The sequence below is a fragment of the Proteus sp. FZP2095 genome (genome assembly GCF_023701425.1).
Classification (GTDB): Bacteria; Pseudomonadota; Gammaproteobacteria; order Enterobacterales; family Enterobacteriaceae; genus Proteus; species Proteus cibarius.
This window is the reverse complement of record NZ_JAMQBJ010000002.1, coordinates 461,371-516,213: the sequence shown is the minus strand read 5'-3', so window position 1 is coordinate 516,213 and position 54,843 is coordinate 461,371. Positions and strand designations below refer to the sequence as shown.

Here is a 54,843-nt window from a genome sequence, read left to right as displayed (position 1 = left end):
GTTTCAGTGGATTTATCCGGACGGGTAATCGTCAGCGTGATTTCTGCCCCTTCCTCAGTACCTCCCGGCAGAGTGACTTCTGCCTGCAAACCGTCTTTTAGTTCATCAGCATTCGCATAACCATCAGCCACTTCCGGGATATTCAGCACCGGAGCATCTGTCACGCCATCTGTTTTTGAGGTCACCGTTGCCGGATCACTTTCATTACCGCTCGGATCTTTGGCAACCGCAGTCACTTCACTGTTGTCTTTTACATTATCAGATGGAATTGTGGTGGTATTATCTTTGCTGTCTGGGATCAGGTTCGGATCACTGGATGTCCAACCATTGTCCCCTTTTTCCATAGTTACCGTCTGTTTATCACCTTTTTCATCTTCAAAAGTGATTTCAACAGTGTCACCTTTATTTGCATCATCAGGTAATTTAATGGAAACAGAACCATCGTCTTCAGCTTTCAATTCTGGTGCCGATGGTGCAACAGTATCTACCGCAAAGTCGGTTGGTTTACCCTGACCACTGGTGTTACCCGCTGGATCTGTGATTTCTGCGGTTACAGAGTATTTTCCATCTGACGTGACTTTATCCGCTGGAATTGTGACTTCTGCCTTACCCGTAGCCACTTCATCCGCTGTTAAGGTGTGTTCTACAGTTTCAGTTGAGCCATCCGGTTTAGTGATAGTTAGCGTTAATGTGTCACCTTCAGCACTCCCCCCTGGTACAGTAACTTCGGTCTGTACGCCGTCTTTCAGCTCTTCAGCATTTACACCGTTAGTCGCTTCAGGAATAGTCACGGCTGGAGTGCTATCCACTACACCGTCACCATCGGTATCGCCCGGAATTTGGGTATCGACAGTAAAGTCGGTTGGTTTACCCTGACCACTGGTGTTACCCGCTGGATCTGTGATTTCTGCGGTTACAGAGTATTTTCCATCTGACGTGACTTTATCCGCTGGAATTGTGACTTCTGCCTTACCCGTAGCCACTTCATCCGCTGTTAAGGTGTGTTCTACAATTTCAGTTGAGCCATCCGGTTTAGTGATAGTTAGCGTTAATATGTCACCTTCAGCACTGCCAGCTGGTACAGTAACTTCGGTCTGTACGCCATCTTTCAGCTCTTCAGCATTTACACCGTTAGCTGCTTCAGGAATAGTCACGGCTGGAGTGCTATCCACTACACCGTCACCATCGGTATCGCCCGGAATTTGGGTATCGACAATAAAGTCAGTAGGTTTACCCTGACCACTGGTGTTACCCGCTGGATCTGTGATTTCTGCGGTTACAGAGTATTTTCCATCTGACGTGACTTTATCCGCTGGAATTGTGACTTCTGCCTTACCTGTAGCCACTTCATCCGCTGTTAAGGTGTGTTCTACAGTTTCAGTTGAGCCATCCGGCTTAGTGATAGTTAGCGTTAATATGTCACCTTCAGCACTCCCCCCTGGTACAGTGACTTCAGTTTGTACGCCGTCTTTCAGCTCTTCAGCATTTACACCGTTAGTCGCTTCAGGAATTGTGACCATTGGTGTTGTATCCGCCACACCATCACCGTCAGTATCGCCTGGGATCTGAGTATCTACAGCAAACTCAATTTTATTACCTGGTTTAGCAGGATTACTTCCTTGAATTAAGCTGACATCAACACTGTTTTGCCCGTTTTGTACCGCGTCTTTCGGAATATCTATCGACACTTTACCTGCGACAACATCATCTTTAGTGACTGTATGTGTCACGGTTTCAGTTGTATTATCCGGACGAGTAATAGTCAGAGTAATGACTGCCCCTTCCTTCGTTCCCTCTGGTAATGTGACTTCAGCTTGTAAACCATCTTTCAGTTCATCAGCATTCGCATAACCATCAGCCACTTCAGGAATACTTAAAATAGGCATATCCGTTACAGGATCTGGTTTTGCAGTTACAGTAACTTCATCACTTTTATTACCACTTGGATCTTTTGCACTTGCAGTAACATCACTATTATCTTTTATCTTGTCATTAGGAATAGTGACTTTATCGTTATCGGTATCAGGAATTAAGTCTGGATTACTCGATGTCCAGCCATTATCACCTTTTTCTAATGTGATAGTATTTGAGTTACCCTCTTCATCTTCAAAAATAACATCTACAGAATCACCTTTGTTTGCATCTTTTGGTAAATCAATAGAAACAGAACCATCATCTTCAGCAGTTAATCCTGGTTTACTTGGCGCAGTAACATCAGCTTCTTCACTTTTATTATCACCACCATGATTTCTATTAGCTAAAAAGATCGCTAATGCACTACCAATAGAACCAATACCCCATAAAAATAGGCCGATTCCATCCTCGTTATCAGAAAGAGTCCCTGTTTCACCAGCAACTAAATGCTCTAAAACAGGTCCATCTTGAGTAATAGTAACTTCCCCCATTACCCCATTTTGATCTAATACATTTAAAGTTGCATAACACTGCTCTTCTCCTGGTTTGCACTCTTCCCAGAAGTTTTTAATGACAACTTCAAGCTCTTGTTCTTTACTCGATAAAATAAGATCATCCGATTTACGAGTTGCTTTAATATCTAATGGTGAAAGATTGGTTTCAGTATCAATTAATTGATAAACTTCATTTGGTTTTGCAGTTACAGTATGCTTTACATTAGGATTTAACTGCACTTGTGTATCTGAATTTTTTTCAGAAAAAATAAATTTCATAATAATTACCTAGCGTCAAAATAGAACTTCTATACATATATAAAGAAGCCCCTACCTATTCAAAAACATTTTTTAACAATAAGTTACGAAATCAATTTGTTCTTTATTCTCCTTACATTATTTCTTCCTTACAAACGTAATCACAATTACAATCAATAATTACTTTCTTTTTACTATCTAATATTTTTATAAAGTGAAGTATAGAAATATTTAAAATAAAGCAAACTTCTACTAATGTAGAAACACACCATTTAACGTCGCCTCGTTCAAGGCGAGAATAATGTTGTTGACTTATATTCATCTTCTTTGACATATTAATCCCTGTCAGGCACCTAGCCTTCCTTATAGCTTTAACCTCACTTCCTATTACATAATTAATATTCAATCTATACACCTTAACTCCTACCCAACATAAAGGATGGAGATAAAAACATTACAGAAATAATTTCGCTTAAGTCCAGTGTATCATTTAGCCCCACACCTCAAATCAAACAAACAAATAAATAAATAAATACTACAAAATAATAAATCAGGTATTTATCAATAAAATACAATCAAAACAAAATATAAAAACAACCATAAATCTTAACTAAATTGCCAAAAATGTTAAAACCTCTTCATATGAGCAACGTTATACTTACGCGCATAAAGTTAGATGTTGTTATTAATCTTTGAATATAATGATTCGAGCGAAAAATAACACTAAAAGATAAAAAAGTATCACTATCAACCACATGACAACAAATACAATTTCATTTATAAAAATAAAATCATAGACTGATTATTAATAATTTTCATTACGATTTTATTCATAAAAACCAGATTAAAGTGAGTCTATTTATATGAAAGATTCTTATTTTCATTTAAAAAACTTAACTCTATCAAACTACATAATGCTATTAACAAAAGGTAGTGAGATACGAATAGAAACCAATAATCTAAAAAAACAATAGATAAAAACAGCATTGCTTTAATATCAAAAGATATAAAATTTGATGTGTATTTTTCGAATGTAAACAAACCTACTTTGCTTTATTTATCTTGTGATGCTCTTAGAGATGCATTAAAAATAAATCTTGCCTCTAATCATCTTAAAATAAAAGAAAATAAAAATAGCATTGAAAATAATATTTTAATAAAAAAAGCACAACCAGAAGATATATTACTATTTAATAAATTGAAAAGTAAATTTAACAACGAAATTGTTACATCTGATAAAATAGAGCATAGCTATATATTAAAATTGGCATATCTATTAAGCGGATTAGAAATAAACATTATGAGTTTTATATATGAGATGTATAACTCCTCATATACAGAAAAAATAATTAATATTATTAGTGAGGATTTAAGTTATGAATGGACAATAAAAGACATTAGTAAAAGGTTGTACATTGGAACATCATCTCTCAGAAAAAAACTAGAGGTAGAAAAAACAAGCTTTACAAGAATATTAACAAAAACAAGAATGGAGCATGCAATAAATTTATTAACAACGACAAATCTAAACATCAATACTATTTCAAATAAATTAGGCTATAAAACAACCTCATATTTTATAAAAAAATTTAAGGAATATTACAAATCAACACCTAAAAAATTATTGAAAAGTCATAGGATTGGGATAAAGTAATCTAATGAACATATATTACTATCACTCTTCATATCTTTAACATTAAATATTTCAATATCGTATCCGTTTCTTTTTTTAGCTTTTAATTTAGAAAGCTCTCTAGAATAGATTACGTTTGATAAGTTTAAATATTCATCCCAAGTACCATAAAATGAAAACTTATAGTATTTATCTCCATTTTTAGAAAAAATAGAGTCGATCGTAGGCATACTTTCATAATAGTCAAAAACAGTTAAAATATTTTTATTGAATGGTGATTTTTCATAACGATAATATATATTTAAATATTTATATTGATTCATTTTAATGAGATTTTTTAATTTTATTATTTCATCTTTATTTTTAAATCCCATTCCTGTTCTTGATATTAAAGCGGTTAGTTCAAAAGGAATATTAACATAAAAAATTTTCTCTTTACTTTTTTTAAAAGTAATATCAATAAAAACCTCTTTAGGCTCTAATTTTTTAAAGTCAAAATAATTATGCTGAGGAAGATAATATGTAAAATCCCAATATGTATCTTTTCTATAAACGAAAGGAGTCACTTTAAAATGTCGTTTAAAAGCTCTAGAAAAACTTTGTTGAGAATTAAATTGATAATTAACAGATATTTCCAATATAGATAATTTTGTCAACCTTAATAAGGTTGCGGATAGCGATAATCGCCTAAGTAAAATATATCGAGCAATCGTATTTCCAGTTTCATTGTAAAAAATATCTTGAAAATGTCTTTTGCTATACCCAGATTTATTTATTACATCATCTTGGGATAATGGACTATTTATGTTTTTTTCTATCCAATCTAAAATAGCTTTTATTATATTATTTTTCAAATGGTTACTCAACTTATCAATGATATTTCTTATATATTATATGCTATAATTATAACTTAAGTTTTAATTATTTACTATATAACAATATATCTATATTTTTATATAGTAAATTAATATAAATATCTAACATTATAGGTGACTTCTTTAATACAATCTTTTAAAGTCATAAATATAGAAATATAGATAGTATTAAGTGTTTAAAAACAGATAAAGTCTACCACTCATTTTATATGTAAATATTTTTTATAAAAAATAAAGCCAATAAGAGGTTGATATCTTTATTAATTTTAAAGTGAAATTAAAACAATAAAAACATATCTTCTTTTATAGATTTAAAATAAAAGCGATCTATTTTATAACATTTATCATACAAATTAGGTTCATTTAAGAAATACTCTAGATATATATCTCCTTTTAATTAATACCTACCTCACAGAATATGAAATTCACCTTAATTATCATTGACGAAATATAACTACAGCAGTAAATATAATAGGCAATGATCATAAAAACAGTGACCATCTTTTAAGATGGCTTTTTTAATCCTTAAATTGTCTCATTTTTTAGACAAAGGGATATTACAAAAACCACGGGAGAATTCTCTTATGACTCAAGAAGATACAGCAACTCACTATTCAATTGACGATATGAAAGCGTTAATTGAAACAATGCAAATCTATAAAAAAGATAACAGTGGCAAAGGGATCACTCGTATTGCCTATGGCGAAGAAGATGAAGCCGCACATCTGTATCTTGCTGGTTTAATGAAAGAAGCTGGGCTTGAAGTTTATCGTGATGGTATTGGTACACTTTACGCTCGTTTGCCAGGCAAGGATCGCTCACTACCCGCAATAGGTACTGGTTCTCACCTTGATACCGTACCTCAAGGTGGTGCTTATGACGGAGCTTTGGGTGTTATCGCTGGGTTTTATGCCTTAATGCAATACAAACCACAACAACTTAAACGAGACCTTGAGCTTGTTGTTTTCCGTGCAGAAGAATCTAGCCGTTTTGGCTTTTCATGCATTGGCAGTAAAGTTTTAACAGGCAAAATAGATAGAGCTCGCTGGGAGCAGAATAGAGATGACGACGGCAATAACTTTTTTGAAGTTCTAAAATCTTTAGGCTATCAACATGATAATTTTGATGATTGTTTAATCACAAAAGATCGTTTTAGTGCCTTTGTTGAGCTTCATATAGAGCAAGGTAAACGCCTTGAGAATGACAAAAAAACTATCGGTATTGTCAACGGAATAGCTGCGCCAACTCGTTTCTCGGTTACGGTTAATGGCCATGCGGATCACTCTGGAGCTACACCAATGTACCAGCGCCAAGATGCTCTAGTGGCGAGTGCGGGTATTATTACAGATATCAATCGTGCGGCATGTACTGAAGCTGTTTATGGCACTGTTGGTACAGTTGGTAAGCTCAATGTTGTACCAAACTCCATGAATGTGATTCCTGGGCAAGTAAAATTTTCAGTGGATATTCGTGGTATTGATACTGAAAGTATTCAACGTGTTGTACAGCGCTTGAATAATAGTGTTGAAAAAGCAGAAAAAGATTTTGGTGTCGCTATTGATGTTCAACCGATTTCTGCTGAATCGCCAGTAAAACTAGATGATTCAATTTGCCAAGTTATTGAAAGTTTATGCCAAAAACATGATATCAACTACATGACCATGCTAAGTGGTGCAGGTCATGACTCAATGAATATGGCGCCACTTTGTCCAACTGCAATGATCTTTACACCATCTGTTGCTGGTATTAGTCATCATCCTGATGAATTTACCGAATTTAGTGATATTGCTGTTGCAGCGGATTTATTAGCTGAAACATTAGGTACATTAGCCAATCAATAATCGCTAACTATTCGTTTTAAAAGATTAATTGCATCAACATCTTTAGTGGCTTTTAACCATAACTTATCAAAGAGGGACTGATACTGAAATATTGCCTCAGTTGAAGAAGTCACAGTCGCTATGCCCGTACTGACATTAGGAAACTCACCTAAACGGAACGGGCTGACGGCTAAAGAAAGAGGTACTTTATCTTGATAAAATAATTGGAAAGTCAAAGACGGCATAGTATCTGAAATGATTGCAATATTAAGATAACTATTTTTTTGTTCTAACTTTTCAATTAAATGAAGAATCTCATTTTTTGCTCGTTGTTTTCTTTCTTGTTGCACTGTTTTAGTTAAATTGACCGAACCTAGCATGCCAACGTAAAGAAATTTTTCAATTTGCTGTTGGCTAATAAGGTTATAAATATGAGGTGAATGCAAGGACTGATGTTTCTTACGCTCTTTTAAGATAGACAAAACTTCTTGTTGTTTTTCAGACAAAAGATTTAAGGGGGAAGCCTCTGTTAGCATTTCCACCAATGTTTTGTCATAACAATCTGAAGTTAATAAGTAAGAGAAAGGTTCGAAGTGGGTGTAAATATGTGAGGATTGAGTTTCAAGCTGGCGCATTCGTTCAAAAAAGCCATTTGCACTTGAATAATATTCAGTATTAATGCCCAACAAACTGGTTAACGAGGTATTTAATAATCTAGCAAGATTATCAAGTGTCTCAATTTTAACAATTTCACCTTTTTCTAACCGATATACAGCAGCTCGAGAAATACCCAAGTTTTCTGCTACATCTTCAGCTTTTAATGAAGAGGCTATGCGATAAGCACGTAAGCGATAACCAATGGATTGGTAATCTATTTTTTCTCTAGGTATATAAGGCATATTTATAATTGGCTCCCAAATGCACAAAGTACTAGGGTAAAGTAACAGCACAACAATAAGACATTAGTGCAGATAGTTTAAATTAAACCCAAAATAAAAAGAATCACCTTCCTCACAATGAGGTAAATAAAAGAAGTTTGCAGTAAAAATTTAGTCTATTGCTATCAACCTGTCTCCTAGCAGGTAACCTCACCAGGGTTAAAGCAGTAAAATTAACAATAAAAAAACAAAAAGTGCTGTTAATGGATATAACAGCACTTTTTTATTCACTATTATCTAGCGATTAACAATCATTAACTCAACAAAATACAAATAAAAAATATATAAATTACGCATCCCCTATCCCCCTCTTCAATTACAAGTCTAAATACATAAACAAAAAATATTATACAACAATAAAATTTATCACCTTTTATTCAAATATTAATTCATAAGATTAATTAGCCTTAAAATTATTTAAAATATCTCTTTTTTGAAAGGCATTTAGCGGGTTATCGATAAACTACTCGCTTCTTAAAGATGAGGATTAATCATGAATAGATATTTAAAACATATTTCACCCAATTTTCATTATATTTACAACATAATGAAAATAAATGAATCAAATAACAAATGGGAAAATTATAATATTGAAAAAGGTTATACTGAAATAACCTATAGTTTTCCTAATTGGTCAATATTAAGAGGTGATAAATATAAAACACTCACAACATTCAATGATAAAGGAAAAGATTTAATTAGAGCAAAACTTCAGCAATGGGAAGATGTTGCAAATATTAAATTTATTGAAGTAAAAAGCGAAAAAGACACAGATATTAAGTTTGGTATTTATAATAATATCAATGAGATTACCGGTTATACAAACTATTCAATAAAAGGATTTGCCTATAGACCCAATAATATAGAAAAAAAGAATAAGATAGAAAAAGATAAAATAGAGAAAGTAGGAGATTATAGTTTAAGCGGGCAAGTTTGGATAAACATCTCTGATATGAATATTATTGAACACATTAGGAAATCAACAATAACGCCAGAGCAACAAAAAAGAGTAAACGATTTTAAATCTAAAGCAAATATTATTAATTATGCTATTGAAGAAAATAATGACTATTATTTACTACTAAAAAACAACAATGCTCAAGCTCATATTGATAATACAGAAAATGTATTCAAAAACAGCTCCGACATACAACGAGTTATTAATCATGAAATAGGCCATGCTCTTGGCCTAAATCATACATTTACTAGACAAAAAACAACTGATTGTGAAGAAAATACCACTAAATACTCAATAATGGCATATAACACGCCTGAATTTAAACATGCTGATTTTCAAGGTATGTCTCCTTTAACACCACAATTAATGGATACTTACGCTATTCAATCAGCATATGGACAAAATAAATTCACACATATTGGTAATACCACTTATGGTTTTAATTCTAATACAAAAAAAGAACATTATTCATTAAATACCGCTGAAGATAAAATTATTACATGTATTTGGGATGCTGAGGGAATAGATACATTAGATTTTTCAGAATATTCAGTTGACCAAAAAATAGATCTTAGTGAAGGGAGTTTTTCTGATGTAGGAGGATTACGAGCTAATATTTCTATTGCCTATAATACTGTTATTGAAAACGCAATAGGAGGCAGCAACGCAGATATTATATCTGGAAATGATGCTAATAACAGCCTATTTGGTAATCTTGGTGACGACACTTTATACGCTAAAGGAGGTAATGATTTCTTATATGGTGGAGAAGGAAATGATTCTCTTTATGGAGAACAAGGAAATGATTACTTATATGGAGAACAAGGAAATGATTCTCTCATGGGTTCTGATGGTGACGATTATCTATCTGGTGGACAAGGAAATGATTATCTTTGGGACTCTGAAGGAAATAACACTCTTGATGGCGGGTTAGGTGATGATATTTTATTTAGTGATAAAGGTGATGATGTACTTAATGGAGGTGAAGGTAATGATTATTTAGATGCAGGAATGGGGAATAACCAATTAACGGGTGGTACAGGTTATGATACCTTTAGTTTTAATAGTAAAGATAATGATTCTTCAAATTTAATTACTGATTTTGAATCTGGTATTGATAAAGTATTTTTTTATAAGAAAACAGACCTTGGCAATATTATAAATAATATTAGTATTGTAAATTCAAATCATCTAAATAATAATGAAGGTAACCTTTATTATGATAACATTAACAATATTACAAAATTAAAAATAAACACAGCAGAAATATCATCACCTAAATATTTGAATATTAACATCATCGGTGAATACGAATATGAAGATTTATTCTGTTAATTAACATACAAGCATTTTTTCATAAATTACTTGATGAGAAATCATCAAGTAATATCTCATAAAAAAGGAAATTAATACATTATGAGTACGACTCGTCAAGATATCTCTTTAGAAAATAATGATATTATCAAGATAATAAAGAGCTTTAAGCCACTACGTAGATGGAAAAAACAAGATCTTAATAGTGATTTTACTGAAGTAACATATAGCTTTCCCGATTGGAGTAATTTAAGAGAAAACGAATATAAAACAATTACAACATTAAATGAATATCAACAAGAATTTGCCGAAAAAATATTACAACTATGGTCTGATGTTGCAAACATTAAGTTTATTAAGAAAGGTAATAAATATGACACCAACATTAAATTTGGTGTTTATAATAATGTAAATGAGATAACGAAAGACACATCTCACTTAGTAAAAGGTGTTGCAACATTCCCATTAAATAATATAGATCCCAGTAAAAAAATAGAAAAAATCACTGATTACAGTAATGGATGACATGTTTGGATTAATATATCCACAACTATACGTATAAAAAAACTCAATAAAAATAAAATAACACCAGAGCAAAAACATGAAATAGACTCATTTAAAGAAAAATCAGATAATATAAAATACTATTATACAGAAACAGATTCACATATTACTCTATATAAAAACAACAATAAAGATGGTCATATAAATAATCAACCCATAATATTACAAAAAGGAAATAAAGACACTCAAACTTATATACATGAGATTGGACATGCTATTGGTCTACCTCATACATTTAAAGGAAATGATTGTAATAATCCTGATATTGAAGAAAACAGTTTCAAATATTCAGTGATGACATATCGTTATCCAAAAATAGAAGAAGCAGATTTGGGGGGGCTTTTCCCTATGTCTCCATTGTTAATAGATATATATGTAATTCAAAAATTCTATGGAATAAATTTAATGACTCGAACAGGTGATACTGTTTATGGTTTTAATTCTAATACACAAAGAGACTGTTATAGCTTAACTACACCAGACGATGTCATTATTAGTTGTATTTGGGATGCCGGAGGTATTGATACTCTTAACTTTTATAAATATAACGCACAACAAAAAATAGATCTCAATGAAGGTGCTTTTTCTGACATTGGAGGATTACGAAGTAATCTCTCTATCGCATATGGTGCTGTCATTGAGAATGCTATTGGTGGCATTAATGATGATATTATTATTGGTAATCGCACTAATAATCATCTTTATGGTAATAACGGTAACGATACTATTTATGGAAATAAAGGTAATGATGTCCTTTATGGTGGGAAAGGCGATGATTGGCTTTATGGTGGCGAAGATGATGACATCCTATATGGCTCTGATGGAAATGATATTCTTTGGGATGATAAAGGGTGTAATCAATTCTGTGGTGGAAAAGGGAAAGATATCTTTATATTAGGCCTTAATAATCACAATAACCATAATAAAATTATGGATTTCAATATAAATGATGATCGCTTGTTATTTTCTGATAGGAATAAAGATACATTCAGCATTAAAGATTTAGTTGAAGATAAAAAATTTATTATTTCAATAAATTATCATAATATAGAAAACACTACTCGGCTCTCTATTTCAAAAGAAATACAATCTATAAAGTATATTCATACAATCGATCTTGTGGGAAATTTTAGTTTTGATGATATATTTAACATTTAAAAATAAATTTAATAAAATTAAAAACAACCTAAAAATATAACTTAGATTAATAAAGTATAAGATTTAAGTTATATTCATCTAAATAAAATAACAAAATAAAACAATAACAATAAAAAAAATACCTCTAGGGAAGATGACGATAATTTTATTTACTTAATTAAATTATTCCGACTTAAAACACACCCCACTTCACAATTATTTAAAAACATATTTTCCCCCTCTGGATTAATATCAATAATTAGCTATCTTTATTATCTCTGGCGCTCGCCAGATAATTAAACTATTTTCAACATGAAAATAAACTTAACCTAAACTTGATATCCGGAGGATATTATGGGTTCTTCTTTATTAAAAAAAGCAGTAGGACTATCTAATGTTTCTGATTTATTAGATAAGAGTGGAATTTTTTATAATTTCTCAGCTAAAACTCTACCTTCTTTTGATTATGATACCGCAGGAAAACATATCGCACGTGAAAATTCCACATGGAATGGGAAATATGTTATCGGTCAAGCCGCAGAAGTAACATATTCATTCCCAACTTGGGCTGGTAAAAAGTTTAATGACTTTGGTGATAAAAATCCCTATGGATTTAATTCAACACAGAAAGAACATGCAAGACAATCTTTAGATGCATGGTCTGATATCGCAAATATTAAATTTACAGAAGTAGGACCAAATGTAAAATCAGATATTACCTTTGGGAATATTACTGATCCATATGGTAAATTCCAAGCTTATGCAACATTACCAAACACCCATGACTATTACGGGCGTGATGTTTCAGGCCAAGCTTGGTTTAGTGATTATTATTATGCAGGTAATACAACACCTGAATTAGGTAATTATGGTCGCTTAACTATTATCCATGAAATTGGTCATGCGCTCGGTTTAATGCATCCCGGAGATTATAACGCAGGAGAAAATGTACCAGGTTATTTAAAATCTGACTACGCTGAAGACAGTCGCCAATATACTGTTATGAGTTATTGGGATGAATATGAAACAGGCGCACACTTCCAAGGTGCTTATGCAGGCGCACCATTACTTCATGATATTTCAGCAATGCAATACCTCTATGGTGCAAATACAACAACCAGAACAGGTGATGATGTTTATGGTTTCAATTCAAACACAGGTATTGATTATTACACAGCAACAAGCAGTAACGATAAATTAATATTCTCCGTTTGGGATAGCGGTGGTAACGATACTTTTGACTTCTCAGGATATTATCAAGATCAAGTTATTGATTTACGTGAGGGTCATTTCTCTGATATTGGCGGACTACAGAAGAACGTTTCTATTGCACAAGGCGTTACAATAGAAAATGCAATCGGTGGATCAGGTAATGATATTATCTATGGAAATGATGCTGATAATATTCTCATCGGTGGTGGCGGTAACGACATACTATATGGTGGCGGTGGTCAAGATACATTATGGGGTGGTACAGGTAGCAATACCTTTGTTTATAAAGAGATCTCTGACTCTTTAGTCTCTGCTGCTGACAAGATAATGGACTTCAAATCAGGCATTGATAAGATTGATTTATCAGAATTAATCGAAAATACCTTTAGCCAAAAATTCCTTAACTTTGTTGATAATTTTACAGGTCGCTCAGGTGAAGCAACCATTAAATATGATCAAGCAACAAACTCAAGTGAACTTGCTATTAATGCTTATGGTTATGGATATAACCCTGATTTCAAAATTGACATTGTAGGATTTGTTAATTACGAAACTGACTTTATTGTTTAATTTGGCATTGAGTAGGAGAGATACATTTCTCCTACTTTTTTTATCAATACGGAGCTATTTTTATATTCTTTTATTAAAAAAAAGATAGATTTATTACTCCGTATTGATAGAAAAAATGCAGTAAATAGCAATAGACAGATAGGAATAAAATCAGGAATAACATTATGCCAGCAAACAAATACAATAATGAAATAAAAAACATTATAAAAGAGCGAAAGAAAGTATTTCTTTCCATTGGAATATTTACAGCCTTAATAAATATTTTAATGTTAGTTCCTTCCATTTATATGTTGCAAGTTTATGATCGAGTCTTACCTTCAGGTAATGAAATGACTTTATTAATGCTAACACTCATTATGTTAGCATTATTTATTTTTATGGGAGGATTAGAGTATTTAAGAAGCATTATTGTCATTAGAATGAGTAATAAACTTGATTTATCTTTAAATTCAAGAATTTACACCGCAGCATATCAAGCAAAATTGAACAAAACTCCCGGTATTAATTCCTCTTTAGCATTTAATGATTTAGTGACTATTAGGCAATTTATTACAAGTCATGCTATTTTTGCTTTTTTTGATTTACCTTGGTTCCCTATTTATCTTCTTGTTATCGCATTATTTAATCCATGGTTAGGATTATTTGCATTATGTGGTGCACTCATTTTATTTTCATTGGCAATTCTTAATGAATATTTATCTCGATCATCATTAAAAAAGGCCAATGAGTTTGCTAATCAAGCACAAGTAATACAAGGCCATCATTTTGAACATCCACAACCTATTGAAGCAATGGGAATGTTAGGTTATTTACGAAACCAATGGCAAATTGCTCATTTTAAATATCTACAAGCACAAACTCATGCAAGTGATAATGCAGCCAGTGTCAATGCAATAACAAAGGTCACCCGAATGGCACTGCAGTCTTTAATGTTAGGATTAGGCGGATGGCTAGCAATAGATAATTCGATTAGCCCAGGAATGATGATCGCAGGATCAATACTATTAGGTCGTGCTTTAGCTCCAATTGAACAAGTTATTGGTGTATGGAAAAACTGGGATAGTAGTAAAGAAGCTTATAAAAGATTAACCACATTACTAAATGCGTATCCTGAAGAAAATAAAAAAATGGCGCTACCTGCTCCTAAAGGTGAATTAACAGTCAATATTAATCAAGCTCAATATCCTCAAACGGAACGTACTCTATTAAATAATATTCATTTTTCACTAAGCCCGGGTGATGTACTTGGTATTATTGGCCCTAGTGCTTCAGGGAAATCCTCTTTAGCTAAATTTATTGTTGGCATATGGGAAGTTAAAACCGGTGCCATACGCCTTGATAATGCAGATATATATCAATGGAATAAAAGTGAAGTTGGTCAATATATTGGATACCTTCCACAAGAAATCGCCCTTTTCCCCGGTACAATTGCTGAAAATATTGCACGTTTTTCTGAGATAGATCCTCAAAAGGTCACTCAAGCTGCAATGATGGCAAATGTTCATGAGATGATTTTACGTTTTCCTGATGGGTATGAAACCGTTATTGGTGCTCATGGGGAAGGGTTATCAGGAGGACAACGACAACGTATAGCGTTAGCTCGCGCATTGTATGGAAATCCTGCTTTAGTTGTTTTAGATGAGCCGAATTCTAATTTGGATGATTTGGGTATTAAAGCTTTAATACAAGCAATTCAAACGCTTAAAAAAAATAAGAAAACCGTTATATTAATTACGCATCAAAAACAATTACTCTCAGTGACCAATAAACTCTTAGTTCTTTTCGATGGTCACACTAAATTATTTGGCTCTACAACTGCAGTTATTGCTGAGTTAAATAACTCATCAGCAATAAAGAGTACGCCAACGCCAGCAACCACACCTATTACTCAAAGTAATATTTAATATTAAGAAGATTATTATGATCACAAAAAAAAATGAAATCGATATTGTTCATGGAATTTCAGATGATCCTAGGAAATTCTTAATAATAGGATGGTCAGTTATTCTTTTAGGTCTTGCTATTTTTATTTTTTGGGCAGCTTTTGCTCCTTTAGATAAAGGCGTATCTGCTAAAGGAAATGTTTCAATTTCAGGTAATAAAAAAAGTGTTCAAGCATCTGTAGAAGGCATTATTACTGATATTCTAGTGAAGAATGGAGATAGAGTAACCGAAGGCCAAACACTTATTCAATTAAGTCCTATTCAATCAAAAGCCTTAGTAAAATCCTTATCAGAACAATATGATAATTTACTTATTACTCAACAGCGTTTATATGCTCAATTGAATGAAAAAACAGAATTCACCTTAGATCTTAATGAAGAATATTACTCTCCTTCAGAAAATTTAAATAATTTAGTACTACTTCAAAACAAATTACTTAATGAAAAGTATATTGAATTGCATAGTGAAATAAATGGCTATAAGGCTATTATTGATGGAGTTTCTAATCGTTTAATTCATTTAAAAAGATCTACACAAAATAAGCAGCATCAAATTAATAGCTTACAAAATCAAATCAAAGATTTATACACACTTGCTAATGAGGGCTATATTCCTCGTCATCGTTATCAAGAAATTGAGCGTGAACTCGCTGAAAATAATAACCATCTCAATGATACATTTGGGCAAATAAGTACATTAGAAAAACAGAAGTTGGAATATGAGCAAAAAATATTGCAACGCAATGCCAATTTTTACCAATCAGCACGTACTGAACTTAATCAAGTTCAATTACAAATAAGTGAAACAGAAAAACAACTTATCATTGAAATAGATAAACTGAAAAAAATGCAAATTACTGCCCCAATTTCAGGAATAGTAATGGATTTATCTGTTTTTACCCAAGGTGGGGTTGTAAGAACCGGTCAAACATTAATGGAAGTTGTTCCTCTAGATCACCAATTAATTATTGAGGCTCGTTTAGCCCCTCATCTTATTGATAAAGTTACCCTTGGTCTTCCTGTTGATTTAATGTTTAGTGCATTCAATCAAAATACAACACCTAAAATCCCCGGAGAGGTGACGTTAATTTCAGCGGATAGACTTCTCGATGAAAGAACGACAGAACCTTATTACCAAGTCTTTATTAATGTTAAAGATTATACGCTTCTTGAAGACAAGAAAAATAAATTAAAGGCAGGAATGCCAGTTGATGTGTTTATTAATACGGGTGACCGCTCATTACTAAATTATTTATTCAAACCTGTTTTAGATAGGCTCCATACTTCATTGACGGAAGAATAATAATGCAAATAAAAAAACTCTCTGCCATTTTATTTATATGGATGCTAAGTTTTCACGCTTTTGCCATCAGTTTGTCTGATCTCTATTTCTTAGCAATAAAAAATGATCCTACGTTTAATGCTGCGATTAAAGAACAGGTTGCGGGGAAAGAGTATGAAAACATTGGATTATCTCAATTACTTCCAAGTGTACATGTAAACTATCAAAACAACCCACGAAATTGGCAACGAAAAGTTTATCCTATTAACACGAATCAAGGTGAAATGGAACGAACCGAATATCAGAATTATCAAAGTCATTCTGTCAGTGCCATTATTAGCCAACCTCTCTTTGATTACACGGCATTTAGCGATTACAAATCATCAGTAATTAAAACATTATTATCTGACAGTCGTTATCAAGTTAAATTTTCTGAGCTTGTGATAAGGTTAGTAGATAATTATATAGAATTAGCTTATGCGCAGGATAAATTATTATTAAATCTTTCACAGCAAGAGATTTATAAAAAACAGCTAATATCAAGTCAGCGTTTATTCGAATTAGGTGAAGGAACAAAAACAGATATTTCAGAGATCCAAACACGATTATATTTAACTCAATCTCAATATACAGATATCCAGCTTGAGTTAGATAATGCTAAAAATAAACTAAGTTCAATGATTGGTACATCACTTCCTTATGCAGAGCATATAGCAAAATTAAGTAATAATAGTTTTACATTACAACCTATCACACCTAATAATTACGAGTCATGGGAAAAAGAGGCTATGCAAAGCAACCTCAATATTCAAACAGCTCGTTATGAAATGGCAATAGCAAAACAAGAAGTAGAAAAAAATAGAGGTGAATTTTTCCCAACAGTGCAACTCTATGCTTCTTATTCTAATAGCGATTCCGATAGTAATAATACCGTAAATCAGAAATATCAATCAGCGAACGTTGGTTTTTATGTCAGTTTACCTTTATTTAATGGTGGAAAAACAACAGCTTCAATGCGTCAATCTACTGCACTATATCAAATGAGTGCTTTTGAAAGAGATGCCATTATCCAGCAAATTAAACAAGAATTACGTCATCAATACCAAATATGCACAACGAGTAATATTAAATTGGATGCCTATGAGCAATCAGTTTCTTCTGCTAAATTGCAACTAGATGCAACTCAGAAAAGTTATATTGGTGGGCAAAGAACAATGGTCGATGTTCTTAATGCTGAAGAATTATTATATCGCGCTCAACAGGATTTAATTAAAGCTAAATATGATTATATTCAGGCTTGGACATTATTACATCAATATACTAATACATTGGATACTGAAAAAATAAAATTGATTGAAGGTTATTTTCAATAGAATTATTAAATTTTTTAATAAGAGATATTAATATAATTATAAAAGTCCTAGATCGCGATAGATATAGGACTTTTAATTATAAGCAACTGTTGATTACTTATTTTAGCTAGCGGGTATCATCACTTCTTTTTAGTACCGTACAACGTTAATACACGGTGAGTAAGAGCAATTGATGCTAGACCGATAAAACATTCAGCTAGGAAAATCAGCATAAATTACCCCCATTCATAAGTACATTTTGTTTGGGCGGGGGTTCTGATAAAGTAAAGTGACTTGTCATATAGTGCTTAGCTAACTCCGATTTAATGGACACATTTTAAACCTACCATTAAAACTAAAAAGAGCAAAATATATTTCTCAACAAAATCCATTTTTTGGCTTTGATCACATAAAAACAACACAAAAAATCAAATTGATGTCATTTTAAAGCTGAAACTAAATTTATTTTCTCTTTTATAACCGTCTTTTGAAAAATAAAAATAGAGTGTTAAATCAATTACTTAAAGAAAACGAATGTTAAATCACCCTGTTTTTCTACAATAGGTTTTACCTTTAACTGACTTATAACAGATAATATTTCTTTTCGCTCTGGTCGGACTAAAACAATCGCAAGCCCTTGATAGTTATTCTCTTCAATTAAGTTAACTAACTGCTTAAGATCATAATATTTATTTTGCACATCAGGATATGCCAGACCATAGGCAAGCTCCCCTTTCGTCTCTGTTAAACGAATATCAGTGCGTTTTAAACTCCATGCTAAGGACGTTCCAATCCCCACTTCATCAGTTAAAATATAAGGCTTATCTGCTAGCTCACTGTAATAGTGATTAATTGCTTTTTCAGGGGTGCTTTTGCTTTCAACTTTATGAGGAATGGCATACCCAATTACTAGACTTAATCCTATCGAGCAGAATAAAGTCAGTAAACGTGTGGGTTTAAAGAGTGAAGCAATTCCCATCACACTCCAAAATAAAAAGCCCACAATACCCAGCAGCGCTTTATATTGCTCATGTGTTTCATATAACGTAAATCGTGTAGAGAACAGCGAATAAGCAATAATAGAAACGCCTATAAGCCCAAAAATAGTATTTATGATCGCATTGATATTATGAATTTTTTCATTTTGTTTATCTTTTAGCTCTTCCATATAATGTGCAATCAATATAGAGAGTGGCACAAAACAAGGTAACATATAGGTTAATAACTTACCGCTGGAGGCAGAAAAGAATGCAAAAAACAGGAATAACCAAAACGAAAAATAAAGCGTTCCCTTTTTCAAAAAAATAGCAGATTTAAGAGCGCCAAATAAGAACCCTAACCACGGCAAAATACCCAAAACAATAATAGGTAAATAAAACCACATAGGTTGCGATCTTGCTGAATCCTTTTCAACAAAACGTTGAACGTGTTCAATCCAAAAGAAGTAGTGCCAATAATCAGGGGCTTGAAGTGCAACAGAAATCACCCAAGGGCCTGCAATAACAAGCATTGAGATAAGCGCTATTGGCGCATAACAAAGGACTTCTTTAAAACGAGATGAGCTAATTGCGGTTACAACAAAAACTAACGCAGGTAATACAACAGCAATAAAACCTTTAGTTAAAAAACCTAATCCACAGAAAATACCGACTAAAATATAAGCATTGATTTTTGACTTTCTATTTTGTGCAGATAATCCACTTAAAAAGTAATACATCGCAATAGTGACAAACATTGTCACGATAGGATCAAGAATATTGTAGGTACCAATTGCTAACACAAGAAACGAGGATAAAAAGACCACTAGTGCATTAAACGCCAAAGTACGGTTATGCCAAACTAGCATAGTGGCACGATAAACAAATAAGCCGGTTAATAAGGTTGAAGTTACAACAACAATGCGAACAGAAAAATTACCTCCGCCAAATAACCATTGTGCAATACTGTTTAGCCAATACCCCAATACTGGCTTTTCAAAATAGCGAATATCCAGCATGTAAGGTACTGACCAATTACCTGATACCAGCATTTCTCGGCTAATTTCAGCATAGCGGATCTCATCTGGTTGCCAGAGTAGTCGCGTTTCGAGAGGAATTAAATAAGTTAGAAATACAAAAATAAAAAGTAGAAACCATTTATATTTTTCTACAAAGTCAACACGCATATATTCCCCGTTAAAATAAAACAATATCACGTTATACAAACTATTCACTTAGAATAGCTATCCTATAAAAGATTCAATATTATTTATTAAATTATAATTAATTATTGTTTTTATTTATTCCCAACCAACCCAAATGACGTTTAATGGAAATTTTACTAATAAAAATCAATACGATAAAACCATCTCATTAGAAATCAAAATAATAAAAGATTAATTTTTTATTAAATAATGAACGTCTTTTTATTAAAAGATTATCTAGATAGTATTAAAACAAAACATAGAGGATAACTGTTAAATATAAACAGAAGGTAAACAAAGTATATAAATAAAAAAACCAGAAGGAACTTATTCTGGTTTCTGATTACTTTATTTAATCATATGATGATAAAAATCTTATTTACTAAACTCTTTAAAAGCGCCCATGGTGTTGGATGCATACATAACTGAAGGACCACCGCCCATATAAATAGCAACACCTAATGCTTCTGCAAGTTCTTGTTCTGTTGTGCCAAGCTCTACAAGTGTTTTTGTATGAAATCCAATACAGCCATCACAACGATTCGCAACAGCAATTGCAATAGCGATCAATTCTTTTGTTTTTGCATCTAAAGCACCTTCTTTACCACCCGCTTTTGTCGTGCTCATAAAAGCTTTCATCACTTCTGGAATATTTTGAGACAATGCCCCCATGTTACCTGCAATGTCTGTTACTATTTCTTTGTACTTGCTCATTTTTGATCCCCTATCGATATACTTATTTATATAATATAAAAATATAATATCAAATTATATAATCTAAGCAAGTCAATTTAATTTGTGGTGATCTTTTCTATTGCGATAGTTACTAAAAAAGAGGTTTAAAGTGTCTATTTTAGATGAGTGGGCTGAACGCCATATCGAAAAAGCGTTACAAAAAGGAGAACTTTCATCACTAAAAGGTGAAGGAAAACCACTGATACTTGATGATAATAGCCATGTTCCTGAGTCACTCAGAGCAAGCTATCACTTATTAAAGAATGCTGGTTTTTTACCACCTGAAATGCAAGACAGAAAAGAAGCCTTATCTCTAGCGGAAATCCTAAGTACGTTAAATGAAACGGGAATAGAAGATGAAACACTGCAAAAGCGTTTGGCATTACTTGAGCTAAAATTGCAACAAGCAGGTTTAGATACCCAATTTTTACATGCAGACTATGCCACACAATTAACAGAAAAATTGGTAAATCATAAAAAAGAAACCGAACAAAAATAATGAAATATCAAAATAGAAAAAGCCTATACATCCCTGTATAAGCTTCAATCATCGCAGAGAATTAACCTGCTGTTGGAGAGTAGTATGTTGGTGAGCCAGGCCCTACTGGTAAATTGAATACAAACACCCATAAGTAGAACAATAATGACCAACCAATTAAGAAAATAACAGAATATGGCAACATCATAGAGATCATCGTACCAATACCTGTGTCTTTCTTATATTTTGTTGCGACTGCTAATATCAAACCAAAGTAACTCATCATAGGTGTAATGATATTAGTGACAGAATCTCCTATTCGATATGCTGCTTGGATTGTCTCTGGCGCATAACCTGCAAGCATTAACATTGGTACAAAGATAGGTGCTGTCACAGCCCATTGTGCCGATGCTGAACCAATCATTAAGTTAATAAAAGCACAGATTAAAATAAAGCCTAAGAACAGTAATCCACTTGGCATATCAATACTATTAAGTAGCGCAGCACCCTTAACAGCAATGACCTGACCGATGTTTGTCCAACCAAAGAACGCAACAAACTGAGCCGCAAAGAAAATAATCACTAAATAGAGGCCAAGCGTACTCATCGAATTCGCCATAGCATCAACGATGTCTTTATCTGTACGCATTGTCTTAGCAATCCATCCGTAAACAATACCCGGTATTGCAAAGAATAAGAAAATAAAGACAACAATAGATTTTAAGAAAGGAGAATTACCAATTAACCCTGTTTCTTGGTTTCTCAATATGCCATTTTCAGGAACAACCGTTAGCGCCAAAATCACGGCCATCACAATAAATGTCCCTGTTGAAGCCCATAGTGCTTTCTTTTCTAGTGGCGTAACTTCAGCAGCATTCCTTAAATCATTTTCTTCATCATCAAGTTCGTTACCGTTATAAGGCCCTAGTTGAGGCTCAACGATTTTTTCCGTAATGAAGTAACCTAAGAAAGTAATAAGGAATGTACTGACAAACATAAAGTACCAGTTTGCTTCAGCACCAACGATATAGGTTGGATCTATAATACGCGCTGCTTGCTGTGTAATACCCGATAATAACGGATCTATCGTTCCTAAGAGCAAGTTAGCAGAATAACCGCCAGAAACACCCGCAAATGCAGCAGCAAGACCCGCTAGAGGATGCCGCCCTAATGAATGGAAGATAATTGCTGATAACGGTATCAGTACTACATAACCTAATTCAGCCGCGGTATTAGACATAATACCGGCAAATACAATTGCCAATGTAGTCATCTTGCGAGGTGCTTTCATTACCACTAAACGCATCACCGCAGATAATAAACCTGCGCGTTCAGCAATACCGACACCTAATAACGCCACCAGCACCGTACCTAAAGGCGCAAATCCAGTAAAGTTTGTGACGATATTTGCCAATATACGACGAATGCCATCCGCATCTAACAAACTAATAATATGGATATAGCCATCTTCTGCGCGTCCTTTGGCGCCTTCTGGTCGGGGATCTTGTACCGTAACACCGAAATATTCACCAACCGCCGAAGAGACAAGTAAAATAGCAATTAAAATAATAAATAAAATAACGGGATGGGGTAGCGCATTTCCTAGCCATTCCACTGTGCGTAGAAAGCGACTGCCTCCCTGTTTTTTTGTTTGCATCATTTATCCTTTTTATAAAAAAACAGAAAATGCACAGTACACAACCCTTTTTATTATGACTATCTGTTAATCCTATTTATAAATGCCTTATTTAAGATAAAACCCTGAATAAAATTGCTAAATAAAATATTTTTTACTTTAATAAACAATAAATTAAAAATAAATCATACAATTACAAATAACTTACATTAAAATTAATTTATAATATCTAAAATTAAAAAATGTGCATAAGGTAACATTTTTTAACATTATCATGATTATTTATTAACCTTTTCTGATTAAAAATGCCTTCAATTAATAGTCAGAAACGATTAAACACTCAGATAAACCTGATAGTAACGGTTGTAATTACTATAAAAGAGAAAGTAATGACGAATAAATGGTCAGAATAGGTTAAAACTTTAGATTATTTGTAACGTGAGCAACTAATTTTATAGTAGATATTGAACGTTCGAGTATACGCAGAATGAAGAGTTGATGGCCTGAGAGAAGAAAGAGAAAAATGACAAAAAAATCTTTAAAAGGACAATATCGTTGATATTTTAAAGATAAAAAGGGCAATTTATTATTGCCCTTTTTATCTATCACTTAATGAGAAAATATTTACTGATTAGAAGATAATATCTGGCGTAGTTTCCGCCATAAAATATATACACTTACTTGCATGTCTATCTTCAATTTCTTCTTCAACATGAAAACAATCTTCAAAAAACCAGTGAATGGGGGTTTTTAAATAGACCGCCAATGTCACAAGGTAACTCAAGTCTATTTTATTTAACCCGCGTTCATAACGTGAGAATTGTTGTTGGCTAATTCCCAATTTATCAGCAATGTGGCCGCCAGTATAACCAAGCTCTTTACGTTTTCTCTGTATTCTCTTGCCAACTAGCTCATTCACATTGATGTCTATAAGATCATAATCCATCATGCTTTAACCTATTCTCTCTATTATGGCAATGTTAAGATAAGTGCACCAGAACCTGAGAAGAATCCCGCCTCGACACGACCATTTGTACGCAATACAGAACTGACTGATACTGATGTTGCTCTACCTTTGGGAACAAAAATAATTGTGCCGTCTTCCCCAGGATATTCGCCCCCATTAAGGGTTCCTAAATATAAGTTTGCATATAAGCTATTATCTGAACGTAAAGGAATACGATCACTTACCATACCTGTCGCAATCACTTTTACACTCATATCTTTATTGCATGTGATATTGATATTTTTTGAACGGCGTGCATTATTTAATTCGTTCTCATTAATTTCACCATAGTCTAAATTCACAGAGCCATCAATAATTTGACAAGCTCCCACAGGAGGAGGTGCTATACCACAAGAAGAACCGGGTAATAAACGACCACTTTTAGCAATACCACTTGACTCTTCTTGGTAAAATAGCCCCACACATTCTTGAAGAAGAGAAGGATCAACACCTCTGTGTACGGCTTTGTTAGGCCCATAAGGTAACGCTAATTTAGCCAAAACGGCTTGGCGCAATTCTTCCATCGTGCGATAATTTTGTGCATTGCTTAATATCCTTTTTGTTGCTGTCCCCCCAGAACCATCAGCTTCATGCCGATGGTTAATTGTGATATAACATCTTTTCCATCCATAACATGGATTTAATGTACCAGGAGACTCAGGATCCCAACGTTGAATAATAAAGGTATAGTCAGCACCTTTTGAGCCTACAAGCTTAGATTCTGTGATATAAGAAAAAATTGCCGCCATTGATGATGTTGAAAATAACATCATCACACTAAATATAAATAATGCTGATAATCGTTTTGGGGTAGACATATTAACCTCAATCTTAAGGATTAATCATAATTCAGGTGAAATGTGGCTATTGCACTAAAACGACCTCGTTTTATTGATTCATTGGCAATAGCATTAGGTTCTGCTTGTATAAAGGCTCGAAACCTTAAAATCGAATCCCCTGAATTTAAGGCAATATTACTGGTTTCTTGATTAATCCGTAGTGGTGTACCATCTGAATTTTCTAATCCAATAGCAATACCTTCTGCTTGGCTTCCTGCACTTAAAGCAAGAAAACCTTGCCCGACCATTGCCTGATTTTCAGTACCACTAAATGTCACTCTCACTTTTTTATTAATCGAAAGATCACACTCTGATAAATGAATTTGAAATACTTGGCTATTTGTTCTTCCAGAACCAATATAAAATGTTTTATCAGGCACATTACCGAATTCCAGAGAAATAGTTTCATCACCCGGCTTAATCACACAAGGCTCATCCACTAACGTACCATAAAGCCGCATATTATTCGGTGCTGCATTGGCTGTTGCCATACTTCCTATCAATACCGTTAGCCCGTAAATAACAGGAAGCGATAATGTCTTGATTTTCATTTTCACTCTCCTATTGATATTCAGCGAGCAATGTTGCAGTGACTTCAAATGGGCCTTTTGCCAACGTGCTTCCTGGTTTTTTGACAGGTACAGCTTGAATAATCGGTGGTTTACTTGGCGATATAATGACACGTTCATTTAAAATAAAAGGTTGACCATCACGTATCATATGAATAGCTAGATTTGCCATATTGGTTTGTAGTCCCGCATCATCAAATTGACTTTTAGGGCCAATTATTGACAAGGTAAGATCCCAACCTTTTATATTTTGATCGCACTTTAATGTGTAATTCACCGGTTTTGTGTAATTAATTCCATCAATCCGATTAATCCCCACATTGTCGCCAAAAAAAACTTCGATTAAGTTATTATTTTCGATCACACAAGGTGGCGGAATTAATAATGTTCCAAATAATTTTAGATTAGGTTGTTCGTCTGCTGCATTGATTGATAATGGAGCCATTACAAGTAGAGTCATCAAACAAACATGTTTCAATTTGCTATACACAGTCTCGGCTCCTTACTGATATTCAATGCGAAGTGTCGCGATTGCCGAAAAATCACCACCGCTTAATGTTGCTGAATAATCGCGAACGGGGATTGCCTCAAGAACCGGTATATTCGGATAAGTAAAGTTTACAGTTTGTCCTAATCGCAACAATTTATTTTGATAGAGTATACGGACGCCCAACCCAGTAATATTTGTTTTTAGCGCATTACTATCAAATCCAGCACCACCACCAACAACCGAGATTTTCATCGCATTAGTCGGCATTTTTTTACATTCAACTTTATAATTAATGGGACGTTTATAGTTAGCACCATCAATACGCGTGCTCATTACTTCACCAAAATCGACCTCAACCATCTGCCCATTATTAATAACACAAGGTGGAGGAGCGATAACATAACCGGTAATATTAACAGGAACCATACCCGGTGAAACTGTCGTCGCTTTAGGTGCGAACATACTTGATGATGTATTTGCAACAGCAGCTGAACTCAGGACACCAGTAAATGCTGTCATTAATAAAATCAACACTGCTTTGCTTGTGTTTAACCGCTGTTCCATATCCATAAATAAACCTATTAATTTCCTACTGCAGTTTCTACAACCTTACAGTCGTTACCACTACAGCTAAATTTTAAACGAGGACGTCCACCGTAATCGTTGATGTAACTTAATACTGGTGAGGCACCAAATGCAGAAGCTTTTAAATTAAGATCCGCACTACTTTTTGGATCTATCATTAATGGCGTAAATCCGGCTAAGCTCTCACCTTTCAATCCTGTTAATCCATCAACAATGGTCACAAAATAAGGTGTTGGATTATTTACCTGATAGGTATCACCTTTTTTTGTTAAGGTAATTTTTTCCTGCCAAGGATTTGTTAAATCTGTCTGCGTTGCATAAATAGCTGCTGGACGATAAAAGAGTTTAATACGCGTTTGTAAAGCAATTTGTAAAACATTCGGTTTATCGCTACGTGGTGGAATTTCACGTAAGTTAAAATAGAACACACTTTCTCTATCTTGAGGTAATTTAGCGACATCAGGTAAGCCTTGTATTTTTATTTGGCTTTTATCACCTGGTTCAATTCGCTGAATAGGTGGCAGAACGATTAATGGACTTTCCACTTTTTGCCCATTGATATCTTCCATCCAACCTTGTGCTAAATAAGGGAGATCTTTATTTTGATTACTAACATTCAGGCTGACAGATTTATCAGCTCCATTAAAAATGACACGAGTTCTATCCAATGCAATCGCAGCAATGGCTTGTTGAGTGAATACCATGCCAGTTAATAATGTGGTTGCTACAATGAATGAGCGCTTTAATAACATCATCTTTAATTACTCTTTTGTTTATAAAATCGTTTAATTTTTCCCTTCTCAACCTTCTGTTTTAACAAGCTGTGGTTGAAATGGTGATTCGGTTCTCTCTTCTGCTGGAGAAGATGTTGATGGAGTGGCTCCACAAGTTAATAATAGTGAAGAAATAAAATAACCTTCATCTAATTTAGGGACTTGTACTGTGCACTGTTTTTTACCACTCCAACGTACGTCTAAAATATCACCTGAATTTATTCCACTAAGATAAACATTACCGCTATCATTCACGATCCCCAATTCACGCCCTTTCGTAGTGGTAATGCTTGCTCCAAATGGTGGATAAGTACCGTCTTTCAAACGTACAATTGCCATCGCTTTTTGCCCTGCAATAACGTCAAATTCACGGTAACCAATAGCCCCTTCAGTTAGGGTTAATTGTTGTATTGAACGTACCGCATCGACATCATCAGGTAATTTATCTAAATCGATTGTTGCACTGTTACGATAATAGTTATTAATATCTGGAAGCACCGCTTTACCAAAGGCATTGGTGTAGCTTACCGCTCCTAAACTTCTCACTGGTACTCCAGAAACACCATTAGTATCAACTAATAGGCGCGCCGCGCCTGGCATTGCCGTACGGTGGAATGCGCCACCTTTTGGTGTCAACGTTGCGCCACCTTGGAATGAAAGTGATGCAGATGTATTTTCACCTTGAATATGGCTTGCACTTGCAGTGACTAATGCAGTATCACCATAACGGGTATAATAGGCGTCAGCTGAAGGACGACCACGGCTACTTAAACCGGCACCTAAACGATAGTTATTATTGTCATCAAGGCGGTCGAAATAACTTACGTTATGTGAATTACCGTGTTTATTAATCACAGTGTTATAGCTAATTGTCGCTTTATCACTCCACGGCATACTGACATTCAGATAAACACCATCATCATTAGTGCCGTTAAATTTGTTGCGATACGCTGATAAGTTAAAGTTAATATTTTTGAACCTACCAATATCCATAAATTTAGATAATGATAAGTTGTAATAATCGTTATTAGGCTTATTCCAATAAGTTTGGTGGTTATAGTTAAGATAGGCACTCATTCCCCAATCAGGGAATTGCTTACTTAATGTGACGGTATAAAGCTCTTTATTATTATCACGATTGTTATCGCGATAACGACGATCTAAATACTGCTCCATACTCATAAAGTCACGTTCAGAGAAGCGATAACCGGCGAAAGTTACCTGACCATTAATTGCTTCAAAACGTTTAGAGTAGCTGACCCGATAAGAACCACCATGATAGTTCTTACCATCATTAGGAATTTTTGCCCATGAATGGGTGGCATCAAAAGAAATTGCACCTAATGCCATCAAATCTCGACCAATACCTAAAGAAACAGAATTATAGTCGCCTGCAACTAATGAACCACCATAGAGAGACCAACCATTTGTTATCCCCCATGAAAACTCACCCATTGCAAAAACAGGTCCTTCCGTTTTATGGTCCATATCAGAAGGTTTACCCGCTGATAATTTATATTGCACTCGACCAGGTCGTGTTAAGTAAGGAATACTTGCGGTATCCATTTGATATTCTTGTACTGAGCCATCTTGCTCTTCTACTCGAATATCAAGCTTACCACTCACTGCATCATTAAGATTTTGAATACGGAATGGACCTGGCGCGACCTGAGTTTCATAGATCACTCGGCCTTGCTGACTAATGGTTACTTTTGCATTAGATTTTGCCACACCCGTTACTTCAGGAGCATAACCGCGTAAGTTGGGTGGTAACATCTGGTCATCAGTCAGTAAACTGATACCTGTAAAACGGAAATTATCAAAAACATCAGAGCGTGAGTAAGTTTCACCCATAACAAGGCGAGCGCCCAATTGAGTGATTGCTCTATAAAGATAATATTGGCTCCAATCCCAATCATTTTCTGAACTACTGTTAACGCCTGTTGTATGTTGATAGCTTGCTTGCCAATCAGCACGAAAACGCCAAACACCTAAGTTTGCACCCGCAGTACCGCTCCCCGTTACTTGTTGTGTTTGCTTACCGTTTGCAGGATCATTGACGTTAGCATTGACGTTATAGTCAAAAATAAGACCTGAAATACCCTCATCCCAACGAGAAGGTGGATCCCAGTCTTCAGTTGAATACTCAACATAAGCTTGAGGAATGGTGACAATAAAGCTACCCGCACCTAAGTTAGTGCTTGTTGTCATACCTGGTAATGAAGACTCATCAAGACACGCGTCGCCATCCTTCCAAGTCACCGCTTTAATCCACTCAGGTTTCAGCGTAAATTGATTGACCAAATCACGAGGAATACAAGGAATACTCGCTTTAGGATCATTTTCGGGAACAATATAATTAATAGTATAGAGATCAGGTAATTCATTATTATTAACTTTAACAATGAACTCATATCTTCCTGGCATAATATAGCCAGCACGAGAGAAGTCAGATAAATCAATATTTTGTTTATCTTTAAGATCAAGAATATCAGAGTTAAACTCGATATCACTAGTAGCAAACACCACATTAGAAGCACTTGCCATACCAGCAATAATTAAATAGATCAGTGCCGCAACAGGTCGAATAGTATGCTGATTACTCTTTTTTTCTGCTTTTCGTGAAGCAGTTTTGAATGATTTAGCCATAAATAATCCAACCAATCCATTTAATAATATTCGAGTTTAAAACGCAGGGTTGCTTGGTAATTACCTGCTCGTGGAATTTCGTTATTTTTGACGAGCCTTGCTTGATATAGCAAAGACAACGATTTTGTATCAATATCCACAGGAGGTAGAGGTTTCCCTGGTATTGCCAATCTTCCATAACGGTCAGCAATAGCTAACGAAACACCTTTCGCGTCACCAAAAAGTTGGAATAATCCGTTCTGTGCGGGGCCTTCAAAAGTAGCAATAAAACGAGGACGCTCAGCTTGCATACCTTTTTGGTCAACAAGAGAACATTCTGTTAATCGAATAGAGAAATATTCAATAGGTCCTTGGCCTTCGACAGCTAAGGTTGGAATAGACACGGTACTTAAAGAAATAACTTGCTCTCGGCTTCCTGCTGAGATAGTACATGTTGGTTCTAAAATAGAACCTTGTAAACTAACCACGCCGAATCGCTGATGTGATTTTACATCTTGTTTTATGTCGGTCACTGCCATTACAGGTTTAACTAATAATCCTGTCGCAACAAGTAATAATAGTGGCACCATTTTGCGATTCATTGCGCTCTACTCCATAAAATAAACCATAAAAAAATAATGCTGGAATGAAGCCCTATACATCCTTATACAGGGCTTAAAAGAACATCTATTATTGGTAAGTTAATGCGAAAGTAGCGATCGCAGTAAAGTCACCTGGTACAGCTGCATCTGTTGCAGAACCTTTTAAGTAAGCAGCAAAGTTCAGATCATTTGAACCATCACGAATAGTTTGAGCTTTTGTTGGTTCACCTAATTTAATTTGTGTACCACCTGCATCAGTAATAACAACTGCTGCATTTTTCGCTAAACCTTCAATACCTAAAGAGCCAGGCAGGATAGCTGCTGCTTCAGCACCAGTGAAAGTAGTTTGAACTGTTTTATAAGTTTCAGTAGAGCATTGCAGTAATTTGATTTTGAAAGTGTTAGAAACGCTACGACCACCATCTTTCAGAGCATTTGCTGAAACTTGTCCTAATGGAACACGTTGGTCACCAGAGTTAGGATCAATTGAACATGGAGCATCAATGATTGAACCCCAAAATTCTACAGTACCATGACCTTGATCAGCCGCGAATGCAGAACCAGCAGCAACAGTTAAGCCTAAACCTAAAACTAAACCTAATTTATTTAATTTCATCTTTATGTTTCCTGAAAATATAAGAACGAAGATATTTAAAATAATAAAATTCAATATAAGCAAACTGCTTAAATGAATGTCATACTAAATAGAGTTTCTATATTTTGATAAATTTCGCCTAATCAATTTCATATTTAATAATGAAATTAGATAAAGGAAACATATCAAGTTGGATATATTATTCTCTTCGATTCTTATTAAGTCAAACCACCCCAACTTTATTAAATTCATTTTTATTAATTTACTGATATTAAGTGTATTTTTTACATTTTCATACAAAATATTACTTTTCGAAAACGCCCCGAATGGAATTTAAAACCAATAAATTACTCTTAAAAAGAGATATATGAGATTTAAATACTGACATTTCAAAATTTAAAGTTAAAAGATCTGATTATCTTTTTATGAATAAGAGTATTTGTCAATTAAATAACATTTTATTATTTACTTACTTTAACCTTACATAACCTAAATTTTACATATTGAAACAAATCAAGCCTAATGCATTGATTTACCAGAAGATCAAAATAATGAATTTGTTAATTGATTTATTATCATTATTTACTCTCGGGCAGAAATCACACTAATAATAATCTTATAATGATAATCTTAAATTGAATTAAATATTGAACTATCAGTCTCAATAATAGATAAGACATTGTATTTTATATATAAATTAATAATTACATCCTTTTATAATTACGGATATTTATAATAAACAATACAAAAAGAGTAAAAACATTATAAAGCATTGATTTATAATTAATTATACAAATAATATAATCGAGAATAGAGTGTTTTGATAATAATTTAACACTTGGATGTGAGTATTTACACTTAGGAAATTAAGGTCAGAAAGTGAGTTTTTTGTACAATTTGCATTTTTTGATTAAGAACACTTCCATATGTTAACTAACTGATAATTCAAAAAAGAAATTCGTGTAATGCCTATTTTTTCTTCAAAAAAAACCAGAAATTTAATCATTTGATTGAGAATGGTTACTCCTTTTTTGGGTAAAAATTTTAATGTATTTATTAAGAGCTAGCTCAAACATTTAAATTATTTATTTATTAGATTATTGACTATTTTACGTATTGCTACTAATTTCATTATTAGCTTATTCATATTATTGCCTTCCCATAGAATCCACATGTTTTTATCCAAAAAGAAACACCATTAAATACATTTTATTTACATTTAATATATATATATTTAACACTACTCATTTAGTGCGTATATATATTAGTCGTTATTACTTGTTTTTTAATCATCAAATCTTTTTCAATAAGAATATTGGAGTTTTTTATCTTTACGATAAATCAGGAATAGTTTTATATTATCTGAATAAATTTAACTCATTTTTGAATGAGTTAATTAATCAAAATAAGTAAGTTTTAAGGTATATATTAGAAATAATCTTTTATCGATTAAATAATAACAAGTTAAGAATTTAAATAAAAATAGAGAATTTCATTAATATTATTTAATTATTCGACCAACCACCTCTTAATAAGAATATCATTATTAGAAGGTCTTTATTTAATGAATTAAGTTAGCTTTATTTATCTTTTTCATGATGTAATAAAAAAAGACATGTTTAACCTAATAGAAATGCACTTTTTTTAAAACACTCTCTTTAAGAGTATTCTTAACATACATTTTTAGCAAAATGCGTGTCTTAGATAATTATTATCGTCATAAAATGACAGTTTTACTTTTATGGCTAATTTTCATCTCTTATAAAAGAGTAAAAATTGATTATCAATACCTTCCTTTTTTACAGATAGCACGATCAATAACTCAAATTTGACTAACCGTATTTAGTACTTTTTAGCATAAAAAAAGGGCAGGGTTTCCCCTGCCTTACCAATTTGGTAATCAATCAAAGAAAAAGCATACGCTCTAAAACACCAAGTTAAAGTATCCTTTCGCGATATGCATTAATACAAAAAAACGTCAGGCATGGTTTCAGCCATGATGTTACTTCGTTTATCGATACGCAGACTTTCAGATGAAGATTTCGTGGTAAAGCAGTCTTCAAAAAACCAATAAATAGGCGTATTTAAAAAATTAGCCAACAAAACGAGATAACTGAGGTCTATTTTATTCATTCCTCGCTCATAACGAGAAAATTGCTGTTGGCTAACACCAATTTTTTCAGCAATTTGCATACCGGTGTAACCTAATTCTTTACGTTTTTTCTGAATTCTTTTGCCAACTAACGCATTAACATCAATATCTGTAAAATCGTAATTCATCATAATATTCACCCATTATCATGATTAAGGCATCGTTAAAATAATTGAACCTGAACCAGAGAAATAGCCCGGTGCAACGCGACCATTGGTATGTAAAACTGATTTAACCTCTACAGGTATGGTTCCATTTGCAGGAACATCAATTACAGTACCTTTTTCACCAGGATAATTATCAAGAAACAAATCGGCATAAAGACTATTATCAGGTCGCAGTGGTACTCGGCCACTGTCTGAGCCTGATGCGATAACTAGAACTTTCATTGCCAAGTTACAAGTGACATTAATATTTTGAGCACGTGTTGCATTTTCTAAACTCACTTCATCAATATCGCCATAATTTAGGTTTACAGCGCCTTCTGTTATTTTGCAGGCACCTACTGGTGGTGGCGCAATACCACATAGTGATCCTGGTAATAAACGCCCATTTGGAGACCAACCTCCTTCCTTAGATTCATAAAATAACCCGACACATTCTTGGTTTGAGGTAAGTGGATCACCAACATGTCGAGCAGTGCCTTGTATTGGAAAACTTTCCATTCGCATTACCGCATCACGAACGCCAGCTAAATAACGCTCTTTTTCAACACGGACAATACTTCTTACCGCAGATCCTGGAGAACCATTAGCATCATGTTTATGGTTAATGGTTATCCAGCATTTACTCCAACCATAACAAGGATTTGGGGTGTAAGGATCTTCAGGATCCCAGCGTTGAATAACATAGGTATAGGTTGCATTTGCTGGTGTTCCAGTTGATTCGGTTATATAAGAAAAGATGGATGCCATCGCAGGTGCCGAAAACAGCAAACCGATTGCAATACATAAAGCCGGAAATCGCTTTAATATGGACATAAAAAACCTCAACCCTAATAATTAGTCATAATTCAAATGAAATGTGGCTATTGCACTAAATGGGCCGCGTTTAATGGACTGGTTAGCAATCGCATCCGGCTCCCCTTGAATAAAGGCATAAAAATTTAAAATTGTGTCATCCGCACTTAATGACATTTTGTCTGTTTCTTTATTAACAGGTAGCGCATTTCCATTTTCAGATTCCAGTCCAACAGCAATACCCGCGGCTTGACTGCTTGGGCTTATTGCTAAAAAACCTTGTCCTGCCATGGCTTGATTTTCATCACCTTTAAAGGTGATTTTGACGCTTTTACCAATCGTTAAGTCACATTCAGACAAGCGTATTTGAAACAACTTGCTTGGTGTTCTTTGATACGCATAAAGGTTTTTGTCCGGAATATTGCCAAAATCTAACTCAACAGTTTCGTCTCCGGGCTTTATGGTGCAAGGCTCGTCAACTAATATGCCGTGAAAACGCATATTGTCTGGTGCAGAGAGAGCGGTTGATGTTAATCCCATAAATGTGGCCAGACTCAATACGAACGGGATCGATAATCTTGCTATATTCATCAATACGCTCCTATTGGTATTCAGCAAGCAATGTTGCTGAAACTTCAAATGCACCTTCAGGCAAAGTGCTACCCGGTCTTTTAACAGGTACTGCTTGGATCACAGGTGGATTATCGGGTGATATCGCAATACGCTCGTTCAATTTAAAAGGCTTACCATCTTGCGTGAGATGAATACCTAAATCTGGAATATTGGTTTGTAGCGCAGCTTCATCAAACTGAGTTTTAGGACCAATAATAGAAAGCCCTAAATCCCAACCTTTTAAATTTGGATCACAGACCAATCGATAATTCACGGATTCGGTGTAGTTAATGCCATCTACTTTATGAATACCTACGTTGTGCCCAAAATAGACATCAATCAGTTCGTTGTTACTGATGACACAAGGTGGTGGCACTAATAAAGTGCCAAACAATTTCATATTAGGTGCGTCTGCACTTATGGCAGAATAAGAATTCAGTAATGCAATCAGACATATGTACTTTAATTTATTCATCTTCTGACCCCTTACTGATAATCCACATGCAGTGTGCCACTTGCGACAAAATCACCACCCACTAAGGCTTCATTCTGATCACGAACAGGAATGGCTTCTAATTCAGGTAAGTTGGGATAGGTAAAATTCACCGCCTTACCTAAATCTAATAAGCTCCCCTTATACAGAATACGTACCCCTAATCCTGTAATATTTGTTTGTAACGCATTTGAATCGAATCCTGTTGCGCTACCCGTAACATAGACTTTCATGGCATTAGTTGGCATTTTTTGGCAAGTCGCGGTGTAGTGGATAGGCTCTTTATAGCGAACGCCATCAATACGCGTACTCATCACCTCACCAAAATTAACTTCGATCATTTTGCCGTCATTAATGAGGCAAGGTGGTGGTGCAATGACATTTCCTGAAATATTGATATAAACAATTCCAGGAATAACGGCTTTCACCGCTCTCGCGGATGAATTCGCAACAGCAGTAAAACTTAGGCCTCCAGTAAACGTTGCCAAAATAAGAATCAACACTGCTTTGCTTGGGCTAAACCGCTGTTCCATTTTCATAAAATAGACCTATTTATTTTCCTGCTGATGTTTCTGCGACTTTGCATTCATTGCCATTACAGGTGAACTTCATCTGAGGACGTCCGCCGTAATCATTGATATAGCTAAGTACAGGTGATGCGCCAAACGCCGAAGTAGGCAGATTTATCGTTCCTGTACTTTTAGGCGCTATCATCAGTGGCTCAAAGCCATCAAGACTTTTTCCTTGTAACCCTGTTAGGCCATCCACTAATGTCACGTAATAAGGTGTTGGATTATTCACTTCATAACGATCACCTTTCTTTATTAAGGTAATTTTTTCCTGCCAAGGATGAGTGAGATCCGTTTGTGTGGCATAGATTGATGCTGGGCGATAAAACAACTTAATTCGTGTTTGTAATGCAATTTGCAATACATTAGGTTTATCACTACGAGGTGGAATTTCACGCAAGTTAAAATAGAAAACGCTTTCTCTATCTTGTGGTAACTTGGCAATATCCGGCAATGACTGCACCTTTACTTGGCTTTTATCACCCGGCTCAATACGCTGAATTGGAGGTAAAACTAATAATGGGCTGTCAATACGTTCTCCATTTTCATTTTCCATCCAGCCCTGAGCCAAGTAAGGGAGCTCTTTGTTTTGATTGCTGACATTTAAGCTAATAGATTTATCTGCACCATTAAAAATGACACGCGTTCTATCTAAAGCAATCGCAGCAAGGGCTTGACTAGTAAAGACCATTCCAGTCAATAAAGTGGTTGTTACAATGAATAAGCGCTTTGATAACATCATTTTGAATTACTCTTTTTGTCTGAAATTATTTTTATCTTTCCCTTCTTTCCTAACCTTATTGTGTAATCAGTTGAGGTTTAGGTAAGGGCTCTGTTCTTTGATTGATTGTCGAAGGTGTTGCGTCTCCATCACTACAAGTCAGTAATAAAGAAGACATAAATAATCCTTCAACTAATGTTGGAATACGAACTTTACACTGCTCTTGACCATTCCAACGCACACTCAATACATCATCACTATTAATCCCCGTCAGATAGACATTCCCACCATCATTGACAATACCGAGTTCACGCCCTTTCTCAGTTGTGACACTGGCACCAAATGGGGGATAAGTTCCGTCTTGTAAGCGAATGACAGCCATGGCTTTTTGTCCCGAAACCACATCAAAGTGACGGTAGCCAATTGCACCTTCTGTTAGTGTTAATTGTTGAATTGAGCGTAATGCTTCAGCATTATCTGGCATCTTATCAAGGTCGATACTGGCACTACTGCGATAATAATCGTTGATATCAGGTAGTACTGCTTTACCAAAAGCATTGGTGTGCGTAATCGCGCCAATGCTTTTTACTGGTATATTAGAAACACCATCTGTATCAATTAGTAAACGAGTACTACCAGTACGACTTGTGCGGTGTAATGCACCACCTTTTGGTGTTAATGTAGCCCCACCTTGTAGAGATAATGTAGCTGATGTGTATTCGTCATTAATATGACTCGCACTGGCAGTGATCAATGCTGCATCAGCATAATGCATGAGGTAAGCATCTGCAGATGGCTTACCGTTACTACTTAAACCTGCCCCAACACGATAACTACTATTGTTATCAATACGATCGTAATAACTGACATTATGTGAATTACCGTGTTTATTAATCACAGTGTTGTAGCTAATGGTCGCGCGATCGCTCCAAGGCATACTGACATTCATATAAATGCCATTATCATTGTTACCATTAAATTTATTGCGAAACGCCGACAGACTGAGATTGATATTTTTAAAGCTACCAATATCCATCGTTTTAGCTAACGACAGGTTGTAGTTATCGTTATTAGGTTTATTCCAATAGGTTTGATGACTGTAGTTTAAGTAAGCGCTTAATCCCCATTCAGGGAACTGCTTACTAAACATAATGGTATAAAGCTCTTTATTGTTATCTTCTTCACCACCATGATAACGACGATCTAAATATTGATTCATACTCATAAAGTCACGTTCGGAGAATCGATAACCTGCGAATGTCACTTGGCTATTGATTTGTTCAAATCGTTTTGAGTAACTTAGGCGATAGGAACCACCGTGATAACGCTTATTATCACTTGGAATTTTGGCCCAAGAATGCGTCGCATCGAAAGAGATAGCACCTAGCACCATCAGATCACGACCAATACCAGCAGAAACAGAGTTATAATCACCCGATATTAATGAACCACCATAAAGTGACCAACCGTTGCTGATCCCCCATGAAAATTCCCCCATACCAAAAATAGGGCCTTCGGTATTACGGTTCATATCCGACGGTTTACCCGCAGATAATTTATATTGCACTCGACCCGGACGTGTTAAATAAGGAATACTTGCCGTATCCATTTGGAATTCTTGAACAGATCCATCTTGCTCTTCAACACGTACATCTAATTTACCACTCACTGCATCATTGATGTCTTGAATACGAAACGGCCCGGGAGCAACCTGAGTTTCATAGATCACACGACCTTGCTGGCTAATCGTTACTTTCGCATTCGTTTTTGCTACTCCCGTTACTTCAGGGGCATATCCTCTTAAGTTAGGTGGTAGCATATTGTCATCCGTAGACAAATTAACCCCGGTAAAACGGAAGTTATCGAAAATGTCAGAGCGTGAGTAAGTCTCCCCCATTACAAGGCGAGCCCCTAATTGCGTGATCGCTCTATAAAGATAAAGCTGGTTCCATTTCCAACTATTTTCAGTGCTATCAGGAATACCTGTTGTATGCTGATAACTCGCTTGCCAATCAGCACGGAAACGCCAAACACCAAGGTTTGCTCCCACGGTTCCTAAGCCAGTTACTTGCTGACGTTGCTTCCCTTTAGCGGGATCTGTCACGTTAGCATTGACGTTATAGTCGAAAAGTACCCCTGAGATACCATGATCCCAACGAGAGGGTGGATCCCAGTTTGGTGCTGAGTATTCAAGATAGGCTTGAGGAATAGTAAGAATAAGATTGCCATTTCCCAGGCTTGCACTTACCGTCATACCTGGAATAGAAGAGATATCAAGACAACTTCCATTATCTTGATATTTAACTTTTTCAACCCATTCAGGTTTGAGCCCTATTTGATTGACCAATTCTTGCGGTAAACAAGCCTCACTACCTTTAGGATCATTGGCTGGCACAACATAGTTAATGTTGTAGAGTTCTGGGAGTTCATTATTATTCACACGAACAACAAATTCATATCGGCCAGGCATAATATACCCAGCGCGAGAAAAATCTGATAAGTCGATATTTTGCTTATCTTTTAAATCTAAAATATCGGCATTAAATTCAATATCACTATTTGCTAAAGCTGAACTTGAAATACTAGAAGCGCCAGTAAGAATTAAATAGATCAGTACAGCAACAGGCCGAATAGTATGTTGTTTTTTCTTTTTTTCCGTCCCTAAACAAACGGTTTTGAATGTTCTAACCATAAGTTATCCAACCCGATCCATTTAATAGTATTCCAGCTTAAATCGCAGCGTTGTTCGGTAATTTCCAGCTTTTGGTATATCGTTATTTTTGACTATTCGCGCTTGGTAAAGTAACGCCATCGATTTGGAGTCAATACCAACCGGGGGTAATGGCTTCCCAGGGATTGCTCGTCTGCCATAACGATCGGCAATGGCTAATGACGCACCTCTCGCCTCACCAGAAAGTGCAAAATTCCCATTCCCGTTAGAGGGACCTTCAAACGTCGCAATAAAACGAGGGTTGTCCGCTTCCTGACCTTTTTGTTCAATTAGCGTACATTCCGTTAATCTGATAGAAAAATACTCAATAGGTCCTTGCCCTTCAGTCACCAGCATCGGAATAGAAACCATTGTCAGTGGAATAACTTGTTCACCACTCCCAGCTGCAATCGTGCATGATGGTTCTAAAATCGAGCCTGAAAGATTAAGTGCCCCAAATCGCTGATGCATGTTTTTATCTTGTTTTACATCACTTGCTACTGCTGTTGTTGTCAGTAAGCTGGCAATAAGGCATAGCCATAGTGGTGTCATCTTGCGATTCATATTTTTCTCCGTAAGAAAAAAATCGTTAAAAATAGACACAAGAAAAAAGCCCTGTACATCCCTGTACAGAACTTATTTTTTCTTACTGATAAGTCAGTGCGAAAGTTGCGATTGCAGTGAAGTCACCAGGAACAGCAGCTTCTGCAGAAGAACCTTGTAAGTAAGCAGCAAAGTTCAGATCGTTATTACCATCACGTAATGTTTGAGCAGCGCTTGGTGTACCTAATTTGATTTGTTTACCACCCGCATCAGTGATAACAACAGCAGCATTTTTAGCGATACCTTCAATACCTAAAGAACCAGCTAAGATGTCTGCATCTTCTGAACCAGTGAAGGTTGTTTGAACAGTTTTATAAGTTTCTGTTGTGCAATTCTCTAAAGAAATTTTAAAATCGCGAGAATTACTACGGCCACCATCTTTTAATGCAGCAGTAGAAATTTGACCTAATGGAACAGTTTGATTTTCTGTATCTGGAGTAATTGAACAAGGAGCATCAATAATTGAACCAACAAATTTAACTGTACCATGACCTTGATCTTTTACTGGATCAGCAGCAAATGTAGAACCCGCAGCAACAGATAAACCTAAGCCAAGAACTAACGCTAATTTATTTAATTTCATCTTTTTGTTTCCTAAAATATAAAGGACGAAGACATTAAAAATAATAAATTCATTAGGATTAAATTATTCCTAATTGAATGACTCATTATTGAGTTTTTGAATTTTGGTATACTGATGCCTGTCCAAAACGAAATTAAATCTCGTTAGAAACAAAACAAAATACACCAAATTGTTTTGTTAAAAATTTTCATCTCGAAATCAAACACATTTAGATAATCTAACTTTAAATATCAGAAAAAGAGTTTATAATTCTAAGTGCAATTACTATAATTTGTGAAAAAAGTAAAAAAATTTATTTCTAGATTTTAAACAAAGTAACTAATCATATTTGATTTTTGAAATAATGATAAATATCAATATGTTAAATAAATGATGATATGTGATGAACATTAAATTTGACTTAAGTGAGAAGCCAGAGAATAATAGTAAACAATTTGGTGTATTCTGTTTATTTCTCTAAAGATGGCCGAATTCCTATCTATATTCATTTTTCGCTTTGTCAATCAATCACTTTCATTTTCTAAAAATAAATAAACTTTCAATAAACTTGTTTAAAATTAACAAGTAAAAGTGCAAGCATAAAAAAAACACAACTCTTTATTGATACATATTACTTGTTATAGTTATGTATCAATTGACTTTTGTTCCTTGTTATCTCATTGAAAAGGTTATGAAAATGAAGCAACGTAAGTTTCTTACACGTTTTGAGATCAACTCTATTTTGAAGCAAGCAAAAGAAGGACGGTACCCAGAAAGAGATTACTGTATGTTTTTAATGTGTTTTTTACATGGATTTCGTGTTAGTGAGCTATGCAGACTAACCTTAAGCGATATTGATTTGGAAAGTAGGATACTCTATGTCAGGCGCTTAAAAGGAGGTTTATCAACAACACAACCTATTATAGAAGAGGAATATGATGCGTTAGTTAACTGGTTGAAAAAACGGGAAACATGGAGAGAATCGGATTCTGAATGGGTCTTTTTATCTCAAAAAACAGGCCCAATTTCACGTCAACAAGTTTATGGATTACTTCGTCGTTTAGGTAAGGAAGCTAATGTATCCATTGCCCCTCATCCGCATATGCTTCGCCATGCCTGCGGCTATGCTTTGGCCGATTTAGGTAGAGATACGCGCTTAATTCAGGATTACTTGGGACATCGTAATATTTCACATACTGTTATCTATACTGCAAGTAATTCAAAACGCTTTGTTCACATTTGGGATATAAGAAATTAACATCTGGTTTTTAATTAATATACTTACTGAGAATTAATACACTAAATAGAGTAGGCTATACTTTTTCAATAAGAATAAAGTTAATTTCAATCTAATTAAGAAAATTAGGAAATGTTTTATATTAAATAAATAATCGCTATTACTGGTATTAATAATTTATTAATAATCGTTTTCTAATTAAAGAATAATTTAATAAAGATATTCTTTTTTTGATTATCTTTATTGGAAAACTGTAAGTTTAATATCAATCTTTATTTATAAAAAATATTAAACATTCTTTGTTTGATTTTTAATCAGAAAATAAGGACCTTATTCAAAGAAAATTTCTATTCTTAAAAATTTTATTCATTTGCATTCCATGCACACGCTGTAATATCTCACTATCCCCTACGTTACTGTTAGGGGATAGTTATGAATTATCTTAAAAAAACACCATTATCCTTTTACACAAACAACCTGTCGTAGTGTATGAACAACCTCAACAAGCGATAACTGAGCCTTCATAACAGCATCAATATCCTTATAAGCCATTGGAATTTCATCAATCACATCTTCATCTTTTCGACATTCCACATGCGCTGTAGCTCGAATTTGGTCTTCAACACTAAAGGCTTTTTTTGCTGCGGTTCGACTCATTACGCGTCCTGCACCATGGCTACATGAACAGAAACTTTCGGCATTTCCCTTACCTCTAACAATAAAGCTCTTCGCTCCCATTGAACCCGGAATGATCCCCATTTCACCTTTTTGAGCAGAAACAGCCCCTTTTCGAGTCACCAGAACCTCTTCACCAAAGTGCATTTCTTTTTGCACATAGTTATGGTGGCAGTTCACTGCCTGTTGTTGAGTCGTAAAAGGTTTAGTTATTTCTGTTGATAATGCCGCCAACACACGTTCCATCATAATTTCACGGTTATGTCGAGCAAAATCCTGTGCCCATTCTACGGCTTCTATATAGTCATCATAGAAAAGCGTTCCTTCTTTTAAGTACGCTAAATTTTTGTCTGGCAAGTTAGCGATATGTTCTCTCATGTCTTCTTGTGCCATTTGTATAAATAATGTACCGATAGCATTACCCACACCACGAGATCCACTATGTAGCATTACCCAAACATTATCTGCTTCATCAAGGCACAACTCGATAAAGTGGTTTCCTGTTCCTAATGTACCTAGGTGACGATAGTTATTCGTATTTCGTAAACGCGGATACTTATCAGTTAAAACCTTAAAACGCCCTTCAAGTTGTTGCCAATGTTGATCAACAAGTTTAGGTGGGTTCTTCCATGAACCCCGATCGTTCCCTGACTGATAACTTGTTCGTCCATGAGGTACTGCTCTTTCTATTGCCGTTCTTATGGCAAATAAGTTATCTGGCAGATCATTTGCGTGTAATGATGTTTTTACCGCAATCATTCCACATCCAATATCCACACCAACAGCAGCCGGAATAATCGCACCTTTTGTTGGGATAACACTTCCTATTGTTGAACCTTTCCCTAAGTGAACATCGGGCATTACTGCCATATGTTTAAAAATAAAAGGCATCTTGGCGGTATTGATAAGTTGCTTTAGAGCATCTGCTTCAACAGGTACACCATTTGTCCACATTTTGATTTCAGCAGTCCCTGCTTCTTTTACTATTTGATGATCCAATATCATGCCTGTGCTCCTTTAATTTGTACTAGCCCGTTTAATACTTGGTCTAAACCACCATAAACGGAAATCTTATCAATACGTTCTGCAATACGTTCTACGGTTTCTAGCTCTTTTAATCGTAGAGCTACTGGATTGTTTTCCATCACTTTTGCCGTATTTAATAAAGAACGTGTCGCGGATGTCTCTTCTCTTCGACGTATAACATTAGCCTGAGCTGATTTTTCAGCCTCAACCACCTGCGCTAAAATCGTTTTCATTTCACCCGGTAAAACAATGTCTTTTACCCCTAATGAAGCTACTTCAATGCCATATCCTTTAGTCACTTCCCTGATTTTTTCACTCACTAAACTGTCAATCAGTGTTTTATTTTCTAATAATTCATCCAATGTTCTTGTTCCTACGGCTTCACGTAACGCAAACTGCAACTCTTTATATAAGAACTCAAGAGGTGAACTCAGTAGTTGATACGCAGAAAGCACATCGTAATAACGCCAATTCGCTGACAGATTAATGCGTAAGGTCACTTTATCTTTTGTTAAGATCTCTTGACCACTTACATCGAGTGTTTGCAAGCGCATATCAACGACTTCAACATCAACTTTGTGCTGATAACGCCAATAGCCTTTTAATCCAGGTGGTAATAGTGATTGAGTTTCACCATTAACACGGATAATGCCAGCATGCCATGTCGGAATATCCACACTTAATACACCTTCACTGCCTTTTATCGTCTGGTTACGTAATTTTGGATACTGTAATTTTTTAACCAAAGTTGGCGAAACTTCCAATTCATTTGCTGACAACACTTCCATTGAGCGCTGTGCATAATTCCAATAGAGGCGGCGAGTACTCGGCGATAAGATCTCTTTGAGAGAGCCATTTTCATAAAGTAAGCCAATCTCTTCATCAGATAGCACAATATCAAAACAATATTCACTCACCCATTCTGGATGATATTGGCGTAAAAATTCAGCTTTTTCCCTTTCAATTGCAGGGCCGTTCAATTCCACCAGCTCAACACTTAATTGACGGCGAAGATCGAAAAATTTATGTTCACCCACAGCAAGGACATCAATATATTCATCGTCCTTCTTTAATAAACCCAGTTGTCCCTGTTTCACTTTTATTGTTGTTCTTATCATCATTGCTTCCTTTTTCTCTTCTTTATTATTGGCTTTCTTTTATTACCATTTTTATCGTGACTTGCTTCCCACGAACAAACTTGGCGAAATCGAAGGGAAAACAAGAGAGGAACGATACTTTGTTTGTCTCTTCTTCTGCCTTCAATCCAGCGTAGTTGCTGGTGGATAAGCAAGGTGACGATACTGCTGTCACAACGATTTTTTATATTTAATTTTACATTTGGATTTGTAATGGTTTTGGTGTCAGGAATCGAACCTGAAAATAACCCTCTTCACCTACAGAGTCCCGATGTGGAGGAACACATTTAGATAACACCACAGAGTGTTCTTTATGTGCCTACCAGATTTAAAATCTGCTCAAGACATTAATAATATTGCGAGTATCGTGCCAAGTTTTTAAATATCACCAAAAATATTTATAACTATATGTTTTAATTAACAAAAGGATTTTCAGTGTAATTTTTAAATATTTAGCCATTGAATTAAAATCAATAAAAACTTATCTTTTTATCTACACATTTATAAATATAGATAAAAAGATAAGTAGGGATAACTTAATGAAACGCAAAGTGGTGATTGGTGTTTTAGGCACAACATTAGATAAACGGGGAAAAAGCCATAAAAGATGGAACTCATGGCGTCCAACAATTTCTATTTGCCATCAAAAAGATTTCCCCGTTAGCCGATTGGTCATGATCCATCAACCCAATGATTCAATATTAGCGTCAAAAATCATTGAAGATATTCATACTGTCTCTCCTGATACAGAAGTATTACCTTACGAAATTGATATTAGTGATCCTTGGGATCTGGAAGAGGTTTACAGTCACTTTCTTGATTTTGCAGTGAATTATCCATTTGATACTGAAAATGAAGAATATTATGTCCATATTACAACGGGTACTCACATCGCTCAGATTTGCTGGTTTTTACTGACTGAAGCGCACTACTTACCTGCAAAACTATTACAAACTTCCCCTTCTTCTAAAATCGAAAATGAAGATGGTATCAAAACAGTACAATCAGCCACGGGGAGTTATTCTGTTATTGATCTTGATTTAAGCCGTTATACAAAACTAACCAGCCGATTCGAGCACTACCATAATGAGTCACTCTCTTTCTTAAAATCAGGAATAGCCACACGCAACGAACGTTTTAATACTTTAATTGCTCAGATTGAGCGAGTGGCATTACGCTCTGTTGCGCCCATTTTATTAACAGGCCCTACAGGAGCCGGGAAATCATTTCTTGCTCAGCGTATTTATGAATTACGGCAGTCTCGTCATTTTGTAAAAGGACGTTTTATTGCTGTTAACTGCGCCACTTTGCGCGGTGATAACGCCATGTCTACTTTATTTGGCCACGTAAAAGGGGCATTTACAGGCGCATTACAAGCCAGACAAGGTTTATTAAGGGAGGCCGATAAAGGAATTTTATTTCTTGATGAAATTGCGGAACTAGGACTTGATGAACAAGCAATGTTGCTGAAAGCAATAGAAGAGAAATCTTTTTATCCTTATGGCTCCGATATTGAAGTTCAAAGCGATTTTCAGCTAATTGCGGGAACGCATCGAGATATGGACAAACAAATCGCAAAAGGGCTTTTTCGTGAAGATCTCTATGCGAGGATCAATTTATGGTCTTTTTCACTGCCGGGTTTAGCCGATCGTAAAGAGGATATTGAGCCTAACGTCGATTATGAATTGCATCACTTTGCAAAGCTTTATCAAAAGGCAATTCGCTTTAATTCTGATGCGAAATCACACTATATTCGATTTGCAACATCTGAACAAGCATTATGGCGTGGTAATTTCCGTGAACTTAGTGCTAGTATAACGCGAATGGCAACACTTGCCGAAAATGGTCGTATTACCCTTCCTCTTGTTGATGAAGAAATTAATCGTTTAAAACAAAATTGGGGAGTTACTTCCTCTTCTTTATTTAATAGTACTGATATTGATCTTTTCGATCTTAGCCAACTCAATACAGTTATCAAAACGTGCCAGCAATCATCAACGCTCTCAGAAGCCGGTAGAAAACTTTTCGCAGTATCAAGACAAAATAAAAAACAACCCAACGATGCCGATCGCCTACGTAAATATCTTGCGAAATTCGATTTAAGTTGGGAACAAATTCGACATGGAGAATAATATTTCATTATGGAGCTCACTTTTTTAGGCACTAACGCAGGCGTCCCTTCTAAAGATCGCAATGTCACCAGCATGGTGCTTGATTTACAAAATAAACAAAAAAGTATGTGGATGTTTGATTGTGGTGAAGCGACACAACATCAAATATTGCATACCCGCGTAAAACTACCGCGTTTAAATAAAATTTTTATTACCCACTTACATGGCGATCATATTTTTGGTTTACCGGGATTACTTTGTAGTCGCTCAATGGGAGGAACCGAAACACTTTTAACCGTGTATGGCCCTACGGGTATAAAAACCTTTATAGAAACGGCGTTGACATTAAGCCAATCCTATTTAACGTACCCTATTAATATTGTTGAAATTGACGAAGCGGGCTTTCTGTTTGAAGAGGAAGGCATGAAAGTCAGCTGTGAAGCTCTTTCTCATCCTGTACCTTGTTTTGGTTATCGCTTAGAAGAAGAAAACAGACCGGGTAAATTAGATGCCATAAAATTGAAAGCTGACAATATTCCTGCTGGCCCTTGGCTACAAGAGTTAAAACAAGGTAAAACCATTACATTGCCAGATGGAAGGGTCGTTGACGGCAAAGAGTATATTGGCCCTGAAACAGAAGGCCGTCGTATTGCTATTTTTGGTGATACACAACCCACACCAAATGCATTAAAACTGGCTAATAATGCAGATGTTATTGTTCATGAAGCGACGTTTAAACATGAAATGGCAGAGCAAGCGAATAGCCGTGGACACTCAACAACGGTACAAGCGGCACAATTAGCCAAAGACGCTAATGCCAAAAAGCTGATTATCACACATATTAGTAGTCGCTATTCCCCCGAAGACTGTGTTGGATTACTCAAAGAAAGTCAGCAGATCTTTAGTCATACTGAAATGGCTTCTGATTTTGAGGTATTTAAATTGTAATCGCATTTTCACTAAATAACAGTGGCGATATTATGCCGCCACCGTTATCAATCATATTCCACTCATCAACGTATATTTTAGTGAGTTATCTATACCGTAGTTCGCTTTATCTTCCCATCTAGCAAAATAAAATTAACTTTTCCATCCCAAAATTCAGCTAAGAAAATAGTTTCTGGTTTATCAATATGCTGATTTTTCATCTCTTCTTGAAGCCATGCTTCATCTTTTTCTATTTGCGCTAATTCTGATGTTCGAATAACACCGTCTTTCATAACAATAATCGAAGGCATTTTTGCACCATCACATACCACGGTGATTTGTCCATCAGGTTCAATTTGCGCGTAATTGACCTCTTGAAATGAGTGAATGCCTTGAGCATGAAGACGAGATGTTATATTTAAAATGTCTATTTTGTTCTTTTTCTCCATAATGTTTTCCATTATAAACTCGCCCTTTTTTATAATGGGAATAGGATCACCAATAGTTACTGCACGAAAAAAATTGAATCGCTTACTGATATAATTAAGCAAAGAGATAAAACAAACACCAATTAGGAAGACGATAATATATTGATAAAGAGGGATCGCATCAGTATAAATTACCCCTCCCATAATGCCACCGAGTACAAAATTACCAATAAAATCAATAGGAGTTAATTGAGAGAGTTGTGTTTTACCCGATAAATTCATATGGGCTAATATGATAGTAAAACCAATAATAAATTTGATAATAACCAAAAAGTAATATTCCATTTCCGTCTCACATTTCCAATAATCTCTACGCTTATTATTATAAAGCAGAAAATCTCATCCAGATAAAAATCTAAATTATTTTTGATGATATTTGACTAAGAAAAAACACTTAATATACTTAGATTTGTTGATTTTAAGACTCACACTATACTTATTACGATAGTTTATCCGTAAACTCTTACTATCAACTCAATAGCTTCTCGCCTTTTCTAGTTCTTACGCGGGATATCACTGAATTGTTTTTGAACACACATTTTGGAGAAAAAAATGAATAAAAAACTACTTACTTCATTGGTTCTAGCGGGTCTTGTTACAATTACAGCAGGTTGTGATGATTCATCTAAAAAAGTTGATGAAGGTATTGATAAGGCAAAAGAAACAGCGATTCAAGTAACTGAAACAGCACAAGAGAAAGCAGATGAATTAACACAACAAGCAAAAGACAAAGCGGCCGACTTGAAAGAAGATGCATCGGCAAAAGCAGATGAATTAACACAACAGGCTCAAGAGCTAAAAGATAAAGCTGAACAAAAAGCCGCTGAGTTAAAAACACAAGCTGATGAAAAAACAGATGCTCTAAAAGAGAGCATTTCACAGAAAACTGATGAGCTAAAAGATGCAAGTGTTGCAAAATCTGAAGAAATTAAACAAAGCCTAGAAGCCGAAAGCAATAAGTTATCTGAAAAAGCTGCAGAGCTAAAACAAGATGCGAGCAAAACAGCAGATAACCTGATGCAAGAAGCAGACAACAAGGTTGATCAGTTAAAAGATGATGCATCAAAAACCAGTAATGATGTAAAACAACAAGCTCAAGAGACTGAAAATAAAGCACTTGATAAAGCTGATCAATTAACGGATCAAGCCAAACAAAAAATTGATGATTTAAAAACTGAGAACAAATAATCTGATTTCAGTTTTTTTGATGAATCAAAAGCCAGTAAATTTTCACTGGCTTTTTTTGTACAAAAAAAAGACAAGGGTTGATCGATTAAGCAAAAAATGTAACCATGTTCTCCTTTTTTCAACAGGAGAAACCTATTAAAGAGCGAAATCATTTAATATATAAAGTTATTAATAAATTGATTTAATTGTGTTTTTCTTCATATTGCGGAAAAAATAATTTATTTCCGTTCTTTTATAAAACATCTTTCCAGCTTGGTGTTTTATTCAAATTTTCTTATGAACTTTTCTTTTCTGATAACATAAATAATCAGAAAGTAGGTAGCGAAAAGTCTCTTTCTAGGAAAATAACAAAAAATAGGTTAGCTATGAGTCAACAAAATGATATAACCCCTCAAAAAGTTAGGATGAAAATTAATCCTCCCGTTTTTTATACATCAGCGTTGTTAATTTTATTGGTCGTTGGCTTCTCTGCATTATTTCCAGAGCTGGCTAATGATAAATTAGGTCATCTTCAGGAAAACCTCTTCACAAATGCGAGTTGGTTCTACATTCTAGCCGTAGCATTGGTTTTGCTGAGTGTGACTTATTTAGGTCTTTCCCGTTTTGGTCAAATAAAACTGGGACCCGACCATGCACGCCCTCATTTTAGCTATTTTGCCTGGTTTGCCATGCTCTTTTCTGCGGGAATGGGAATTGGGTTAATGTTCTTTGGCGTTGCTGAACCTGTCATGCATTATTTAATGCCCCCGACCGGTGATGCTCAAACCATAGAAGCAGCCAAAGAAGCTATGCGATTAACTTTTTTCCACTGGGGATTACATGCGTGGGCTATTTATGCCATTGTCGCTTTAATCTTGGCTTTTTTCTCTTATCGCCATGGTTTGCCATTAACATTACGTTCTGCACTTTATCCTATTATTGGTGATCGCATACATGGACCTATTGGTCATGCCGTCGATATTTTTGCTGTTATGGGAACAGTTTTTGGTGTCGCAACTTCTCTTGGTTTCGGTGTTCTGCAAGTTAACGCTGGTTTAAATCACCTTTTTGATGTACCCATTAATCCAACCGTGCAAGTTGTATTGATTGTTGTAATAACAGGACTTGCGACTATTTCAGTTGTTTCTGGATTAGAGAAAGGGATCCGCTTTTTATCTGAACTTAACTTAGGATTAGCGGTAATTCTTCTTTTATTAGTCATTATCCTCGGCCCAACCGTATTGATATTAAAATCATTTGTTGAGAATACGGGGGGATATCTATCCGAAATTGTGAGTAAAACCTTTAATCTTTACGCATACGAACCAAAATCGAGTGACTGGTTAGGGGGATGGACTCTGCTTTATTGGGGCTGGTGGCTTTCATGGTCTCCATTTGTAGGGATGTTTATTGCCCGCATTTCTCGTGGTCGTACTATCCGCGAATTTGTTGTCGGTGTTCTGTTTGTTCCTGCTGGCTTTACTTTACTTTGGATGACAGTGTTTGGTAACACTGCAATCCATTTAATCAAAGATAAAGGTGCCGAGACACTCGCCAATATTGTGCAACAAGATGTTTCCTTGGCTTTATTTGAGTTCTTAAACTATTTTCCATTCTCAACCGTATTATCCTTTGTTGCGATGCTAATGGTCATTGTGTTTTTTGTCACATCTGCGGACTCTGGAGCTATGGTAGTGGACACCTTAGCATCAGGGGGAGATAGTGAAACACCTGTATGGCAACGTATTTTCTGGGCCGCCTTAATGGGTATTTCAGCCATCACTTTATTATTAGCGGGTGGATTAACTGCGCTACAAACAGTCACCATTGCGAGCGCACTTCCCTTCTCAATGGTATTGCTTGCTTCTATATATGGACTAATAAAAGCATTGCGAGTGGATGTATATAAACGTGATAGCCAACAGCTAACGACAATTGCACCACCAGCAAGCCGTAATCCGATCCCTTGGCAACGCCGTTTAAGAAATATTGCCTATTTTCCTAAGCGTTCTCATGTAAAACGTTTTATGGATGAAGTCATTCAGCCATCAATGGAAATGGTTTCTGCGGAACTAAGTAAGCAAGCGATACAATGCTATATTCATAATGAAGAAGAAGATCGTATTGGTTTTGAGGTCGATTTAGGTGATGACTTAAATTTCTTCTATGAAGTTCGTTTGCGTTTTTATACTCAACCGGCCTTTGCTTTAGCGGGATTAAGCGATGAAGAAAAAGACGAAGAACATAAATATTATCGCGCTGAAATTCACTTAAAAGAAGGTGGACAAGATTACGATGTAATGGGTTGGACGAAAGAACAAATCATTCACGATATTCTTGATCAGTATGAAAAACACATTCACTTCTTACATGTGTTAGGTAAGCAATAATTTTACCTGAGTGAAAACAACAAAAAGGAGATGCCATAGCATCTCCTTTTTTCTTATCAAATAACTTATTTCTCTGATTGTTCAACATCATCTGGATTAAGCGCAATCAGCTCTTTTAATAATCCAGCTAGTCGTTGTAGTTTTTCAGTGGAAAATTTTTGCTCAAGTAATTGATAGCCTTCTTCAATTTTAGGCTGAATTTTATCGTATAAACTTTGCCCATTGGCAGACAGTGAAACGAAAAGTTTACGTTGGTCACTCACAGGTTTTAAACGACAAATTAGCTCGTCTCTTTCCATTCTAATAAGAATACCCGTTAGACTTGGTCGAAGAATACACGATTTTTGTGCTAATTCGTGGAAATCAATAGAGCGTTTATCCGCAAGTACGCGAATGATCCGCCACTGCTGTTCTGTCAGATTATGCTCTTTGAGAACAGGTCGAAAAAAACCCATCGCAGATTCCCGTGCTTGTAATAGCGCGATAGTTAATGATTCATGCATAATCAAGAAGCTCTTTATATGGTGTTATAGGTGAAATGACAAAATATCACTCAATAGAGACAGTGAAAAAGTACCGCTACTTATGGTTTATAAAATGACTATATTCTAAGAATAGACTAATTGTTACAATTATTCATATTAACAAATAAATAAAGTTGACTCAATTTTTGCAATTTTATTCCCTTTGTGCAATTTATCACCCATGCTTCTTTTCGTGTTTATTTCATATTCTGCAACATCTTGACCTATACGCAATTTTCATCAATTGGCAATTTGTGTTATCCCTCAGCCAATCCCCCAAAGTAGCCTGATTTGCCTATTATCCTACCTTTAAATTAGGAATAATGGCGCTTAGCGATAAGGTTGTCTCACTATTTTTTGAGATAAAGTTAACAGGTTGTAACAAAGAAAGATTGCTATCTTTGTTTATGCGCGGTAGCGTTACGGCTTTAAAACAACGCAACAAAGAAACCGGCAATAACATTACAACTTTGTTAGCGGAGTAGTTAGGTGATTCTTTAGTTATCTAACTAATAATTATTTTAAGTGAAGACGCCCACAGACGAGAAGTCTGGCAGTAGGAGTAAATAATGTCTGAGGAAAAACAGGCTAACCCACTTTTTCGGGATGCAATGGCAAGCTTAGGCGCTGCGGTCAATATTGTGGCAACAAATGGCGATGCGGGATGTTGTGGCTTAACGGCAACAGCAGTATGTTCCGTTACTGATAACCCACCTACCGTGATGGTTTGCATCAACAGTAAAAGTCAGATGAACTCAATTTTTCAAGAGAATGGAAAATTGAGTATCAATATATTGAATCATGAGCAAGAAGAAATGGCATGCCATTTCGCCGGCATGACAGGGCTCGCGATGGCAGATCGCTTTACCCAACCAGGATGGCAAAACGGACAATTACAACAACCCGTATTAACTAATGCGCTTGCCTGCCTTGAAGGTGATATTTATGATGTGCGCCAAGTCGGTACACATTTTGTTTATATGACCGAAATTAGGAATATTTCAGTACGTGAAGATGGTGATGGACTTATTTATTTCAAACGTCGTTTCCATTCTGTTAAAAATGAACAAGTACCAATCTCCGTTTAACTTTCACTTATTTTACCTCAAAATAAAAACGCACTTTTAATAAGGGCGTTTTTTATTGATTATAATCACAAAGTAAAATTAAATATTTATTTATATTAAGTGAATATTTATTTAATTAAATAACATTGGCTGACTTTTAGGTATTTATTAAATATTTATTAACATCTGTTTGTTATAAAAGAATAATTTTTAATTATAGTGAAAAAATTCTTTCTAGAATCAATCAGTCACATAATCAAGAATATTTCCCCTCCACTTTTTCCCTTTATCTTTATTTAATTTAATCAGATTAAAATATAAACAAACAATAATCTTACTGGTTATATTTCATACCAAACATCAATTAAATGACTTTATTTGAAAATAAACTAATGAATATTTTTTTCAATCTGGTATTAATCTTACCTACAGTGTGATCAACCTTTGAGAAGTCATTCTATCAATATATTAGTCTACTCGACTTGCTGATTACCTTCTTAAATTTGCAAACATCACTCTAAATGCGACAGATAATGTTACCGTTGTGTAACATTCCTCGTGAATGTGAGTAAATAACATCGTTGTTGAAAATAAATAATAATTAGGGGCATTACAGATATGGATAAACCCGCTCAAGTCGGTTTATTACAACAGCCTAAACCATTCTTTATGATTTTCTTTGTAGAATTATGGGAACGTTTTGGTTACTACGGCGTACAAGGTATTCTTGCCGTTTATTTTGTTAGTAAACTCGGTTTCTCTCAAGAACAGGCTTTCATTACTTTTGGTGCATTCTCTGCACTGGTTTATGGGCTTATTTCTATTGGTGGTTATGTTGGTGACCACTTATTAGGAACAAAACGAACAATTGTTTTAGGTGCTATTGTCTTGGCTATCGGTTATTTCATGACTGGTATGTCAATTATGTATCCTAATTTAATTTTCTATGCATTAGGAACTATCGCAGTTGGTAATGGTTTATTTAAAGCCAACCCTGCCAGCCTATTAGCAAAATGTTATCCACCTAAAGATCCACGTCTTGATGGCGCATTTACGCTATTTTATATGTCGATTAATATCGGCTCATTAATTTCTTTATCTATCGCCCCTGTACTTGCTGAACGCTACGGATATGCACTGACTTATAATATCTGTGGTATTGGCTTGATCATGGCGTTATTAGTCTATTTCTTCTGTCGTAAAATGGTTGCCAATATTGGTTCTGAACCTGACCATTTACCAATGAGCTTTAGCAAACTACTATTAGTTATTGCGGGTTCTGTTGCGATGGTATTTGTTTGTGCATGGCTACTGCACAACGTGATGATTGCA

45 protein-coding genes (1 of these 45 only partly in view) are annotated in these 54,843 nt (G+C 35.0%); 17 read left to right on the top strand and 28 right to left on the bottom strand.

Annotation, left to right across the window (positions count from 1 at the left end):
- On the bottom strand, positions 1–2,687 hold a 2,687-nt coding region (locus NBG71_RS12470; protein WP_250916894.1), incomplete at its 3' end, for an Ig-like domain-containing protein.
- Between the two features lie 997 nt (positions 2,688–3,684).
- On the opposite strand from NBG71_RS12470, the gene NBG71_RS18870 reads away from it, so the two are divergent.
- On the top strand, positions 3,685–4,320 hold the full coding sequence (locus tag NBG71_RS18870; RefSeq protein ID WP_250916893.1) for a helix-turn-helix transcriptional regulator: 636 nt from the start codon (positions 3,685–3,687) through the stop codon (positions 4,318–4,320).
- Here the strand turns inward: NBG71_RS18870 and NBG71_RS12460 are convergent.
- Complete coding sequence (locus tag NBG71_RS12460) at positions 4,299–5,153, bottom strand: helix-turn-helix domain-containing protein (RefSeq protein ID WP_109419571.1); 855 nt, start codon at positions 5,151–5,153, stop codon at positions 4,299–4,301. The genes NBG71_RS18870 and NBG71_RS12460 overlap by 22 nt on opposite strands.
- A gap of 605 nt (positions 5,154–5,758) precedes the next feature.
- On the opposite strand from NBG71_RS12460, the gene NBG71_RS12455 reads away from it, so the two are divergent.
- Entirely contained in the window at positions 5,759–7,015 is a 1,257-nt protein-coding gene (locus tag NBG71_RS12455) for a Zn-dependent hydrolase (protein ID WP_196728673.1), read from the top strand.
- Here the strand turns inward: NBG71_RS12455 and NBG71_RS12450 are convergent.
- Complete coding sequence (locus tag NBG71_RS12450) at positions 7,009–7,893, bottom strand: helix-turn-helix domain-containing protein (RefSeq protein ID WP_075672323.1); 885 nt, start codon at positions 7,891–7,893, stop codon at positions 7,009–7,011. The two genes, NBG71_RS12455 and NBG71_RS12450, sit on opposite strands and share 7 nt — an antisense overlap.
- 532 nt (positions 7,894–8,425) lie before the next feature.
- On the opposite strand from NBG71_RS12450, the gene NBG71_RS12445 reads away from it, so the two are divergent.
- The 7 genes from NBG71_RS12445 (at position 8,426) to NBG71_RS12415 (ending at position 18,285) form a co-directional block, all read left to right on the top strand.
- The gene (locus NBG71_RS12445) at positions 8,426–10,225 is read left to right on the top strand and encodes a M10 family metallopeptidase C-terminal domain-containing protein (protein WP_196563589.1); all 1,800 of its coding nucleotides are present in this window, start codon (positions 8,426–8,428) and stop codon (positions 10,223–10,225) included.
- A gap of 81 nt (positions 10,226–10,306) precedes the next feature.
- Positions 10,307–10,729, top strand: a complete 423-nt coding sequence (locus NBG71_RS12440) for a zinc metalloprotease (RefSeq protein ID WP_250916892.1) — start codon at positions 10,307–10,309, stop codon at positions 10,727–10,729.
- Positions 10,730–11,062: 333 nt separating this feature from the next.
- Entirely contained in the window at positions 11,063–11,926 is an 864-nt protein-coding gene (locus NBG71_RS12435; RefSeq protein ID WP_250916891.1) for a M10 family metallopeptidase C-terminal domain-containing protein, read from the top strand.
- 333 nt (positions 11,927–12,259) lie between these two features.
- Complete coding sequence (gene zapA, locus NBG71_RS12430) at positions 12,260–13,687, top strand: ZapA family metalloprotease (protein ID WP_191901817.1); 1,428 nt, start codon at positions 12,260–12,262, stop codon at positions 13,685–13,687.
- 164 nt (positions 13,688–13,851) lie between these two features.
- Positions 13,852–15,591, top strand: a complete 1,740-nt coding sequence (locus tag NBG71_RS12425; RefSeq protein ID WP_075674100.1) for a type I secretion system permease/ATPase — start codon at positions 13,852–13,854, stop codon at positions 15,589–15,591.
- A 16-nt stretch (positions 15,592–15,607) separates the two neighbouring features.
- Complete coding sequence (locus NBG71_RS12420; protein ID WP_075674099.1) at positions 15,608–16,933, top strand: HlyD family type I secretion periplasmic adaptor subunit; 1,326 nt, start codon at positions 15,608–15,610, stop codon at positions 16,931–16,933.
- A gap of 2 nt (positions 16,934–16,935) precedes the next feature.
- Positions 16,936–18,285 carry a TolC family outer membrane protein gene (locus tag NBG71_RS12415; RefSeq protein WP_226891870.1) on the top strand — a complete coding sequence of 450 codons (1,350 nt, stop codon included), beginning with the start codon at positions 16,936–16,938 and terminating at the stop codon, positions 18,283–18,285.
- A 496-nt stretch (positions 18,286–18,781) separates the two neighbouring features.
- Here NBG71_RS12415 and arnT read toward each other — a convergent pair whose 3' ends face one another.
- The gene (gene arnT / locus NBG71_RS12410; RefSeq protein WP_250916890.1) at positions 18,782–20,428 is read right to left on the bottom strand and encodes a lipid IV(A) 4-amino-4-deoxy-L-arabinosyltransferase; all 1,647 of its coding nucleotides are present in this window, start codon (positions 20,426–20,428) and stop codon (positions 18,782–18,784) included.
- Positions 20,429–20,821: 393 nt separating this feature from the next.
- A complete protein-coding gene (locus NBG71_RS12405) occupies positions 20,822–21,160 on the bottom strand; it encodes a carboxymuconolactone decarboxylase family protein (RefSeq protein ID WP_023581047.1) in 339 nt (112 codons plus the stop codon).
- A 130-nt stretch (positions 21,161–21,290) separates the two neighbouring features.
- Here NBG71_RS12405 and NBG71_RS12400 point away from each other — a divergent pair, with 130 nt between their 5' ends.
- Entirely contained in the window at positions 21,291–21,680 is a 390-nt protein-coding gene (locus NBG71_RS12400; protein WP_075674096.1) for a DnaJ family domain-containing protein, read from the top strand.
- A gap of 61 nt (positions 21,681–21,741) precedes the next feature.
- Here NBG71_RS12400 and NBG71_RS12395 read toward each other — a convergent pair whose 3' ends face one another.
- From NBG71_RS12395 to NBG71_RS12305, 19 genes are all read right to left on the bottom strand, one after another.
- Positions 21,742–23,316 (bottom strand): AbgT family transporter, encoded by a 1,575-nt coding sequence (locus NBG71_RS12395; RefSeq protein WP_099659916.1) that lies wholly within the window; start codon positions 23,314–23,316, stop codon positions 21,742–21,744.
- Between the two features lie 610 nt (positions 23,317–23,926).
- A complete protein-coding gene (locus tag NBG71_RS12390; protein ID WP_075674094.1) occupies positions 23,927–24,244 on the bottom strand; it encodes a helix-turn-helix domain-containing protein in 318 nt (105 codons plus the stop codon).
- Positions 24,245–24,264: 20 nt separating this feature from the next.
- Positions 24,265–25,119, bottom strand: coding sequence for an MrpH family fimbial adhesin (locus tag NBG71_RS12385; RefSeq protein WP_250916889.1), 855 nt, complete (start codon positions 25,117–25,119; stop codon positions 24,265–24,267).
- 20 nt (positions 25,120–25,139) lie between these two features.
- A complete protein-coding gene (locus NBG71_RS12380; RefSeq protein WP_250916888.1) occupies positions 25,140–25,691 on the bottom strand; it encodes a fimbrial protein in 552 nt (183 codons plus the stop codon).
- Between the two features lie 10 nt (positions 25,692–25,701).
- The gene (locus NBG71_RS12375) at positions 25,702–26,199 is read right to left on the bottom strand and encodes a fimbrial protein (RefSeq protein WP_223672759.1); all 498 of its coding nucleotides are present in this window, start codon (positions 26,197–26,199) and stop codon (positions 25,702–25,704) included.
- Positions 26,200–26,211: 12 nt separating this feature from the next.
- On the bottom strand, positions 26,212–26,769 hold the full coding sequence (locus tag NBG71_RS12370; RefSeq protein ID WP_075674091.1) for a fimbrial protein: 558 nt from the start codon (positions 26,767–26,769) through the stop codon (positions 26,212–26,214).
- Between the two features lie 11 nt (positions 26,770–26,780).
- Positions 26,781–27,539 (bottom strand): fimbria/pilus periplasmic chaperone, encoded by a 759-nt coding sequence (locus tag NBG71_RS12365; protein WP_075674090.1) that lies wholly within the window; start codon positions 27,537–27,539, stop codon positions 26,781–26,783.
- 45 nt (positions 27,540–27,584) lie between these two features.
- Positions 27,585–30,206, bottom strand: a complete 2,622-nt coding sequence (locus tag NBG71_RS12360) for an outer membrane usher protein (protein WP_250916887.1) — start codon at positions 30,204–30,206, stop codon at positions 27,585–27,587.
- A 20-nt stretch (positions 30,207–30,226) separates the two neighbouring features.
- Positions 30,227–30,787, bottom strand: a complete 561-nt coding sequence (locus tag NBG71_RS12355; protein ID WP_099659918.1) for a fimbrial protein — start codon at positions 30,785–30,787, stop codon at positions 30,227–30,229.
- 88 nt (positions 30,788–30,875) lie between these two features.
- Entirely contained in the window at positions 30,876–31,403 is a 528-nt protein-coding gene (locus NBG71_RS12350; RefSeq protein WP_075674087.1) for a fimbrial protein, read from the bottom strand.
- A gap of 1,941 nt (positions 31,404–33,344) precedes the next feature.
- On the bottom strand, positions 33,345–33,665 hold the full coding sequence (locus NBG71_RS12345; RefSeq protein ID WP_075673424.1) for a helix-turn-helix domain-containing protein: 321 nt from the start codon (positions 33,663–33,665) through the stop codon (positions 33,345–33,347).
- Between the two features lie 21 nt (positions 33,666–33,686).
- Positions 33,687–34,514, bottom strand: a complete 828-nt coding sequence (locus tag NBG71_RS12340; protein ID WP_075673423.1) for an MrpH family fimbial adhesin — start codon at positions 34,512–34,514, stop codon at positions 33,687–33,689.
- 21 nt (positions 34,515–34,535) lie between these two features.
- Complete coding sequence (locus tag NBG71_RS12335; RefSeq protein ID WP_075673422.1) at positions 34,536–35,084, bottom strand: fimbrial protein; 549 nt, start codon at positions 35,082–35,084, stop codon at positions 34,536–34,538.
- Positions 35,085–35,094: 10 nt separating this feature from the next.
- Complete coding sequence (locus NBG71_RS12330) at positions 35,095–35,580, bottom strand: fimbrial protein (protein ID WP_075673421.1); 486 nt, start codon at positions 35,578–35,580, stop codon at positions 35,095–35,097.
- A gap of 11 nt (positions 35,581–35,591) precedes the next feature.
- A complete protein-coding gene (locus tag NBG71_RS12325) occupies positions 35,592–36,137 on the bottom strand; it encodes a fimbrial protein (RefSeq protein ID WP_075673420.1) in 546 nt (181 codons plus the stop codon).
- Between the two features lie 13 nt (positions 36,138–36,150).
- Entirely contained in the window at positions 36,151–36,909 is a 759-nt protein-coding gene (locus NBG71_RS12320) for a fimbria/pilus periplasmic chaperone (protein WP_075673419.1), read from the bottom strand.
- A gap of 55 nt (positions 36,910–36,964) precedes the next feature.
- Positions 36,965–39,580: an outer membrane usher protein gene (locus NBG71_RS12315; RefSeq protein WP_075673418.1), complete on the bottom strand. Its 2,616-nt coding sequence runs from the start codon at positions 39,578–39,580 to the stop codon at positions 36,965–36,967.
- 21 nt (positions 39,581–39,601) lie between these two features.
- Positions 39,602–40,150, bottom strand: coding sequence for a fimbrial protein (locus NBG71_RS12310; protein ID WP_143484144.1), 549 nt, complete (start codon positions 40,148–40,150; stop codon positions 39,602–39,604).
- A 94-nt stretch (positions 40,151–40,244) separates the two neighbouring features.
- Complete coding sequence (locus tag NBG71_RS12305; protein ID WP_075673416.1) at positions 40,245–40,784, bottom strand: fimbrial protein; 540 nt, start codon at positions 40,782–40,784, stop codon at positions 40,245–40,247.
- 676 nt (positions 40,785–41,460) lie between these two features.
- On the opposite strand from NBG71_RS12305, the gene mrpI reads away from it, so the two are divergent.
- Positions 41,461–42,021 (top strand): phase variation DNA invertase MrpI, encoded by a 561-nt coding sequence (gene mrpI, locus NBG71_RS12300; RefSeq protein WP_075673415.1) that lies wholly within the window; start codon positions 41,461–41,463, stop codon positions 42,019–42,021.
- 435 nt (positions 42,022–42,456) lie between these two features.
- Here mrpI and NBG71_RS12295 read toward each other — a convergent pair whose 3' ends face one another.
- Positions 42,457–43,680: an RtcB family protein gene (locus NBG71_RS12295; protein ID WP_156733074.1), complete on the bottom strand. Its 1,224-nt coding sequence runs from the start codon at positions 43,678–43,680 to the stop codon at positions 42,457–42,459.
- Positions 43,677–44,816, bottom strand: a complete 1,140-nt coding sequence (locus tag NBG71_RS12290) for a slipin family protein (RefSeq protein ID WP_250916906.1) — start codon at positions 44,814–44,816, stop codon at positions 43,677–43,679. The genes NBG71_RS12295 and NBG71_RS12290 overlap by 4 nt, the downstream gene beginning before the upstream one ends.
- A 560-nt stretch (positions 44,817–45,376) precedes the next feature.
- On the opposite strand from NBG71_RS12290, the gene rtcR reads away from it, so the two are divergent.
- Both rtcR and rnz read left to right on the top strand, forming a co-directional pair.
- Positions 45,377–46,969 carry an RNA repair transcriptional activator RtcR gene (gene rtcR / locus NBG71_RS12285; protein ID WP_191901813.1) on the top strand — a complete coding sequence of 531 codons (1,593 nt, stop codon included), beginning with the start codon at positions 45,377–45,379 and terminating at the stop codon, positions 46,967–46,969.
- Between the two features lie 9 nt (positions 46,970–46,978).
- The gene (rnz, locus tag NBG71_RS12280) at positions 46,979–47,896 is read left to right on the top strand and encodes a ribonuclease Z (protein WP_159241693.1); all 918 of its coding nucleotides are present in this window, start codon (positions 46,979–46,981) and stop codon (positions 47,894–47,896) included.
- 89 nt (positions 47,897–47,985) lie between these two features.
- Here rnz and NBG71_RS12275 read toward each other — a convergent pair whose 3' ends face one another.
- Positions 47,986–48,648 (bottom strand): DUF421 domain-containing protein, encoded by a 663-nt coding sequence (locus NBG71_RS12275; protein WP_099659922.1) that lies wholly within the window; start codon positions 48,646–48,648, stop codon positions 47,986–47,988.
- A gap of 267 nt (positions 48,649–48,915) precedes the next feature.
- Between NBG71_RS12275 and NBG71_RS12270 the strand changes: the two genes are divergently transcribed.
- On the top strand, positions 48,916–49,551 hold the full coding sequence (locus NBG71_RS12270; protein WP_250916886.1) for a hypothetical protein: 636 nt from the start codon (positions 48,916–48,918) through the stop codon (positions 49,549–49,551).
- Positions 49,552–49,916: 365 nt separating this feature from the next.
- Positions 49,917–51,920: a choline BCCT transporter BetT gene (gene betT / locus NBG71_RS12265; RefSeq protein WP_159241694.1), complete on the top strand. Its 2,004-nt coding sequence runs from the start codon at positions 49,917–49,919 to the stop codon at positions 51,918–51,920.
- 65 nt (positions 51,921–51,985) lie between these two features.
- Here betT and hpaR read toward each other — a convergent pair whose 3' ends face one another.
- A complete protein-coding gene (gene hpaR, locus NBG71_RS12260) occupies positions 51,986–52,423 on the bottom strand; it encodes a homoprotocatechuate degradation operon regulator HpaR (protein ID WP_075673407.1) in 438 nt (145 codons plus the stop codon).
- 590 nt (positions 52,424–53,013) lie between these two features.
- Here hpaR and hpaC point away from each other — a divergent pair.
- Together hpaC and dtpB are read left to right on the top strand one after the other, a co-directional pair.
- A complete protein-coding gene (hpaC, locus tag NBG71_RS12255; RefSeq protein WP_075673406.1) occupies positions 53,014–53,532 on the top strand; it encodes a 4-hydroxyphenylacetate 3-monooxygenase, reductase component in 519 nt (172 codons plus the stop codon).
- Positions 53,533–54,129: 597 nt separating this feature from the next.
- A protein-coding gene (gene dtpB, locus NBG71_RS12250; protein ID WP_196728687.1) for a dipeptide/tripeptide permease DtpB crosses the window boundary here: on the top strand, positions 54,130–54,843 show its start. Its footprint extends 774 nt past the window's final position; only the first 714 of its 1,488 coding nucleotides appear in the window; its start codon is at positions 54,130–54,132; its stop codon lies beyond the right edge, outside the window.

Coding starts and splice junctions, on each gene's coding strand:
- NBG71_RS12455 (WP_196728673.1), top strand. CDS start 5,759: ATGACTCAAGAAGATACAGCAACTCACTATTCAATTGACGATATGAAA.
- NBG71_RS12450 (WP_075672323.1), bottom strand. CDS start 7,893: ATGCCTTATATACCTAGAGAAAAAATAGATTACCAATCCATTGGTTAT.
- NBG71_RS12445 (WP_196563589.1), top strand. CDS start 8,426: ATGAATAGATATTTAAAACATATTTCACCCAATTTTCATTATATTTAC.
- NBG71_RS12440 (WP_250916892.1), top strand. CDS start 10,307: ATGAGTACGACTCGTCAAGATATCTCTTTAGAAAATAATGATATTATC.
- NBG71_RS12435 (WP_250916891.1), top strand. CDS start 11,063: ATGACATATCGTTATCCAAAAATAGAAGAAGCAGATTTGGGGGGGCTT.
- zapA (WP_191901817.1), top strand. CDS start 12,260: ATGGGTTCTTCTTTATTAAAAAAAGCAGTAGGACTATCTAATGTTTCT.
- NBG71_RS12425 (WP_075674100.1), top strand. CDS start 13,852: ATGCCAGCAAACAAATACAATAATGAAATAAAAAACATTATAAAAGAG.
- NBG71_RS12420 (WP_075674099.1), top strand. CDS start 15,608: ATGATCACAAAAAAAAATGAAATCGATATTGTTCATGGAATTTCAGAT.
- NBG71_RS12415 (WP_226891870.1), top strand. CDS start 16,936: ATGCAAATAAAAAAACTCTCTGCCATTTTATTTATATGGATGCTAAGT.
- arnT (WP_250916890.1), bottom strand. CDS start 20,428: ATGCGTGTTGACTTTGTAGAAAAATATAAATGGTTTCTACTTTTTATT.
- NBG71_RS12405 (WP_023581047.1), bottom strand. CDS start 21,160: ATGAGCAAGTACAAAGAAATAGTAACAGACATTGCAGGTAACATGGGG.
- NBG71_RS12395 (WP_099659916.1), bottom strand. CDS start 23,316: ATGCAAACAAAAAAACAGGGAGGCAGTCGCTTTCTACGCACAGTGGAA.
- NBG71_RS12390 (WP_075674094.1), bottom strand. CDS start 24,244: ATGATGGATTATGATCTTATAGACATCAATGTGAATGAGCTAGTTGGC.
- NBG71_RS12385 (WP_250916889.1), bottom strand. CDS start 25,119: ATGTCTACCCCAAAACGATTATCAGCATTATTTATATTTAGTGTGATG.
- NBG71_RS12380 (WP_250916888.1), bottom strand. CDS start 25,691: ATGAAAATCAAGACATTATCGCTTCCTGTTATTTACGGGCTAACGGTA.
- NBG71_RS12370 (WP_075674091.1), bottom strand. CDS start 26,769: ATGGATATGGAACAGCGGTTAAACACAAGCAAAGCAGTGTTGATTTTA.
- NBG71_RS12365 (WP_075674090.1), bottom strand. CDS start 27,539: ATGATGTTATTAAAGCGCTCATTCATTGTAGCAACCACATTATTAACT.
- NBG71_RS12360 (WP_250916887.1), bottom strand. CDS start 30,206: ATGGCTAAATCATTCAAAACTGCTTCACGAAAAGCAGAAAAAAAGAGT.
- NBG71_RS12355 (WP_099659918.1), bottom strand. CDS start 30,787: ATGAATCGCAAAATGGTGCCACTATTATTACTTGTTGCGACAGGATTA.
- NBG71_RS12350 (WP_075674087.1), bottom strand. CDS start 31,403: ATGAAATTAAATAAATTAGGTTTAGTTTTAGGTTTAGGCTTAACTGTT.
- NBG71_RS12345 (WP_075673424.1), bottom strand. CDS start 33,665: ATGATGAATTACGATTTTACAGATATTGATGTTAATGCGTTAGTTGGC.
- NBG71_RS12340 (WP_075673423.1), bottom strand. CDS start 34,514: ATGTCCATATTAAAGCGATTTCCGGCTTTATGTATTGCAATCGGTTTG.
- NBG71_RS12335 (WP_075673422.1), bottom strand. CDS start 35,084: ATGAATATAGCAAGATTATCGATCCCGTTCGTATTGAGTCTGGCCACA.
- NBG71_RS12330 (WP_075673421.1), bottom strand. CDS start 35,580: ATGAATAAATTAAAGTACATATGTCTGATTGCATTACTGAATTCTTAT.
- NBG71_RS12325 (WP_075673420.1), bottom strand. CDS start 36,137: ATGAAAATGGAACAGCGGTTTAGCCCAAGCAAAGCAGTGTTGATTCTT.
- NBG71_RS12320 (WP_075673419.1), bottom strand. CDS start 36,909: ATGATGTTATCAAAGCGCTTATTCATTGTAACAACCACTTTATTGACT.
- NBG71_RS12315 (WP_075673418.1), bottom strand. CDS start 39,580: ATGGTTAGAACATTCAAAACCGTTTGTTTAGGGACGGAAAAAAAGAAA.
- NBG71_RS12310 (WP_143484144.1), bottom strand. CDS start 40,150: ATGACACCACTATGGCTATGCCTTATTGCCAGCTTACTGACAACAACA.
- NBG71_RS12305 (WP_075673416.1), bottom strand. CDS start 40,784: ATGAAATTAAATAAATTAGCGTTAGTTCTTGGCTTAGGTTTATCTGTT.
- mrpI (WP_075673415.1), top strand. CDS start 41,461: ATGAAGCAACGTAAGTTTCTTACACGTTTTGAGATCAACTCTATTTTG.
- NBG71_RS12295 (WP_156733074.1), bottom strand. CDS start 43,680: ATGATATTGGATCATCAAATAGTAAAAGAAGCAGGGACTGCTGAAATC.
- rtcR (WP_191901813.1), top strand. CDS start 45,377: ATGAAACGCAAAGTGGTGATTGGTGTTTTAGGCACAACATTAGATAAA.
- rnz (WP_159241693.1), top strand. CDS start 46,979: ATGGAGCTCACTTTTTTAGGCACTAACGCAGGCGTCCCTTCTAAAGAT.
- NBG71_RS12275 (WP_099659922.1), bottom strand. CDS start 48,648: ATGGAATATTACTTTTTGGTTATTATCAAATTTATTATTGGTTTTACT.
- NBG71_RS12270 (WP_250916886.1), top strand. CDS start 48,916: ATGAATAAAAAACTACTTACTTCATTGGTTCTAGCGGGTCTTGTTACA.
- betT (WP_159241694.1), top strand. CDS start 49,917: ATGAGTCAACAAAATGATATAACCCCTCAAAAAGTTAGGATGAAAATT.
- hpaR (WP_075673407.1), bottom strand. CDS start 52,423: ATGCATGAATCATTAACTATCGCGCTATTACAAGCACGGGAATCTGCG.
- hpaC (WP_075673406.1), top strand. CDS start 53,014: ATGTCTGAGGAAAAACAGGCTAACCCACTTTTTCGGGATGCAATGGCA.